Origin of the sequence: Saccharopolyspora sp. NPDC047091, assembly GCF_040643635.1 — a bacterium.
GTDB lineage: Bacteria > Actinomycetota > Actinomycetes > Mycobacteriales > Pseudonocardiaceae > Saccharopolyspora_C.
This window is the reverse complement of record NZ_JBEYUS010000042.1, coordinates 1-54,047: the sequence shown is the minus strand read 5'-3', so window position 1 is coordinate 54,047 and position 54,047 is coordinate 1. Positions and strand designations below refer to the sequence as shown.

Sequence of the window (54,047 nt, the reverse complement as noted above, 5' to 3'; positions counted from 1 at the left end):
CGCCGAGCTGGGCTGCTCGTGGCCGCGCGGATCACCGGTCTCGGACGAGGTCGACGGCGGTGCCGTCCTGCCAGGGGCGCGGATCGGTGAGGAAGGTCGAATCCCCGTCCGGGCCTTGGAGTTCCAGCCAGCGCCGCAGCGCCGACCGGACCCGCTCGGTGGGCACGCCGACGCCCTGCGCGACGAGCTCGCGCAGCAGGCTCTCGGTCGCGGTGGTGGCGTCGGGGTCGTGGAACAGCTGCTTCTGCGCGGCCACCACGTCCCGGGGCCGCCGGGCGAACACCGCGGCGCGGTGCTGGGCGCGGGCCAGCACCGCACCTGGTGCAGCCGGGCGGGGCGGCGTGGTCCCGCCCGGCGTGGCGGCGCTCGGCGCGGTCCCGCTCGGCGCGGTCCCGCCCAGCGCGGTCCCGTCGACGACGGTCCCGTTCAGCGCGGTCCCGTTCGCATCGGGGGCGGCCACCCCCGTGCGGGCCCCGCCTGCCGGAGTCCGGTCCGGCGAGGAGCCGACAGCGGAGACCCCGACGGACGAGACCCCGTCGACCACCGAGCCGCGCCCGGCCACCGGACTCACCACCACCTCGTCCACCAGCCCCCACCGCTGCGCCTCCGCGGCGTCGAGCGGTCGTGCCGACAGCATCAGCTCCAGCGCCCGGGACGGTCCGACCAGCTGCGCCAGCCGCCGCCCGCCGAAGGTGGTGGACAGCCCGATGCTCAGCTCCGGCAGCACGAAGCGCGCGGACTCGGAGCAGAACCGCAGGTCGAAGAACACCGACATCTCCAGCCCGCCGCCACCGCACGGGCCGTCGACCGCCGCGATCCACACCGCGGGCGAGCGCAGGACGCGTTCCAGCGCCAGGTTGAACGCCACGAGCCGGTGCACCTCGGCGAGCGGGCCGCGCCGCAGCAGCCGGCGCGCGGTGGCCCCGCCGCGCCGGTGCAGCAGCGCCACCGAGCGCACCACCGCCGCCGTGGCGCGGCGCGAGCGCGTCCGCGAACCTTCGGACGCGGCGAGCAGGTCCCCGATGTCGTAGTGCGTGATGTACCTGCCGGGCACCCCGCCGGTGACGACGACCGCGCCGATGCTCCGGTCGTGCTCCACCGCGTCGACCAGGGCGATGAAGTCCCGCTGCATCGCGGCGGTCATGTAGTTGTGCGGCGGTGCTTCGACGAACGCGGTGAGCACCCGGCCGTCCTGCACCACGCGCAGCGTGGCGTACTCCTGCTCGACGGCCTTCACCGCGCCCCTCCTCCGGTCGGCGGCGCCACGCGCCGTCCTCCTTCCGACAGCGGGGCCAGCACCGGCCGCAGCGCGTTCCCGGCGGCGAGCACCGTCGCATCCGGGCGGACCAGGGCGGCCCGCTCACCGTCCAGCCAACGGCCCAGCGGTTCCTCCGGCGTGACGAGCACGGGCAGCGCCCCGGCGCGTTCCACCTCGTGCAGTTCCCCGGCGTCCAGCGGCAGGTCGGTGACGAGCGCGAACCGCCCGCCCGCCAGGTCGTCGAAGCGCGAGCCGGGGGCGAGTTCCGCGTTCGGGCACAGCCGTCCCGCGAGCCCGGGTCGCGCGCGCACCAGCGAGGAGCGGCCCAGCGCGGGGCTCGATCCCTCGCCCAGCACCGAGTGCAGTCCGGGCACCTGCAGCAGCTTCGGCAGCAACGTCCGGCGCAGCAGGTCCGCGGTGCGCCCGCCGCCGGTCATGGCCCGCCCCATCGCGACCGCCGCGCGGACCATCGTCGCCGCGTGCCTGCGCCGTTCCACCTGGTAGCTGTCCACATCGGACTCGGGCAGTTCGCCGCGGAGCACTCCGGCCAGCTTCCACGCCAGGTTCTGCGCGTCCCGCATCCCCGCGCCCATGCCCTGCCCGATGAACGGCGGGGTGAGGTGCGCGGCGTCGCCGAGCAGGAACACCGGCCCGTCGCGCCAGCGGTCGGCGACCTGCGCGTGGAACGTGTAGTCGGTGACGCGCAGCAGTTCCAGCTCCGGCTCGTCCCGCACCCAGGGCCGCAGCAGCGGCCGCAGCGCCGCGATGTCGGGGTAGTCGGCGGCGGATTCCCCCGGCAGCAGCTGGAATTCCCAGCGGTAGCGGTCCGGGCCGACGCGCATGAAGCTCGCGGACCGCTCGGCGGAGCACAGCTGGTGCGTGCCGTCCCAGCGGCCCAGGTCGTTGGTGGTGGCGATGTCGGCGACCAGCCAGCGCTGCTGGAAGCCGAGATCGGTCATCCGCGCGCCGATCGATGCCCGCACGATGCTGTTCGCGCCGTCGCAGCCGAGCACCCGGTCGGCGAGCACCGCCCCGGTCTCGCCGGTGGTGGTGTCGCGGTACTCGACGGTGACCGCGCCGTCGCCCGCGAGCTCGTGCCGCACCAGTCCGGTGACCTCCACGCCGCCGCGCAGCCGGGCCCGCGGGTGGCGGGCGAGGTTGCGCCGCAGCAGCCGCTCCAGCTCGGGCTGGTCGAACATGCTGGCCTCGGGGAAGCCGTGCACGCCGGGGCCGCGGGTGCGCCCGAACTCGGCGAGCACCTCGGTGTCGGCGTCGACCAGGCGCAGGCCGGGGGAGGGCAGCGAGATCGCGGCGAACTCCTCGGCGACGCCGAGGCGGGCGAGGATCCGGTGCACCTCCTCGTCCAGGTGCACGGCCCGCGGCCGCGGGTAGACCTCGGTGAAGCGGTCCAGCACCAGGCAGTCCACGCCGAACCCGGCGAGCAGGGAGGCCGCGGTGATCCCGGTCGGCCCGGCACCGATCACCACGACGGGGACGCGGTCGCTCATCGGTGCTCCACGGTGGTGCGCTGGGTGCCCAGGTCGAGTGCGCCGTCGTCGGTGGCGATGGACGCGGTGATCACGTCGCCGTGCCGCAGGTAGGCCGGGTTCGCGGCCTGGCGGTCGACGAAGGCCTTCCACTTCTTCGCCGGGGGCAGCAGCCCGCCGATCACCTCGAGGACCTTCGCGGGTGCCTGCAGCGCGGTGCCGCCGGGTGTGCCGGTGAGCACCAGGTCGCCCGGGTCCAGCGGCTGGAAGCGGGCGAGCAGACCGAGCGCGCGGGCCGGTTCGACGATCATGTCGGCGGTGGTGCGGTCCTGGCGGACCACGCCGTTGACCTCCAGCCGCAGCCGCAACCGGCCCAGCCGCGCGAAGTCCGCGGCGTCCAGCAGCACCAGGCGCGGGCCGACGGGGGTGAAGGTGGGATAGGACTTCGCCTCGTAGAACTGGCCCTTCGGCAGCTGCACGTCGCGGGCGCTGACGTCGTCGGTGACGACGAGCCCGGCGACGTAGCGCGGCAAGTCGGCTTCGGTGACCTCGGTCCCGACCGGCAGCGAGGCACCGAGGACCAGACCGAGTTCGACCTCGTAGTCCAGCAGCCGCACGTGCTCGGGCCGCACCACGGCGGAGTTCGGGCCGGTCACCGAGTGCGAGGCCTTGCGGAAGAACGTCGGCGGGACCTGGTCGGGGTCGAAGCCGGATTCCCGGGCGTGCGACTTGTAGTTGACCATCTGGGCGACGACGCGGCAGGGCGCGGTGACGGGGGAGGCGAGTTCCAGCTCGGCGACCGCCACGTCCGCGTCCCCGTCCCCGGCGGCGGCCGCGTCGATCGCGGCGCGGTCGGCCAACAGGTCGGCGGTGGTGCGCGCGGCGGTGTCGATCCGGACGGCGCGGCCCGTGCCGGGGAGCTCGACGTACCAGTCGTCGGTGGTGCGCAGGACGGAGGTGCTCATGAGTTCATCGCTTTCAGCAGGCTCAGCAGGCGGGCGGTGGTCAGTTCGGTGCCTTCCCCGCGCACGCTGTCGAAGATCTCGCGCAGCTTGGCGGGGGACGGGGCAGCGCCGAGGAAGTCGCGGGTGACCGGCGGCCCCCACTGGGCGAGCCCGGTGGCGGACATGCTCGCCCAGCCGGGTTCGACGGAGGCGTCGAACAGGTCGCCGTCGGCGAAGTGCTCGACCATCAGGCCGTCCGGGTCGCGCCAGTAGTCGAACAGCTGGCTGCCCTGCACGTGCCTGCCGATGCCCCAGGCCCGCTTGTAGCCGCGTTCGCCCAGGTAGCGACCGCCCGCGGCGAGCGCGTCGAGGTCGCTGACCTGGTACGCGGAGTGCACGTACCCGGTGGACGGGCCGAGGTGCATCGCGAGGGTGTGGTGGTCGGCGGGTTCGCCGCCGCGGTCGCAGCGGATGAACGCCATCGTCGGGCCGAAGGACCGGTCGTCGGGCAGGTGCAGGAAGTCGCTGACGATGAGCCCGAGGGTGTGCAGGTACCAGTTCAGCGCGGTCTGGAACCGCGGCGTCTCCAGCACCACGTGCCCGAGCCGCTGCACCCGGGCGGGTTCGAGCGCGGCCCGCTGGGTGCGGTTGATCCGGGGCGCGGCGAAGCGGTCGGGGCCGAGCCCGGTGTTGAGGGTGAGCGGGACCTGGCCGGGCAGCTCCGCGTGCTCCTCGGCGCCGTGCACCACGCCGACGGCGATGCCGGAGGGGTCGGTGAGCTCGGCGATCCGGCCGGGGCGGCCCGCGCCGAGCCCGCGGACCCGGGCGCCGGCGTGCCGGGCGAGCCGGTCGAGGTCCTCGGCCGCGGCGGCCTGGAACACCGGGCCGGTGAACCGGGAGCGGGAGCCCCGCCGGATCACCAGCGAGTCGGTGCCGGGGAAGCTGCCGCGCAGCCGCAGTTCTTCGCGGGTGCGGGCGGCGACGGTGAAGCCGAAGTCGCGGGCGAAGTGCTCGGTGCGGTCCAGGTCGGGCTTCTCGAACTCCAGCCAGGCCAGGTCGCGGACCTTGATGATCGGGTCGCGGGCGCGGCCGGGGTGTTCGCCGGGCAGCGCGCCCCGTTCGCTGTGCAGGCCGCTGTGCGCGTCGGTGGGCAGGTCGTCGGGTGCGGGTATCTCGATGGTCATCGCTGGTCGCCTTTCGGTGCGGTCGGCGGTTCGGTGGCGAGCCGGGGGAAGAGGGCTTCGGCGGCGCCGCGCTGCATGCGGTGCTGGTCGAGGTGCGCCTGGTCGGCGGCGAGCGCTTCGGCGAGGCCGCGGGCGGCCCAGGCGGGGGTGAACGGGAGATCGCTGCCGTAGAGCAGCCGGTCCGGGCCGACCAGCCGCAGCAGCGCGGGCAGCTGGTGCGGCAGCGCGAACCCGGCCAGGTCGTAGTGCAGTCCGCGCAGCGCGCCGAGCACGTCGACCTGCGGTCCGCCGGTGAGCGCGGGGGCCATCGCGATCCGGTCGGCCAGCACGGGGAGCGCGGCTCCGGCGTGCGGGACGACGAACCGGATGCGCGGATGGCGGTCGAGGGCTCCGCTGAGCACCAGGGAGGCGACCGCGCGGGTGGTCTCGAACGGGAATTCCAGCACCGGGCGGGGGATTCCGGCGCTGATCTCCGCCGCGCAGGGCGGCGAGGTCGGGTGCAGCAGCACCACCGCTCCGCGTTCGTCCAATGCGGACAGCAGCGGTTCGTGGTCGGGGTGGCCGAGGTGCACGCCCGCGTAGTGCGTGTGCAGGGTGAGGCCGTCCGCGCCGAGCTCGTCGAAGGCGTGCTCGACCTCCGCGAGCGCGCCGGGGAGGTCCGGCAGCGGGAGCGAGGCGAGCAGCCCGAACCGGTCCGGCCGGGCGGCCACGATCTCGGCGCCTTCGGCGTTCACGTCCCTGGCGAGCCGCCGGGCGTCGGCGTCGGATCCGAAGTGGACTCCGGGGGAGGACACCGACAGCAGCGCGGCCGCGACACCGATCGAGTCCATGTCCGCCAGCGCGGCTTCGGGGCTCCAGCCGGGGATCGCGGGCATCCCGTCGGGTTCGGCGTGCCCGGCGGCCACCATCGCGGCCCGCAGCCGCGGGGTGACGTAGTGCGCGTGCACGTCGATGGCGTCGCGCAGCGGTGGGGTCGGGTTCATGGTGCTCCTGGCTCGGCCTTCCCGTGTTGCTGATGAAAGCATCAAGTATGTGGAGATCATCGTCAACAGCGGGAGTCTGAGAAAGTGATGAGAGCATCAAAAAAGCGGATTTCGTCAGTCGACTTGTTACGCTGGACCACATGCCCACCCCAGCCACCACCGGAAACCGCAACGACCGGCGTCGCGCCGCGACGCGGCAGGCGCTCGTGCGCGCGGCTCGGCAGATCCTCGCCGAGGGCGGCGACACCGCCGTGAGCATCCAGCTCATCGCCGAGCGGGCCGACGTCGGATTCGGCTCCTTCTACAACCACTTCGAGTCCAAGGCGCAGCTGTTCGACGCGGCCGTCGTCGACGTGCTGGAGGAGTTCGGCCGCGCCTTCGACGACCACCTCAGCGGAGTCGAGGACCCGGCGGAACTCGTCTCCGGCGGCTTCCGGCTCAGCGCCCGCATGGTCGACTCCGACCCGGAGGTGATGCAGATCCTGCGCCACCGGGCGCGCGACCACATGCACTCCGGGGTCGGGCTCGCCCCGCGCGCGCTGCGCGACCTGGAACGGGGCGTGGCGGAGGGGCGATTCCTCGCCGTGGACCCGCTGATCGCGCTCACCGCGCTCGCGGGCAGCCTGCTCGCGCTCGTCGAGCTGCGGTTCTCCCACCCCGAGCTGGACGGCGACGCGGCGGCGACCGAGCTCGCCGAGATGGTGCTGCGCAGCTACGGGCTCAGCGTCGACGAGGCCGCCGAGGTCGCCCGCAGGCCGCTGCCCGAACTCGGCTGAGCGAGCGGGGGAACGCCCGGCCGCACCGGACGTTCCCCGCGCTGTTCACACCGCGGGCGGGTAGGGCAGCAGCCCGGCGTCGACCGCCTCCCACGCAGCCCGGAGCTCGGCCAGCAACGCCGGTTCCCGCAGCGAGTGGTCGGCGCACTCCGACGGGTCCTGCTCCAGGTCGAACAGCACGTCCCGGCCGTGGTTCACCGGCAGCTTCGCCCGTTCGGCGCGGTGGTACTTCCACTTCCCGCGGCGCAGCGCCCGTTCCCCGCGGTGCCGCCAGAACAGGTCCCGCTCCGGCGGCCCCTCCCCGCGCAGCAGGTACCCGGCGAGGCTCGCCCCGTCCAGCGGCGCCGCCGGATCGGGCCGCCCGCCCGCGACCTCCAGCGCGGTCGCCGTCCGATCCGGGGTGAGCACCGGCACCGAGCTGACCTGACCGCCGTCCAGCCGGGCGGGCCACCGCGCGATCGTCGGCACCCACCGCCGGGAGAACGTGCGAGGTGCTGCGGACATGGGGGAGCGGTCCTCTCCGGGCGAATCCCGTTGCGCTGTGGGGGTTCCCGCCGCCCGGACCGGGCGGCGGTGATCCGGCACCACCGCCCCGCGGTCCGCGAACTCGGCTCAGCCGGTCAGCTTCGCCAGCGCGGTGTCGGATTCGGTCTCCGCCCAGCTGAAGATGCCCTTGGACATCGTGCTGAGCTCCGCCGCCGCACGGCTCGCGTAGACCTGCTTGCGAGCGCGCTGCACGACGGCGCTGTCCGGGGCCGCGTCGCCCGCGAGCTGGGCGACGTGGCAGGCCAGCCGCAACGATCCCTCCGCGGCGAGCGCGGTCGCCCGCTCGGCCAGCGCCTCCGCGCCCCCGCACAGCCCCGCGAGCTCGGCGGCCAGCGCCGCGTCGGTCGCGGGCTTGAGGTGCGCCGGGTTGCCGTCGTACCAGCCCGCGTAGAGCCGCCAGACGTTGCGGACCACGAACTCCGGCTCGTCGTAGAGCGGTTGCAGGTAGTGCAGCCCGGCGAGCTCGTCGGGGACCTGCACCCGGTGCAGGGTGTCGACGAGGGTGGCGCCTTCGTTGAGACACGCCAGCGTCTGCTCGACGAGGCTCTCCAGGTAGGCGGCGCTGTTCTCCAGCACCTCCCGGATGCGGTCGGCGCCGACCACCGGCACGCCGTGGCTGCCGAGCATCAGCTCGGCGCCGAGCGAGGCCATCCAGCGCAGCGCGACGGCCCACTCCTCGGGGAAGCGCTGCACCTTCTGCGGGTTCCCCGCATTCGGTGCGAGACCGATGAACAGGTCCCCGGGGAACAGGATCTTGCGGTCCGGCAGCCAGCCGACGGCGTGGTCGTCGGTCTCGCCGCGGTGGTGGGTCAGCTCCAGCGCGAGCCCGCCGACCTCGATGCGGTGCGCGTCGGTGAACGTGACGTCGGGGCGCCGGAACTCGCTGGGCCAGGTCAGGTCCGGCAGCTGGAACTGCCGCCGGTTGATGACCCCGTTGTAGCCGTTGGTGCGCACGTAGCGGTCGAAGCGCTTCGCCACGTTCTGGTGCGCGACGACGACGGGGCGGTCGCCCGCCGCCTCGAACGGGCCGAGGCCGAAGACGTGGTCGGCGTGCCCGTGCGAGAAGACGGCGTGCGTGACCGGCGCGTCGCTCCAGCCCCGCACCGCGCGGTGCAGGTTGTCGGCGAGCATCGCCGAGCCGGTGTCGAACAGCAGCAGGCCTTCGTCGTGGCGCACCGCGAAGGCGTGGCTGAAGCCCGGCACCATGAACACGCCGTCGGCGACCTCCTCCGGCGGCGACATCGCGGAGTGCCCGGCGAGCTCGGCGAGCTGCGCCTCCCCGGTCCAGACCCGTTCGGCGGTGCGCAGGATGGATTCGGTCATGGTGTTCCTCTCGTCGTGGTGCGGAAGGTGCGGAAGGTGCTGCGGGTTCACGCGGCGGCGGGTGCCGGGGCCCGGGTGGCGCGGCGTTCGACGACCACGGTCGCGGCGGCCATCGCCAGCAGGGTGGGCTTGTTGAAGAAGGTGCCGAGCACGGTGAGCCCGACGACGGAGTCGATCGAGTACAGGTAGGCCAGCGGCAGCAGGTGCAGCAGCCACATCGCCGCCCAGGCGGCGGTGAGGGCCCGGTGCCTGCGCGTGGCGCGCCGGTCGTGCGGCACGTCGGCGGGGGTGACGCCGAGCTTGCGGCAGACCACGGCGGTGATCGGGCGGTGCGCCAGCAGCGACCCGGCGCAGACCAGCAGCGCCGCGAGGTTGATGAGCAGCTCGGGCAGGAAGAACGCCTTGCCCTCGCCCATGACGATCGCCCCGGCGCTGTGCAGCGCGACGAAGCCGGTGGAGGCGATGACCATGCCGAGCGGTTCGCCGCGGTAGCGGCGCAGCGCGGCGATGGCCACGGCGACCAGCAGGGCGGCGAGCGCGGCGCGGCGGGCGCCCCACGGGGTGTTCAGCAGCAGGAAGGTGAACGGCGGTGCGGCCGCGTCCACGATGTGCCGCAGCACCGCGCCCGCGCCGGGGCGGGAGGGCGGTGCGGCGGAGTCGGTGTCGTTCATCGGGTTCTCCACGTGCTCGGCAGGTGGTGCAGCCGGACTGCAATAGTCCGGAGCTGCGCGGGTCGGGCTCGGGTGGAAACGGGGTCGTGGGTGGTCGCGCCCACGTCCGGGCGGCCGGCGGAAACCGCGGTGGCGCCCGGGGATCCCGGTCCGCGCGGTTCGGCTCCGCGATGTTTCTGATCGTATCATCACTTACGAGTGTCACGTCAGAAAATCCGGGGTCGACGGTCGCGGCTCGTCCTCGGGTGGTTATATTGCAGTGATACTGCACTAAGTGGCCGACTTCTCAGGAGCGAACATGAGCACCACGGTGACCTTGACCGGAACCGGCGTCCCCTTCCCCAGTGCGGACCGCGCGGGCGCCGGCACCCTGATCCGCCACGAGGACATCGCGATCCAGGTCGACGCGGGTCGCGGCACCACGCTGCGGCTGGCCGGGCTCGGCGTCCTCCCGCACGACCTCTCCGCGCTGCTGCTGACCCACCTGCACAGCGACCACGTCGTCGACGTCGCCGACCTGGTGCACACCCGCTGGGTGCAGGACCACCTCGTCGGCTCCGGCCCGCTGCCGGTCGTCGCCTGCGACGGGCACGCCCGCCGCTTCCTGGACCGCGTCCTCGACGCCTACGAGTACGACGTGGCCGTGCGCCGCGAGCACGTGCAGGAGAACCCGCCGAGCCTGGTGCCGACCCTGTTCCCGCTGCCCGAGGCGCCGACCGAGGTGTGGGCCGACCCCACCGGCCGGGTGCGGGTGGAGGCCGTGCGGGTCCGGCACGAACCCGTCGAGCAGGCCGTCGCCTACCGGATCACCACGCCCGACGCCGTCGTGGTGGTCTCCGGGGACACCCGCGTCTGCGACGAGGTCCAGGACCTCGCGCGCGGCGCCGACGTGCTCGTGCACGAGGCGTGCCGGGCTTCCTCGCTGCAGCCGTTCGTCGCCGGCTCCGCCTTCGAGACGATCTTCAGCTACCACGCGGACACCGTCGCCCTCGGCGAGCTCGCCGCGAAGGCGGGCGTCGGGAAACTGGTGCTCACCCACCTCATCCCCGCGCCGGAGAGCGATGAGGACCGCGCCGCCTACGAGCGCGAGGTGCGCGACGGCGGCTGGACCGGCCCGCTCGTCGTCGGCTCGGACCTCGACTCCGTCGTCGTCGGCTGAGCTCCGAAGGCGCAGGCCCGTTGGTGGGGAATCCCCGGTGGGGTCGTCGGCGAGGTCCGCTTCCGGTCGACCGGTCCAGGTCCGGGCGGAAGGGGTTCGTCATCGACGCGCACCGAATCGTCGTGGGTGAGCTGGTGGGTGGACACCGCCCAACTCGCCCTGCAGTCCGCGGCCGGCCGCGGCACGTGGCACCCGAGCGGGTGGTCGCGCTACGACCGCTACCGGCCTACCTGGGTGGACTCCGCGCCGGTGCGCGCACCCCGGAGCTCCGGCTGCGGTACTGGGGCGCCGACTGGGCCCGGAACTCGCTGCCCCGGGTGCTGGATGCCGCGGAACTGGAAGAACTGCTGGCGCTGGTGGACGTCGAGCGGTCGGAGGAGGTCCGGGCCGCTCACCTTGCGCTGCTGTCCGCTCGGAGCGCGGGCGACCTCGCCCTGCACCAGGAGGAGGCGAGGGTGACCGACCCGGCCACCATCGACCGGCACTGGGACCTCTACGGCCTCCGCCACCAGTTCGCGTGCGAGTCCGCCCAAAGCGTGCTCGACCACCTCCGGAACCCGGCCCCCGCCTGACCCCGCCCTCCGGCGGACGCGGGCCTGGAGCGGACCGAGCGGGTAGCGGCGTCGGTTGCTTCACCTGGCGTCGCACCGGACATCCGGTCGCTGACCCGCTCCACACTCCGGCCCGGCTGACGAGTGCTCAGCGATGCTCTTCAGCCGGGGCCGGGTTCTACTCGGGTGGTCGGTCGTGCTCCCGCTCCTGGTGTGGCGTCGTCCCGATCAGGGGTCGGCCTGCTGCGGTGGCGAAGCGAGGCGTCGACGAGGTGCTGGACGGCGCACTTCCGCGCGGGTGGCGAACACGCGGGCGCGACCGAGTGCACGGCCGGCAGCCGGAGCATCGAGCTGCGGCTGACCGCCCTCGCGGAACGACGCCAGCACGGCGGACGCTATTCCGCGGCGAGCAGCCACAGCCACGTCGACGGTGCGCCGAACGGCTCGCGGCGCTGAACCCGCAGGCCCGCCGCCGCGAAGGCGTCTTCGTAGGCGCGGCGGCTCGCGATCGGCGTGTCCATGAAGGCGTGGACCAGCTCGAACTCGACGGAGAAGATCGGCAGCGTGCTGGGCGAGATACTCCAGTCCTGGCTGACGGTGTCGCCGACCAGGAACCACTTGGCGTCGGGGAACACCTTGCGCAGCATCCGCATCGTGCCTGCCGGGTCACCGCTGCTCTCGAACAGGTCGTGCATCATGAGGAAGCTCGTGACCAGCTCGACGCCGGGGAACGTCCGCTCGTCGAGGACGTCGAGGACATCGGCGCACACGACTTCCACGCGGTGTCCTAGCCCCGCGTCGGCGACGCGTTTGACCGCCTTTTCGCAGGCTCCCCGGCTGGTGTCGATTCCGAGCCCGTTGCGCGCCTCGTTCGATCCGCACAGCCGGATCAACCGGGAGGCATCACCGCACCCGAGGTCCGCGACGGTGCCGAAATCGACGTCCGCGACGACCTCGTGCTCGGTGCGCAGCATGAGTTCTTCACCGACCAGACCGGAGCCGACGGCGACCTTGCCGCCGTCGCGGTCGACGTCCGTGCCGAAGGTGGCCCGGCCCGTGGCCAGGTCGGCGAGGTGGAGCAGCACGTCGCTGTACCCGCCGACTCCCCAGGTGAAGAAACCTCGGTGACGCGCCAGCACCCGTCCGGCGTCGGTCAGCGCGACCGTGCTCGCGGTCCCCGGATCCGAAGGAGTGACAGCGGAACTCACCTCGACGTAGCCGAGCAGCGCGGCGGCGCGCAGGAGCGCGAGCAGCTTCGACGGCTCCGCTCCGGTCAGCGGGGGGAGGGCGTCGAACGGTCGCGCACCGTCCTGGAGGTGCTGCCAGACGTTCAGCTCGGTCAGGGCGAAGACCACGTTGGCGCCCACGTAGCCGTTGAACAGCGCCGCCGGTTCGATGACGGGTCCGGTGGCCACCTGAATGCGGCCCTTCGGAGCGCCGAGGCCGGTGTTCAACTCGTTGTGCACTTCGGAGTCTTCGAGGATGGTGGCCAGCGCATCGCAGAACCGGTCCACCTGCTCCGTCGTACCGACGGTGACCCGCAGGTGGGCGGGCAGACCGAACATGCTCAGGTCCCGGACCAGGATGTCGTGGTCCTGCTTCAGCCGCGCGGCGATCTCAGCGCTGTTGCCGGGCGGCTTGACGAGCACGAAGTTCGTGGCGGAAGGCTGGAACGCCACGCCCATCTCGGTCAGGCGCGCGCAGAAGTGTTCCCGCGCCGCGACCGTCTTCCGCCGCACCTCGTCGACGTAGTCGCGGGACTCCAGCGCCGCGGCCCCGGCCTGCTGGGCGATTCGATTGACGCTGAACGGCAGCGGCTCCCGGGTCCGGCGGATGCGCTCGACCAGGTCCGCCGGACCGAGCGCGCAACCGAGTCGCAGGGATGCCAGCCCCCACGCCTTGGAGAAAGTGCGGAGCACCAGCAGACGGCGACCGGCGCGGACCGCGCTGATCGCGTATTCGTGGTCCGGCCCCGCGAACTCCATGTACGCCTCGTCGAACACCGGGATCACGCCGGCGGCCTCGGCGGCCGTGAGGATCCTCTCGACGTCGGAGGGCTCGAGCACCGTTCCCGCCGGGTTGTGCGGGTTGCAGACGAACACCAGCGTGGGCGCTCTTTCCTCCGGCGCGGCCATCGCCTGCACCACGGCGTCGACCGGCACCCGGTAGTCGTCCAGCGGCAGGCTGTGGACGCGGGCGCCGACCACGCGCGCCGAGGAGGCGTATCCGGGGAACGTCGAATCGGTGACGAGAACCGTGTCGTCGGAGCCGAGGAAGGTCATCGAGGTCAGCAGCACGAGTTCGTCGGCCCCGTTGCCCACGACCACCATGTCGGACTTGAGACCGTGGTACTCGGCGACCCGTTCGCGCAGTTCCGCGCAGTCGCTGTCCGGATAGGACGTGCAGGCGTTGACGAGTTCCTCGGTCGCCGCGCCGAGTGCGGCGGGTGGTGGCGGATAGGCGCTCTCGTTGCAGTGCAGCCTGAGCACTCCGTCCTGTCGTGCCACTCGTGAGGACCCGGTCTCGGTCGGCATCCGGCCCATGTGTACCCCTTCACATACGGATGAGTAGTTCCGATGAGTTCGTCCTCACTGGACAGTCGCGAGGGCGGAGTCAACGGCGGCCGGTGTCAGAACTCGACACCGGGGGACTGGAACGCGGGTCCGAGCACGGTGTCGCCGTCCCCGGACGGCATGTCGTGGAGCTTCTTGGCCTGCACCTGGAGCTGGTACATCAGCCCGACGGAGTCGTCGAGTTCGTCGGGATGGCCGTTGAACACGCGGTGCAACGCGGTGAGCATGTTCGTGTAGGACTCGTCGCAGGCCACCGATTCGCGCCTGCCGGGGGAGTCGGCGGGGAGGCGGTAGGTGTCCGCGTCGTCCACGACCGGATGGACCCCGGCCGGGTCGAAGGGCACCTCGGCTCCCTCGAACACCCACGCACCGCGGTCGTTCCGGACGAGTCGACGTCCCTCCACGATCTCCTGGAAGCGGTAGTAGTGGCCGAACTCGTCGGGATCGAGGACGCCGTCACCGTCGAGGTCGTGCGGGCTTCCCTCGCCCTCCTCGATGATCTGGTAGATGGCCAGCAACGCGGAGCGCTTGTCGGTGACCTTGTAGAGCGTGCCCGGCGCGTCGGGCCAACTCACCTGGCGGGCGGGATCACCGGTGAACAGCGACCCGCCGTCGTCGAGTTCGCAGATCGCCCGCGCGATCTGGTTGTAGAACCAACCGATCGTCTGCGGTGTGTACTCGGCCCGGTTGAACCAGTCCTCCAGTGCCCGCATGGCGCCGTCGTCGGCCTCCAGCACGGAGCCGGAACGGTCCAGCCGCACGCTGTTCGGTGCGATGACGGAACCGCGGAACGGCTCACCGTCCACAGTGGGATGATCCGGCTGCTCGATCGCCATGAACACGTCCTTGACGTGCTCGCGGGACATCGTGCGCAGCCGTACGGTCAGATCGGGCAGCACCGGGCCGGGAAGCTTGCCAGGATAGGTCGGGACCAGGCCGGGTCTGCCGATCTGCGGTGCCCCGCCCACGGCGTTGAGCAGGTTGCAGACCTGGGCCATGTGCTGCATCTCCTCGATGACCACCCCGCGGATCGTCTCGGCGATCCGCACGTTGTGGCCCGCCTTGATCGAGAGCAGCGCCGCGAGGTACGGCGGCACCGTGGCCTGCTCGACCAAGACGGCCTGCTGCAGCACGGCACGCAGTTCTTCGGGACTGCCGATCTCCATCACCGGGGGAGCGGGCTCGGTCCGCAGCCACTTCACGATCATGTCTCGCTTTCCTGGTGAGAGGTCTCGGGTGACGGGCATGTGGTTCGGCGATTCCAGCGGGGCCAGCATCGTGCGGCGGATGTAGGTGCCGTGCCGCGTGACGTGGTGGTAGTTGCCCAGATCGAAGAGGTCATGCATGACCGGGTAGAGGTTGGCGTATCGCTGGAAGATCGGCCGCACGTCGCGGTTCCAGGTGGGGCGCTCCGGGCCGGTGTAGCGGTCGAACACCCGCACGCTGAGATGGCCCGACGGCGCGTCCGGTCGTGCGGCGAACCGGTAGGGGATGCGCACGGTGAGCCCGTCGAGCAACGGGCGGGGATGGCCGGGGTCCCGGCCGGTGAGGGTGATGCGCGCACGCCCCTGCTCGTCGGTCGTCACGCTGCGGGGAAACTCCACGACGTCGGGCTCTTCGCCGGTACCGAGCGCGATTTCGGCGTGGGCGGCGGGTCGCCCGAAGCGAAACGCGCGGAAGTCGACGGTCGCGGTGTCGTGCCCCTCCTCGGGATGGAGCCGGAAGACGTACTTGTCGGCGTGGAGCGTCCCGCCGTCGTGGGGCTCGGCGAGCAGCACCTTCGGCGGTCGTGCGTCGTCCACCACTGCCAGTCGTCGACCGGCCATCGCCTGGTGCTGACCGGCGGCGGGCCGAGCGGTGACGATGGCGGCAGCGCGTTCGTAGAAGCCCTCGTCGATGCCGTCGAGCGGGGCGAGCACCTCCGGCGTGCCGTTCTCGTCGAGCGCGGCGAGGCTCAGCGCCGGGAGCTCGACGAGAGGCCCACCGCGCGTCGACGCCCTGATGCTGTTGCCCAGGTCCACGAAAACGATTCCCGAACCGTCCACTCTGCACGGCGCATGGTGGAACGGCGCGCCTTCGGCGGGACTCAGAACACGGGCTCCCGCCCAGTGCTTCGGCTGCCCGCTCCGATAGGGCCCGATCGACCCCACCATGCGGCCGTAGGTGAGGTTGTCGCTCCACTCCTCGATTCCGTCCTCGACACCGTCCATGTTGAACTTGATCGAGAGCGTTTCGTCGTCGGTGGTGTCCCGGATCTCGCGCAGGATGGCCGATTCGAGCGGGTCCGCCCACTCCAGGTTGGTCAGCACCGAGTGGTACACGGCCGCCGGGTCGCCGCGGCCGGACGGCAGCGTCGCCCGCATCCACATCTCGTCCATGGCCGCTACGGCGTAGTCGGCTTTGAGGAGTCGGTTGCCCGCCGCGTCCAGGAGTCGCACCCGCAATCCGTAGATCTCGGAGACCAGTTGGTCCTCCGGGTCGAGATCGACGAACTTCCCGTTGGCGCGGAGATCGTCGTCCCGCAACGTTCCTTCGAGAGCGGGGTCGTCGGCCTTCGACGTCAGGGTGCGGCCGTCGGCGTAGCAGGCGCTGGTGATGCGCAGGTCGTGCAGCCGCAGCGCGTTGGAGCCGCCGGGGTTCCACAGCCCGTTGACGTCCGGGAGCTTCATCCGCCAGTGGAAGCGCGGTTCGAACAGGTCGTTGTCGAAGTACGGCTGGGCGTTGTTCACCGTGGCGGCGTCGGACTGGAACGTACCCGCGAAGTTCAGCCGCGGGTGTCCGAGGTAGGTCACGGTGATCCTCCCACTGTCCGGTCGAGCGTCTGGCGTTCGTCGTGCCGCGGTCCGGCCGGATGCGCTCTGGACCGCGAGGGACGTCGAGATGTCCCCACCAACGACACCATCGGGACCTTTCGGCACCGGTGCAAGGCCCTGAAGCCAGGAATCCGCCCGGAGAGGGCGCTTTCATCCTGGACTTAACCGTCCATCATGGACGGTGCGTCACAACGTGGACGTCATGTGTCGAACTCGACCGGCAGTTCCTTGGCGAACCGGAAGTTGATGCTGTCGAGCCAGTCCAGGTCGTCGGTCCGCAGCCTGAGTTCGGTCGTCCGCTCCAGCAGGACGCGCAGCGCGATCTCGATTTCGGCGAGCGCGAGCGAGGCCCCGAGGCAGTAGTGGATGCCGTGTCCGAACGACAGGTGGTCGGTCGCTTTGCGGGTGACGTCGAGACGATCCGGGTCGTCGTAGCGGCGCGGGTCGCGGTTGCCCGCCCCGAGGACCAGGGTGACGGACTGGCCCTGCTCGACGTGCTGGTCGCCGACCTCCATGCCCTCCAGCGCGACACGGGTGGTGAACTGCACCGAGCTGTCGTACCGCATCAACTCGTGGACCGCGACCTGGCAGAGACCGGGATCGGCCCGGAGCCGGGCGAGCTGGTCGGGGTGTCGCAGCAGGGCCAGGACCGCGTTGCCGATGAGGTGGGTCGTGGTGGCCTGTCCGGCGTCGATGAGCAGCAGGAAGTTGGCGAAGACCTCGTCGTCGGTGTAGGTCTCGCGCTCGAGCGCTCCGGCGATCACCTGGCTGAAGAGATCGTCGGCGGTACCCGCACGTCGCTTCGCGGCCTGCTCGTCGAAGGCGGCCCGCAGGGATTTCACCCGGGGGACTTCCGCGCAGGACTGGGTGAAGAACTCGTGCAGCAGGCCTTGCCAGTTCTCCAGTAGCGGGGTGGCGTGGCCGGGCACGCCGGCCAGGTGTGCGATCACGTTCCGGGACAGTGGTTCGGAGAAGTCGCCGATGACGTCCATGTGCCCCTGGTCGAGCACCGCGTCCACGAGTTCCTCCGCGCGCTCGGCGATCAGCGGGCGCATCTCCCGGATGAACCTCGGGGTCAGTCCCGGTTTGATGATGCGGCGCAGGCGGCTGTGCTCCGGGGGCTCGTTGAACAGCATCATGTCCGACAGCGCGCCGGCGAGCGGCTTCATATCGGAGCGGACCGATTCCGGGAGCTGGGCGTGGAAGTCCCCGATGCGCGCACCGGAGAGCCGGTCGTCCTTGGAGAGCTGCGCGATCTCGGCGTGACCGAGGACGATCCAGCTCCGCATCCAGTCGTCCCACTGGACCGGGCCGTCCTCGCGCATCGCGTGGTACAGCGCGTACGGATCAGCTGCCCAGTCCGGCTGGTAGAGGCTGAGCAGGCTGAGCGTGCTCGAGGGCGCCATGCGCGTGAGGTCCTTCCCGCATCGGCAGCGAAGCGTCGTCGCGCGGATTCCCCAGAAGGCGCGGGTGAGCGTGCTTCGCTGTGCGGCGAGTGTGTCAGCGGAGGTGCCCCGGAGCAACGGTTTCGGGTCGCTCAGGGGCATCCGTTAAGCGCCGGCGAAATCAGTCCTGTGTGGACTGGAAGAAGCGCCCGCCGGCTGGGCACTGCTCACCTGCCTCCGGACGCCGACGCGCAGGTTCCCTCCCACTGGTACGGGAGGGAACCGGGCGGGCGGGTCAGTCGGACCCGATCGCCTCCAGCATGTTGGTGCGCGCCGCCCGGTGGGCGGGCCACAGCGAGGCCAGCACACCGACGATGACGATCCCGACCAGGGCGAGCAGGATCAGCGTCCACGGGAGCGTCGCCCGGGACAGCGCCTGCCCGAGCATCGCGTGCTGCATCACCGTCCCGGTACCGATTCCCACGCCGACCCCGAGGATGCCGCCGAACAGGGAGATCACGATGCTCTCCACCCGGATCGTGCGGCGGACGAGGGCGCGGCCGGCTCCGACCGCGCGGGTCACGCCGATCTCGCGGGACCGCTCCATCACCGACAGCGCGAGCGTGTTGACGACGCCGAAGACGGCGATCACGATCGCGACGCCGAACATCGCGTACATGACCAGCAGGCCGTACCGGAACTCCTCCACCCGGTCGGCGATCACCCCGTCCCGATCGGTGATCGAGATCTCGGGACGGCTCTGGAAGGCGGTCGCGATGGCCTCGCGTGCGGCCTGCGGATCGGGGCCGCCGGCGTAGACCGTCGTGACGTGGTCGCGCAGGTTCGGCGGTGCCAGGGCCTGGTCGAAGAAGATGCTCGCCTGTGCTTCGGTGGCGTCGTAGACGCCGACCACCTCGGTCTTCACCGGCGTTCCCTCGACGACCAGTTCGAGCGGGTCGCCGACCTCGAGGCCGAGCATGTTCGCCTCGTTCTGCGCGATGATCGCACCGCGCGACACGTCGTCGGTTCCTTCGGTGATCTTCGGCGTGAGCACCTCGCCCAGGCCCTCGCGGTCGATCGCGGAGACGATGCGCTCGCTCGTGCCACCCTCGTGCCGGATCTCGGCGAAGGTGTCCCTGCTGGCGAGGACGGTGGAGACGGCGGGCAGCGACCTGAGCTCCCCGACCACACCGGGGCCGAGGGTGGCGGCACCACCGGCGGCCGGTTCCAGCACCGTCGAGGTCACCGGGATGTTCAGCCGGATCGAGGCCGTCACCATCGTGGCCAGGCTGGAGCTGAGCGTCGCGAAGGCGCACACGAGCCCGAGCCCGACCATCAGGGTGGTCGCGGTGGCGGCCGTACGCCGGGGGTCGCGGGCCGCGTTGCGCATCCCGAGCCGTGTCGCCGGGCCTCCCCAGCGCTGTGACCAGCCGGCGAGAGGGCGCAGCGCGCCGGCTGCGACCGGAGTCAGCAGCAGCACCCCGCCCGTGCACAGCACGGCACCGCCGATCGCGATCATCCGTTCGAGGGTGCCGAGACCGGGAGACGCGGTGGCCACGATCGCGACGAGGCCCGCGACCACGCAGATTCCACCGGCGATGGACTGGCGGGTGTGCGGGCGTTTCGACGTCACCGCGTCGTTGCGCAGCGCGGCCATCGGGGAGACTGCCGCCGCGCGCCGGGCGGCACCGTAAGCCGCCGCGACGGTCACCAGGACCGCCACCAGGTAGCCCGACCCGACGCCGAGCGGCGGAACTCCGTAGCGGACCACGTCGCCCTCGGGCTGCATGAACCGGAACACGATCAGGCCGAGCCCGATCCCGAGCACCGTGCCGATCGTCGCCCCGACGCACGCGAGCGCGGTCGCCTCGACCACCACGCTCGACCGGACCTGCCTGCGATGGGCACCTACCGCGCGGAGCAGCGCGAACTGCCTTGTTCGCTGGGTCACCAGGAGGCTGAAGGTGTTGGTGATGACGAACATCCCGACCAACAGCGCGATCGCCGCGAAGGGCAGCAGTTGCGCGAGTGTGTCCGACGCCGTCTTGTCCGCGGCCTGCTCGGCGTTCGTGACCAGCTCGGCACCGGTGGACACGCTGTACTCGTCGGTGGCGTGCCCGGCTCCGATGGTCTGCTCGGCGGCCTGGCGCAGCGCGCTGGGTCCGGTTCCGGGGGTGCTCGTGAGTTCGATGCGGTCGAAGCGGTCCCCGACGAGCGCCGCCGCGGTCGCTCCGTCGTAGGCGATGGACGGAACGTGCTCGGAGCGGCCCGCGGCATCGGGCCCCAGCGCGGAGTACTGGAAGAGCCCGACGACGATGGGCTCGTCGATGCGGCCGTCGCCGAGCACGATCCGGGCACGATCGCCCAGGGCGAGTCGTGCCTCGCCGGCGCGCGACTCGGCGAGGGCCACCTCGCCCGGACGCTGCGGCCCTCGCCCGTCAACGAGGGTGAACCGGCCGGTCTCGTCCCAGTTCGTGCCCGCCAGGTCCGTGCCCGTCGAGACCAGCTTGCCGTCGGTGCCCACCACACCCGCACGTCCGGCGATCACGCCGTGCGCCCCGGCGACGCCGTTCGTGGCGGCCAACGCGTCGCGGTCGGCGAACGTCAGATCCGGGTCCTGGGCCGCGGTCTGCACCGACACGTCGACCCCACCCCGGGCGGTCTGTCCGGCGAGCGTCTTGGCCAGTGAGTCGGAGACGACGAAGCTCGCGACGACGAACGCGACGCCGAGCGCGATCGCGACCAAGGTCATGGCCAGGCGGCCCCGGTGCGCGCGGAGATCGCGCAGCATTGCTCGCAGCATCAGAGACCGACCTTTTCCAGAGACTTCATCTTGTCCAGCACGCCTTCGGCGGTCGGTGCGTACATCTCGTCCACCAGGCGGCCGTCGGCGAGGAACAGCACCCGGTCCGCGTAGGTAGCGGCCATCGGCTCGTGGGTCACCATGACCACGGTGCGGTCGAAGTCGTCCACGCTGCGTCGGAGGAAGGACAGGATGTCCGACGACGACCTGGAGTCGAGCGCACCGGTCGGTTCGTCGGCGAACACCACGTCCGGCTGGGTGATGAGGGCGCGGGCGCATGCCACTCGCTGTTGCTGGCCGCCGGAGAGTTCGCTCGGCCGGTGGCTGAGCCGGTCCCGCAAGCCGATCGCCTCGATGATCGATTCGGCCACCTGCGGGTCGGGCCTGCGCCCGGCGAGGTCCAGCGGGAGCGTGATGTTCTCCCAGGCGGTCAGCGTGGGGAGCAGGTTGAACGCCTGGAACACGAACCCGATCCGGTCTCGGCGCAGCTCGGTGAGGGCGACGTCGTCGAGGCCGGTCAGGGCGGTGCCGCCGACGAAGACCTCACCATCGCTGGGGTGGTCGAGTCCCGCGACGCAGTGCATCAGCGTCGACTTGCCCGACCCGGACGGTCCCATGATGGCGGTGAACTGCTCGCTGCGGAACTCCACGTCGACGCTGTCGAGCGCCACGACGCGCGCCTGGTCATGGCCGTACACCTTGGTCAATCCGGCTGCACGGACGGCAGCGGTCGTTTGAGTCATCCGCACAGCGTCGTGCCCGGGAGGTTCGCTGCCGTCGGCCGATCGGATAGATGATCTGCAACTAAAGTCGCGCCTCGAAAAGGGACGTCGGACGGCCGTTACGCTCGGCGCGTGGACCCCAAGGCGCGCTCGGAAGCCCAGCAGCTCGACGCGAAGGACCGGTCGTGGTCGACGGCCGACCGCGTGCTCGCCGTGGCGGTGTGCCTTGCGGTGTTCGTCGCGACCTTCCTCCCCGCCGGAGCGTTGGTAGCCGAACCGGCCGCGTCCACCTCGATTCCGGGCCTCGCCCTGACCCTGCTGATCGCCACCCTCTCGGCGGTCGTGACCTGGCTGGTGCCTCGCTGGTCGTGGCCGCTGTACGCACTCGCGTTCGGTACCTGGTTGATCGCCTCGCTCTGGCCGTTGCTCTGCGTCGCGTCGTTCTGGGCGGCGTTGCGCCTGCGCTCGTTCGTCCTCGCGACCTACGCGGTCGCGGCGACGGCAGCGGTCATGGCACCCACTCTCGTGCGGGTGGGGCGGCCGGACGTCGGGTGGGACTCCATCCAGAGTTCCTTCGGCGGGGTCGCCCTGTTCGTCGTGCTGCCGTTGTTCATCGGGCTGTGGGTGAAAGCGCGACGGCAGGTCGTCGAGGGGCTGCGGGAACGCACCCAGCAGCTTCTGCGGTCGCAGGAGGCCCGCGCGGAGCAAGCCCGCGCGCAGGAGCGCTCTCGCATCGCCCGCGAGATGCACGACGTGGTGGCGCACCGGGTGTCGCTGATGGTGCTCCACGCGGGCGCGATCGAGGCGAACTCGCCGAACGAACTGCTGGCGGACGAGGCCGCGCTGATCCGCCGCACCGGCCGGGAGGCGCTGGGCCAGCTCCGCGAGGTGCTCGGCGTGCTGCGACTCCACCCGTCGGAGATCCAGCTGCAGCCGCAGGCCACCGTGGCGGACATCGAGGATCTGGTGGAACGGTCTCGCTCCGCTGGCCTCGACGTTCGCTATCGGTGCGAAGGCACGCCTGTGGCGTTGCCCGCGATGGTCGACCACACCGCCTACCGGCTCGTCCAAGAAGCGCTCACCAACGTGCACAAGCACGCCGGAACCGCCAGGACCGAGGTGACGGTGCGGTACCTGGCGTCCGCGGTGGAGGTCGGTGTCAGTAACGCGGCTCCGGAACGGGCACCGGAGGGGCTGCCGGGCAGCGGTCTCGGACTGGTCGGCCTGCACGAGCGGGTGGGACTGCTGCACGGCACGCTCACCACCGGGCCGACCCCGGACGGTGGGTTCTCCGTCCAGGCGACGTTGCCGACCACTCCGGTGGAGTCCGGCGAGTCCACTCGGGGACCGGCGTGACGAGCTGTCGTATCGATCACCCGCACGCCCGGCCGGCAGGCTGACGGAGGAGCACTCCACTGCGCGGGCGCATGGTCACCGCATCCTTCGCCATCGAAATCGGGTCCGATCCAGCCGGGTCCGAACCTCCTTGTGCCAGGCGGTCGTTCGTTCCTTTTTGCGCTGACTTACGAACCTTGACCGGCGTTCACGTGCGCGGATAGCTTCCGATCGGTTCATGCCGGTGCGTTGCCGACCTGCTCGCAGACGCGCGGCACACCACGAGGAGCTGGGGGCTTCGGCGCGGTGTCACGCGAGGCGTGGCACACGCTGAGTTTTCGCGGTTCCCTCGCCGTTTCTCTTGTTCCGCGGAACCGCCACGAGCGGGTGCCGCCACGTTAGGGGGAATCCGCGCATGGTCGTCGACATCGGACGGTGGAGCAGCGTGACGGCGCTGCTTCGCCACCAGGCCGCGTCCCGTCCCGGGCAGGACGCGGTGGTGCGGGTCCACGACGCGAGCGCACGGGAGGCCGACCACCTCAGCTACGCGACGCTCGACGAGCGCGCCCGCACCGTCGCGGTGTGGCTGCGGGAGCGTTTCGCGGTCGGGTCGCGAATCCTGCTGCTCTACCCACCGGCCGACTTCACCACCGGGTTCCTCGGATGCCTCTACGCGGGAATGGTCGCGGTGCCCGCCCCACTGCCGGGGCGGTACCACCACGAGCGGCGACGGGTTCGGGGCATCGCCTCCGACGCAGGCGTGAGCGCGGTCCTGACCGACCTCAGCAACCTGGACGCCGTCGCACGCTTCGCGGGCGAGCAGCTGGGCGAGATCGACGTCCTCGCCACCGACTCCGGCGGCATCGCCGATCCCGCGAGCTGGACCGCCCCGGCGACGGTGCGGGACGACGTCGCGCTGTTGCAGTACACCTCCGGCTCCACCGGATCGCCCAAGGGAGTCGTGGTCAGCCACGCCAACCTCCTCGTCAACGCCGAGGCGCTCTGCACCACGCTCCAGGTGGACGACGGCACGCGATTCGGCGGCTGGGCGCCGCAGTACCACGACATGGGGCTGATGGCGCAGACCCTGCCCGCGCTGTTCCTCGGGAGCACCTGCGTGCTGATGAGCCCGACGTCCTTCCTGAAACGTCCGCACCAGTGGCTCCAGATGATCGATCGCTACGACGTGGCGTGGTCGCCCGCGCCGAACTTCGGCTACGAATTGGCCGCCCGGCGCACCAGTGACGACCAGGTCGCGGAGCTCGACCTGTCCCGCTGGCGGTACGCCGTGAACGGCTCCGAGCCGGTGCGGGTGTCCACGATGGAGGAGTTCGCGGAGCGGTTCGCCCCGGCGGGTTTCCGGACCGAGGCGCAGTGCGCCTGCTACGGACTCGCGGAAGCGACGGTGTTCGTGTCCGGCTCGGCTCCTCGTGAGCCGGTGACCGCCCGGGTGGCGCGCGGCGAGCTCGACCGCGACGTGTTCGCACCGGTCCCCGAGGACGCGGCCGGCCGGGTGCTTCCCAGCAACGGCTTCGCCGCCGAGAGCCACGACGTGGTCGTCGTCGATCCGCTCAGTCGCGAGACCCTGCCGGAACGCGCGATCGGTGAGTTGTGGCTGCGGGGTGCCAGCGTCGCCCGCGGCTACTGGAACAACGCTGCCGCCACCGAGCGGACCTTCCGCGCCACAACCGCGGACGGCGACGGTGAGTTCCTGCGTACCGGGGATCTCGGCACCGTGGTGGACGGCGAACTCTACGTCACCGGCCGGTTGAAGGAGGTGATGGTCCTACGTGGACGGAACCTCTACCCGCACGACGTCGAGCAGGAAGTCCGCTCGCAGCACCCCGAACTGGGCAACGTGGGCGCGGTGTTCGACGTCGACGTGCCCGGGGACGACGCGGCCGTCGTGATCACGCACGAAGTGCGGGGCAACCCGGCCCCGCGAGACCTCGCGGAGCTTGCCACCGCGATCAGGCGGACGGTGTCCCGCGAGTTCGGTGTTCCGGTCGGTGGAGTGGTGCTGCTGGGCAGGGGGGCGGTGCGGCGGACCACCAGCGGCAAGATCGAGCGCGCTCAGATGAAGTCCTCGTTCTGCGCGGGCGAACTCGAAGCCCGGTATGCGGAAGTGGACTCGCGCCTGCCGGTCCGGACGGTGCGGGCACCCGAGCACGCGGCGGAGACGGCGGTAGCCGGATGAGCACGACGAGCACGAGTCGAGCGCAACTCCAGGCGTGGCTGGCCGAACGCGTGGCTGCGCTCCTGGATCGGCCGCCGTCCGAGATCGCGGTCGAGGCGGAGCTCGGTGATCACGGGCTGGATTCCGTCCGGGCAGCGGCGCTGGTCGCGGAGATCGAGGACCGTTGGGACCTCGTACTCGACCCGGCCGTGACCTGGGAACACCCGTCCGTCGCCGCCCTCGCGAGCCATCTGGCGGAACTCGGCGCGACCCCCCGCTGAAACCGAGTCAAGACCGTGGGCGCGCCCACCCGTTCCATCCGAGGAGAGTGCACGGTGCCGAAGTCCGAGGCCGGTTTCGCGTTGTCGGCCGCGCAGCAGGGTGTGTGGGTCGCCCAGCAACTACAACCGGAGACGTCGCTCTACCACTGCGCCGTGTACTTCGAGGTCGAAGGCGCGCTCGACGCCGATCGGCTGCGCAAGGCCGTGACCCGGGCGGTGGAGGAGACCCACGCGCTGCGGATGCGATTCGTGTCCGATGTGGACGGTGTGCGCCAGGTGCCGCGCGCCACGACGGCCACGTTGACGGTCGTCGACTGCGAATCGGTGGCGGAGTGCCTTGAGTGGATGCGTGCCGAGGTCCGCGCGCCCCAGGACTGGGAGCACGGCGCGTTGTTCGCACACGCGCTGCTCCGTGCGCCCGGGCGGGAATTCGTGTACTTCCGCTACCACCACATCCTGATCGACGGGTGGGGGCAGACATTGCACTGCCGTCGCATCGCGGACCTCTACACCTCGTTCGCCGACGGCTCGCCCGACGTGGAGCCCGCGGTCGCACCGTTCGGTGAGTGGGCGGAGCTGCTCGCGGAAGAAGAGGCGTACCGCGCCTCGCCCCGGCACGACCGCGACCGCGAGTACTGGTGCGGTGTCTTCGCCGACGAGCCGATCCCGGCCGTCTTCGACGACGGCTCGGCACCGCCGGCCCACGGCGAACTCACCGACACCGTGTGGCTCGACCGAGTCGATGTCGAGGACATGCTGGCGGTGGCGCGTACGGCCAGGACGCGGTGGCCCGTGGTCTTCTTCGCGGCGATGGCCGCCTACGTGCACCGATGCACCGGTGCCGAGGACGTGGTGCTAGGGCTGCCGCTGTCGGCGCGGACGACACCGGCCGCGATGGCCACGCCCGCGATGATGTCCAACGAACTTCCGCTGCGCGTGCGAGTCGGCCCGTGGCGACGTTTCGAGGAACTGGTCGGGGACACCGCCCGGCAGGTGCTGCGCGCGATCACGCACCAGCGGTACCGGGGCGAGGACCTGCACGCCGAACTCCGGCGAGGTCGCTCCGGGGCGTCGGCGAGTCCGGTGGTCAACGTCGTCACCTTCGACCAGACCGTCCAGTTCGACGGGCACGAGGTGGTCGCGCGGCAGCTGTCCACCGGCCGGGTGCGCGACGTGTCGGTGCACGCCTACGGAACCGCCGACGGTTCGAGCGGTGTCCGAGTCGACTTCGACGGCAACCCGCACGTGCTCGACGGCGATGCCGTGCGCGCACACCGGGATGGTTTCCTGAGCTTCCTCCGCACGCTCCTGTCCGGGGCGGACAAGCCGATCGGCGCGTTGCCCGGACCGGACGACGATCGTCGTCGCGCCGCACTCGAACTCGGCTCCGGCGAGACCGACGACAGGGCTTCGGTCCTGCTGCCGGACCTGTTCGCCCGGCAGGCGCGGGCCACTCCCGAGGCGCTCGCGCTGTGGTCGTCCGACGCGAGGATGTCCTATCGGGACTTGGACGCCGTCACGAACCGGCTCGCCCGGTATCTGCGTGCTCGTGGCATCGGCGCGGGATCCTTCGTCGCGCTCGTGCTGCCGCGCTCGGTGGAGGCGGTCGCCGCGATGCTGGCCGTGCTGAAGTCGGGCGCCGCCTACGTGCCCGTCGACCAGGACCATCCGGCCGAGCGGATCCGGTACGTGATCGACGATTGCTCCCCGGCGCTGATCCTCACCTCCGGCGAGGCGGCGGACTCGGTGTCCACCGGCGACGCCGAGGTCGCCGTCCTCGCCGAAGCGCTCGCCGCCCCGGAACTCGCGGCACTGCCGTCGTACGCCCTTTCGGATGCTGATCGCCTCTGCCCGATCAGCCCGCGACACCCCGCCTACGTCATCTACACGTCGGGATCCACCGGGCATCCCAAGGGCGTGGTCGTCGAGCACCGGTCGGTGGCCGGGTACCTGGCACGTGCTCGCACGGCCTACCCCGGCGCGGGCGAGTCCTCCTTGCTGCACTCTCCGCTCGCGTTCGACCTCACGGTCACCGCGCTGTTCACCCCGCTGGTGAGCGGCGGATGCGTGCGCCTGGCGGACCTGACCGAGTCCGAGGTGCGTGCGGCGGGTCGACCGGCATTGCTGAAGGCGACGCCGAGCCACCTGGAGATGCTGGAGGCGTTGCCGGACGAGGCTTCCCCGAGCGGATGCCTGATCCTGGGCGGCGAGGCCCTGTTCGGTGGTGCCCTGGACTCGTGGCGGTCGCGGTTCCCCGACGTGACGGTGTGCAACGCCTACGGACCCACCGAGGCGACGGTCAACGTCACCGAGCACCGGCTCGAACCGGGAGTGCCGACGCCGTCCGGCGCGGTGCCGATCGGACGCCCGTTCCCGAACAGCCGTGCCTACGTTCTCGACGGCAGCCTGCGCTCGGTGCTCCAGGGCACGGTGGGGGAGCTGTACGTCGCCGGTTCCGTGCTCGCGCGGGGTTACTGGGAACGGCCGGCCCTCACGTCGGAACGGTTCGTCGCGGACCCCCACGGTCCCGCCGGTTCCCGGATGTACCGCACCGGTGACCTGGTGCGCTGGAACGAACGCGGGGAACTGGAGTTCGTCGGCCGTGCCGACTCGCAGGTGAAGGTGCGTGGCTTCCGCATCGAACTGGGCGAGATCGAATCGGTGCTGCTGCGCCACCCCGGTGTGGGCCAGGCGGTGGTGCTGCTGCGCGAGGACCAGCCCGGCGACCAGCGCCTGGTCGCGTACGTGGTGGCCGAGACCGGAGCGGAGACGGCCCACGAGGTGCGGGAGCACCTCCGGCGGGTGCTGCCGGAGTACATGGTCCCCACCGTGACGGTCCTCGCCGCCCTGCCGTTGAACGCCAACGGCAAGGTCGACCGCAAGGCACTTCCGCAGCCCACGACGACCACGCGACCGGCCGGCCGTGGTCCGCGCGGCCCCGAGGACGAGCTGTTGTGCGGGCTGTTCGCGGACGTTCTCGATGTGACCGGCGTGAGCATCGACGACGACTTCTTCGCCCTCGGTGGGCATTCGCTGCTCGCGACGAAACTGGTCGCGCGAGTCCGGGCCACCTTCGGGGTGGACCTGCCGATCCGGCAGCTCTTCGAGTCGCCGACGGTGGCAGACCTCGTAGCGCTGATCGGCGGGGCGGAACGGATCGGCGAGCTGCCGCCGCTCGCCGAGCGGGGCCGCCCGGATCGGGTGCCGGTGTCGTACGCCCAGCACCGCTGGTGGTTCCTCGACGGCCTCGACGGCGGCAGCGCGACCTACAACATTCCCGTGCCACTACGTCTGACCGGTGACCTCGACGTTCCGGCGCTCCACCGCGCGCTGTCCGATGTGGTGGCGAGGCACGAGACGTTGCGCACCGTGTTCGCCGAAGACGACGACGGACTGCACCAGATCGTGCTCCCGGTGGCCGAGTCCACGACGGCTCTGCCGGTGGTGCGCGTCGACCGGAACGACCTCGACGAGGAGCTCGCCCGCGCGGTGCGCGAGCACTTCGATCTCACGGTCGACCCTCCGCTGCGCGCGCGGCTGTTCGACGTGGTCGACGCTCCGGCCGAGCACGTGTTGCTGCTCGTCGTCCACCACGTCGCTGGTGACGGCTGGTCCATGCAACGTCTGGTGCACGACCTCACCATCGCCTACACCGACCGGCGCGACGGACGTGCGCCCCGTTGGCGGGCGCTGGCCGTGCAGTACGCCGACTTCTCCCTGTGGCAGCGGGAGGTTCTCGGTTCGGAGAACGATCCCGGCAGCGTCCTCGCTCGACAGATGGCGTTCTGGACCGAGGAACTCCGGGACGCCCCCGACGAGTTGCCGCTCCCGACAGACCGGCCGCGCCCCGCCGTCGCCTCCCATCAGGGCCGGCGCCTGGAGTTCGCGATCCCGGCCGCGGTGCACGACGGCGTCCGCGCCCTGGCGAGGCAGAGCCGCACGAGTGTCTTCATGGTCGTGCAAGCCGCTTTCGCGGCGTTGCTGTCGCGGATGGGGGCGGGCACGGACCTCCCGATCGGCATCCCGATCGCCGGACGCACGCACGGTGCCGTCGACGAACTCGTCGGTGTCTTCGTCAACACCCTGGTCCTGCGCACCGACACCTCCGGCGACCCCGCATTCCTCGACCTGCTCGACCGGGTTCGGGACACGAACCTGGCGGCCTACGCGCACCAGGACGTTCCGTTCGAGCGGCTGGTGGAGGCACTGCAACCGACGCGCTCGCTGTCGCGCCACCCGCTGTTCCAGGTGATGTTGAGCTGGCAGAACACCTTTCGCCAGGACGGTCTCGACGCGGTGAACGCGGCACCCGGGGTGCAGGTGGAGTTGCTCGACACCGACACCGGGGGCGCGGAGTTCGACCTGTCGATCGACCTCGGCGAGACGTTCTCGCCGGACGGTGCGGCGGCGGGTCTGGAAGGCGGGGTGCGCTACAGCAGCGATCTCTTCGACCCCGAGACGGCGCTGCTCATCGCGGCACGACTCCAGCACGTGCTGGAACACGTCATCGCCGAGCCGAACCGCACGCTCTCGACGCTGGACGTCCTCATGCCCGGTGAGCGGCAGCGGACCCTCGTGGAGTGGAACGGTTCCCGGCACGAGGTGGAGGGAACCTGGCCCGAGCTGTTCGAACGGCAGGCGGCCGAAACCCCCTCGGCGACCGCCCTCAGGTGGTGGGACGGCGAACTGTCCTACGCGGACCTCAACGCACGAGCGAACCGCCTGGCGCGGCACTTCGTCAGTCGAGGAGTACGGCCCGATTCCGTCGTCGCCCTCGCCCTGCCGCGTTCGCCCGAACTCGTCGTCGCGCTGCTCGCGGCCATGAAGGCCGGCGGAGCCTACGCGCCGATCGACCCCACCCAACCGTCCGACCGGATCGGCCTGATCCTGGAGGACACCGAGCCGGTGCTCGTGGTGACGGACTCCGCGCACGTCCGGATGCTTCCGAAGACCGCGTCACCGGTGCTGTCGTTGGACGACCCAGCCGTCGAGGCCGCCGTCACGGGCTGCGCCGGGGCCGACCTGTCCGCGACCGAGCGAGGAGGAGTGCGGTCGCGCCGCGCCGCCTACGTGATCCACACCTCCGGGTCCACCGGTCGGCCCAAGGGGGTGGTGGTGACTCATGAAGGCGTCGCGAGCCTCGCTCGGACCCAGATCGCCGCCTTCGAAGTCGACGAATCCAGCAGGGTCCTCCAGTTCGCGTCGCCAGGATTCGATGCGTCGGTCTCCGAGATGTGCATGGCGCACTTGTCGGGTGCGTGCCTCGTGCTGCCCTCCGAGGAGGGTCGAAACCCCGGCGACGCACTCCGGCGGCTGCTGGAGGACGAGAAGATCACGCACGTCACGCTGCCTCCGGCGGCACTGGCGGTGATGCAGCCGGAAACCGTTCCCCAGGGGCTGCGCGTGGTGTCGGCGGGCGACAGCCTGCCCGCCGAGGTCGCTACCCGCTGGGCTCGCCACCACACGCTGTTCAACGCCTACGGTCCGACCGAGACCACTGTGGACGTGTCGAGCCGTCGTTGTAAGCGACCGGTGACCGATCCCGTGCCGATCGGTGTTCCTTCGACCAACACCACGGTGTACGTCCTGGACACCGGACTGAGGCCGGTGCCGATCGGCGTGCGCGGAGAGCTGTACGCCGCGGGTTCCGGGCTCGCGCGCGGGTACCTGAACAGGCCGGGACTCACCGCCGAGCGATTCGTACCTGATCCTTTCGGAGCACCGGGCTCTCGGATGTACCGCACCGGTGACGTGGTGCGGTGGAACCGGCACGGCGAGCTGGAGTTCGCAGGGCGGACCGACGACCAGGTCAAGATCCGCGGTTTCCGGGTCGAGCTGGGTGAGATCGAGTCCGTTCTGCAGCGACACCGCGACGTCCGGTACGTCGTGGTCGTGCCGCGTGCGGACGGCTCCGGCGGGTCGCGTCTGGTGGCCTACGTGGTGTGCGAACGGCCTGTCGCGGACGTGGTCCTGCGGGCGCACGTGGAGGACGGGCTTCCCGAATACATGGTTCCCGCCGTGTTCGTGCCGTTGGACGAGATGCCGGTGACCGTCGCGGGCAAGGTGGATCGGGCCGCCCTGCCGGCACCGGAGCAAGTGGTCCGGACGCACGGGCGCGGGCCGCGGACTCCGCAGGAGGGACTCCTGTGCGAGCTGTTCGCGGACGTCCTCGGACTGCCGCAGGTCGGCATCGATGACAACTTCTTCCACCTGGGCGGTCATTCCCTGCTCGGTACGACACTCGCCGGTCGCATCCGGTCGACCTTCGGCGTGGACGTCACGATCCGCCAGCTGTTCACCGCTCCGACCGTGGCCGGCCTGGCCGCCGTGATCGAGACGAGCACCGGGTCGTCCCGGCCACCTGTCGTGGCCCTGCCGCGTCCCGAGCGGTTACCGCTGTCGTTCGCCCAGCAGCGGTTGTGGTTCCTCAACCGCATGGAGGGGCCGCGTTCGCAGTACAACACGCCGGTAGCGCTCCGGATCCCCGGCGCGGTCGACCACGCGGCGATGCGAGCGGCACTGTCCGATGTGGTCGAGCGACACGAGTCGCTGAGAACGGTCTTCGGGGAGGACGACGAAGGGCCGTTCCAGGTCGTGCTGGCACCGGAGTCGGTACGACTCGGTTTCACCACGGTCGAGGTGTCCGAGAGCGACCTGCGAGGTGAACTCGTCTCGCGCGGACAGGTCGGATTCGATCTCGCGACCGACATTCCCCTGCGCCCCACTCTTTTCGTCGTGCATTCCGACGGCGATCCGAATCGCGTGACCGAGCACGTGTTGTTGTTGTTGGTGCATCACGTGGTGTCGGATGGTTGGTCGTTGGGTGTGTTGGCGGGGGATGTGGGGTGTGCGTATTCGGCTCGGGTGTGTGGGGGTGTGCCTGGGTGGGGTGTGTTGGATGTTCAGTATGTGGATTTTGCGTTGTGGCAGCGGGGGTTTTTGGGTGTTGAGGGTGATGCGGGGAGTGTGATCGCGGGGCAGTTGGGTTATTGGTCGGGTGTGTTGTCGGGTGTGCCGGGTGAGTTGGTGTTGCCGGTGGATCGGGTGCGTCCGGTGGTGTCGTCTGGTGTGGGTGGGTCTGTGGAGTTCGGGGTTTCTGCGGGTGTTCATGCTGGTGTGGTGGGGTTGGCGCGGTCTGTGGATGCGAGTGTGTTCATGGTGGTGCAGGCGGCGTTGGTGGTGTTGTTGTCGCGGTTGGGTGGGGGTGTTGATGTTCCGGTGGGGTCTCCTGTGGCGGGTCGTGTTGATGATGCGGTGGGGGGTGTTGTCGGGTTCTTTGTGAATACGTTGGTGTTGCGGGCGGATGTGTCGGGGGATCCGTCTTTTGTGGATGTGGTGGGTCGTGTTCGTGAGGTGGATTTGGGTGCGTTCGCGCATCAGGATGTGCCTTTTGAGCGTGTGGTGGAGGTGGTGAATCCGCAGCGTTCGTTGTCGCGGCATCCGTTGTTCCAAGTCATGCTCACCTTCGACAACACCGCCGCCGAAGGCGCGGTCGAGGCGGTGGCCGCCCGCTTCGGTCACGGGGCGACCGCGGAGGTCGTCGACATCGGCTCCGCGAAGTTCGACCTCATGTTCGGCTTCGGCGAACGACGGTGCCAGGACGGCTCACCGGACGGAATGCGGGGGCTGCTCCAGTTCAGCGCCGACCTGTTCGATCGCTCCACGGCAGAACAACTGGCCCAACGCCTGGTTCAGGTCCTCGAAGAAGTGGTCGCCAACCCGCACCTGCCGGTGAGCGCCGTCGACGTGCTGACGGACGAGGAACGCGGCGCCCTGCTCGGTTCCTGGAACGACACCGACCACCCCACCGAGGGCGGATGTCTCCCACAGCGATTCGAGCAGCAGGTGCGGCGGACACCCGACCGCGTCGCGGTTCGCTTCGACGAGGTCGACCTGTCCTACCAGCAGGTCAACGAGCGTGCGAACCGGCTCGCACGGCTGCTGGTCGAACACGGAGCGGGACCGGAACGGCGGGTCGCGGTGGCCGTGCCGCGTTCTCCCGAGCTGGTCGTCGGCCTCCTCGCGGCGCTGAAGTCCGGCGCGGCCTACGTACCGATCGATCCGGACCATCCCGCCGAGCGCATCGCGTTCCTGCTCGGCGACGCTCGTCCGGACGTTCTGCTGACGACCGAGGAGACCGAGCGGTTCCTCCCGTCGACGAGCGACGGAGTGCCCCGCATCGTCGTGGACTCGGCGGACGTCCGCGCGAACCTCGATCAGCGTGACGGGTCCGATCTCGCCCGGACCGGGTCGGACGCCGTGCTCCCGGGCAATCCGGCCTACGTCATCTACACCTCGGGTTCGACCGGGCGGCCGAAAGGCGTGGTCGTCGATCACGCGGGGATCGTCAACCGGCTCGACTGGATGCAGGGCGAGTACGGACTGGAGGCGGACGACCGGGTCCTCCAGAAGACACCGACAGGTTTCGACGTGTCGGTGTGGGAGTTCTTCTGGCCGCTGATCACCGGAGCGAGCCTGGTACTGGCCGCGCCCCTGGGACACCGCGACCCCGCGTACCTCGCCTCCCTCATCCAGCGCGAGCGCGTCACCACGGTCCACTTCGTTCCTCCCATGCTGGCGGCCTTCCTCGACGTGCCCGAGGCCGCGGAATGCACGACGTTGCGGCGCGTCCTGTGCAGTGGCGAAGCGTTGCCGGGCGATCTCGCGAAGCGGGGAAGGGCCGTTCTGGACGCCCGGTTGGACAACCTGTACGGCCCGACCGAGGCATCGGTCGACGTCACCTGGTGGCAGTACGACGCAGCGCGTGGTGACGCGGTCGTCCCGATCGGTCGTCCTGTGTGGAACACCGTGGTCCGCGTGCTGGACGACAAGCTCGACCTGGTCGCCGGCAACGTGGCGGGCGAGCTGTACCTCTGCGGAGTTCAGCTCGCGCGCGGCTACTTCGACCGGCCCGGCCTCACTGCCGACCGCTTCGTCGCCGATCCGCACGGAGCGCCGGGTGACCGGATGTACCGGACCGGCGACCTGGCCCGGTGGACCTCGGGCGGGTACCTGGAGTTCCTGGGACGTGCGGACGACCAGGTGAAGATTCGCGGGATGCGGGTCGAGCCGGGGGAGGTCGAGGCCGCGCTGCGCGAGAACCGCGACGTGTCGTCGGCGGTGGTCGTCGCCCGTCCCGACGTGCATGGCGAGGACCGGCTGGTCGCGTACGTGGTAGCCGTCGACCCCGACCTCGCGCCTCGTCCTGCGGACGTGCGTACCGCCTTGAGCACGGTCCTGCCGGAACACATGGTGCCGGCGGCGGTCGTGCTCCTGGACGCGTTACCGGTGACGGCGAACGGGAAGCTGGATCGCGCGGCACTGCCCGAACCGGACGGCGAACACCGACCGGACGGCCGCGCGCCGCGAACCGCCGAGGAAGAACGGCTGTGCGAGTTGGTCGCGGAGGTTCTCGGTACCGAGCGGGTGAGCATCGACGACGACTTCTTCGCGCTCGGCGGCCACTCGCTGCTCGCGACCCGTCTGGTCGGCCGGATCCGCTCGCTGCTCGGCGTGGAGACCGGGCTGCGGCAGGTGTTCGAGACTCCCACCGTGGCCGGCCTTGCCGAGGCGCTCCAGGACGCTGGTGCCGCTCGTGCCGGAGTCGTCCGCGTACGGCCCAGGCCGGCGCGCATTCCGCTGTCCTTCGCGCAGCAGCGGCTGTGGCTGCTGCATCAGCTCCAGCCTGGAGCCGCGTACAACCTGCCGATGGCGATGCGGCTTTCCGGTTCGCTCGACCTCGATTCCCTCCGATCCGCACTGTCCGATGTGGTCGGACGACACGAGTCGCTTCGCACGGTGTTCGCCGAGGACGCCGATGGCCCGTTCCAGGTCGTCCTCGACGCCGGGCAGGCCGCCGCGGAACTGGCCGTGGTCGACACGGACGAGACGAATCTCCGTGCCCTGTTGGACGAGGAAGTCCGCCACTGCTTCGACCTGTCGGCCGCACCGCCGCTGCGCATGACCTTGTACCGCGTCGCACCGGACGAGCACGTGTTGTTGTTGTTGGTGCATCACGTGGTGTCGGATGGTTGGTCGTTGGGTGTGTTGGCGGGGGATGTGGGGTGTGCGTATTCGGCTCGGGTGTGTGGGGGTGTGCCTGGGTGGGGTGTGTTGGATGTTCAGTATGTGGATTTTGCGTTGTGGCAGCGGGGGTTTTTGGGTGTTGAGGGTGATGCGGGGAGTGTGATCGCGGGGCAGTTGGGTTATTGGTCGGGTGTGTTGTCGGGTGTGCCGGGTGAGTTGGTGTTGCCGGTGGATCGGGTGCGTCCGGTGGTGTCGTCTGGTGTGGGTGGGTCTGTGGAGTTCGGGGTTTCTGCGGGTGTTCATGCTGGTGTGGTGGGGTTGGCGCGGTCTGTGGATGCGAGTGTGTTCATGGTGGTGCAGGCGGCGTTGGTGGTGTTGTTGTCGCGGTTGGGTGGGGGTGTTGATGTTCCGGTGGGGTCTCCTGTGGCGGGTCGTGTTGATGATGCGGTGGGGGGTGTTGTCGGGTTCTTTGTGAATACGTTGGTGTTGCGGGCGGATGTGTCGGGGGATCCGTCTTTTGTGGATGTGGTGGGTCGTGTTCGTGAGGTGGATTTGGGTGCGTTCGCGCATCAGGATGTGCCTTTTGAGCGTGTGGTGGAGGTGGTGAATCCGCAGCGTTCGTTGTCGCGGCATCCGTTGTTCCAAGTCATGCTCACCTTCGACGACGACGATCAGCAGACCGCTCTCGACGCGGCGCACGGAATGCACGGCCTCCGCGTGTCACCCCAGCCCACCGACACCGGCTCGGTGAAGTTCGACCTCGGTTTCACCGTGCGCAGCGCTCGCGCCGAGGACGGCTCACCGCGCGGACTCGCCGGGGTCCTGCACTACAGCGACGACCTGTTCGACGAGGAGACCGCGAGAACCATCGCGCGGCGCTTCGAAATCCTGCTCGACGCCGTCGTGCGCGATGCGCGGCGTCGGGTGTCCGACCTCGACGTGTTCCTGCCGGACGAGCAGAAGGTCCTGCTCCGCGGGGAGTTCGGCGAGGAATGGCGTCCCGTCGTCGACTCGTTGGGTTGGTCGGAAGCCGCCCCGCTGCTGCACTTCTTCGTGCTCGATTCGGAAGGCCGCCTCGCGCCCACGGGCGTCCCCGGCGAACTGCACGTGGCCGGCAGCGGTGTCGAGCGCCTGGCGCCGGCGCCGGCAGCGCCGGTCGCGGCGCCGACCGGACTCGTCCACGACGTGCTGCACCCCACCGGCGTCCGCGTTCGCCGCACCCGTCGCGGTGCGGTCGAGGCACTCGGGTCACCCGACGCCGTCGACGTGGACCGCGGTACCGGGGTCGCTGGTGCAGCGTCGTCCGGTGGGCGCGTCGAGGGCGTGTTGCGCGGGCTGTTCGCCGAGGTCCTGCATCGTGCGGACGTCCGGCCGGACGACGAGTTCTTCGCCCTGGGCGGGGACAGCATCCTGTCCATCGAACTCGTCAGCCGGGCGCGCCGCGAAGGCCTCTCGATCACGCTGCGGCAGGTGTTCGAGCACCAGACCGCCGCTTCGCTCGCGAGCGTGGTCACCGACGCCCGTGCCGTGGCGGTCGACGGCGAGGACGCGGTAGGCACCGCGCCGATGCTCCCCATCGCCCGGTGGTTCCTCGACCGCGGTGGCCCGATCGAGCACTTCACGCAGACGCAGGTCGTGACCGTGCCCGCGGACCTGGACCTCGACGTGCTGATCGACACGTGGCAGGTCCTGCTCGATCGGCACGACGCCCTGCGGATGGCGCTGACGGGAACCGGCGAGGGTGCGGAGGTGGACGTTCCTCCCGCCGGAGCGGTCGTGGCGGCCGAGCGCGTCCGCCGGGTCGACGTGTCCGCCGAGGACTCGGACGGACGTGGGGCGGCAGTGCGGGAGCAAGGGGTGCTGGCCCGCGAGCGGATCGATCCCGAGGCCGCGGCGATGGTCGCGGTGGTGTGGCTCGACCACGGCCGCGACGAGCCCGGCCGGCTGCTGATCGTGGCGCACCACCTCGCGGTGGACGGTGTTTCCTGGCGCATCCTGCTCGGTGACCTGGCCGAGGCGTACGCGGCCTCCGCGCGAGGTGAGCGGCCGATGCTGCCCCCGGTGGGTACTTCACTGCGGTCCTGGGCGCGTCGGCTCACCGAGATCGCGACGCTGCCGGTGCGTCGCTCGGAGACCGCGTTCTGGGCCGACGTGGTGGACACCCCGGACCCGCCGCTCGGTTCACGGGCCTTGGACCCCGCGCGGGACACCTACGGCACGGTACGGCGCTGGCGGAGCACTCTCGGGCCGGAGGTGACGGGCGCCGCGCTGGCCTCCGCCCCGGCGGCGTTCCGGGCGGGCGTCGACGACGTGCTGCTCACCGCGCTCGCGGTCGCCGTGACCGCCTGGCGAGCGGACGCGGCCCACGACGGTGGGTCGGTGCTCCTGCTCGACGTGGAGGGGCACGGTCGTCAGGAGGACGTCGTCGGCGATGCGGACCTCTCCCGCACCGTGGGGTGGTTCACCGATCTGCACCCGGTCCGCCTCGACCCGGGTGAGGTCGATCGCGCGGACCTGCTCGCCGGTGGCGAGTCCGCGGCTACCGCGGTGCGCCGGATCAAGGAGCAACTTCGCGGGTTCCCCGACCGGGGCATGGGGTACGGATTGCTCCGCCACCTCGATCCCGAGACCGGACCTGCGCTGGCGCGGGGCCGTGCACCGCAGGTGGCGTTCAACTATCTCGGCCGCTTCGACGCGCCTGGTGCGGTCGAGTGGGGGATGGAGCTCGGTCTCGACACCGGGCCGGACCAGCATCCTGATCTGCCGTTGCCGCACGTGATCGAGCTCAACGCCGGTGTGGTCGACGGCGAGGACGGCTCCCGCCTGGTCGCGAGCTGGAACTGGGCAGGGGATCTGCTCGGCGAGGAGTCCGTGCGAACGCTCGCGGACCTCTGGTTCCGGGTGATCGAAGGACTGGTGTCGCACGTGGACCGGGTCGGCGACCGGGGCGTGACCCCGTCCGACGTGGGTCTGAACGCGATCGACCAGGACGAGATCGACGAGTTCGAATCCGACCTGCAAGCCGGCTGGGGGAACTGACGTGATCCGCTCGAAACTGATCGAGGACATTCTCGGACTTTCGCCGCTCCAGGAAGGCCTGCTGTTCCACCACGTCTACGACCCGAACGGCACGGACGTCTACATCGGGCAGTCCGTGCTGGAGTTCGAACGAGACCAGGTCGACGTCGAACGCCTGCACGCCGCCGTGCAGGCGCTCCTGGACCGGCACACCGCCCTGCGGAGCTGCTTCCGGCAACGCAAGTCGGGCCAGTGGGCGCAGCTCGTCCTCCGCTCAGTACCGGCGGCGTGGCACCTGGTCGATCTGACGGGTGGGGCGTCGTCGGACGACGAGCGCGGAGCAGCGGCGGACCGGGTCGCCGCCGAGGACCACGCGCGAGGCTTCGACCTCGGAAGCCCGCCGCTGCTGCGCTTCACCGCGGTCGTCCTCGACCCTGGCAGGTTCCGGCTGATCCTGACCTACCACCACATCCTGCTCGACGGGTGGTCGCTGCCGATCCTCGTGCACGAACTGCTCACGATCGAGTCCGGTGCGACCGACATCCTGCCGCCGGCGCGGCCGTACCGGGACTACCTCGAATGGATCGCCGCCCAGGACCCGGCGGCGGACGAACGGGCATGGCGTCGCGCGCTCGGCGGTGTCGACGAATCCACGGCGGTCGTACCCGCCGCCACCGACCCGGTCGTGCCGGAGCAGGTCCACACGGAGCTGTCCGAGGACGAGACCGAACGGCTCGTCCAGCGGGCGCGGGAGCTCGGCCTGACCCTGAACACCGTCGTCCTCACCGCGTGGGCGCTGGTCGTCGGTCACCAATCCGGCAGGGACACCGTCGTCGTCGGCAACACGGTCTCCGGACGCCCGCCCGAGCTGGACGGGGTGGAGCGCATGATCGGCCTGTTCGTCAACACCGTGCCCCGATGCGTTCGTGCGCGCCCCGATCAGACCCTCGTGGAGCTGTTGCGACAGGTCCAGGCCGAGCACGGTGCGTTGTTGCCGCACCAGCACGTCGGCTTGTCCGAAATCCAGCGCTGGATCGGCGTGGGCGAACTGTTCGACGCGGTGTGCACCTTCCAGAACTACCCCCTCAGCGGGGAGGGTGATTCGTCCACCGCCCGCGAGTTCGGGCTCACCGGAGCACGCAGCAGCGACGCCACGCACTACCCGCTCGCCCTCGTCGTCGGGCCGGGGCACGCCCTGCGCCTGAAGCTGGACCACCGACCCGACCTGGTCGACCGGGAGCAGGCCGAAGCGATCCTGCGCCGCACGGTGCGGGTGCTGGCGGCGATCACCGACGATCCTCGGCAACTCGTCGGCGCCGTCGACCTGCTCGACGCGGGGGAGCGGCACCGGGGCCTGACCGAGCACAACGACACCGATCGCCCCGTCGACCGGGTCTCGGTGCCGGAGTTGATCGAGGCACAAGCGAGAAGCACCCCGGACGCGCCCGCGATCGTCAGCGGCGACACCGAACTGTCCTACGCCGAACTCAACGCCCGGGCCAACCGGTTGTCCCACTCGCTGACCGGCCGGGGAGCGGCTCCGGGAACGATCGTGGCCGTCCTGCTCCCGCGCGGCCCGGAACTGCTCGTCTGCCTGCTCGCGGTGCTCAAGTCCGGAGCCGCGTACCTTCCGATCGATCCGGAGTATCCCGCCGAGCGCGTCGAATACCTGGTCGCCGACGCGGACCCGGTGCTGGTGCTGACGGACACCGGCCTGGCGCCGAAGAGCATCGGTGACCGGGCGGTGTCGTGGGACGACGTCGGTGATCACCCCGCCGGGAATCCTGGTGTGCAGGTGCGGCCCGCTGACGCGGCTTACGTCATCTACACCTCGGGTTCGACCGGCCATCCCAAGGGCGTCGTGGTCGAGCACCGCGCGCTCGGCCACTACCTGAGCTACGTCCGGGACCAGTACCCCGGCGTCTCCGGGCGCACGTTGCTGCACTCGTCGGTGGCTTTCGACCTCACCGTGACGTCGCTGTTCGCGCCGTTGACCTGCGGTGGTCAGGTGGAGATCGCCGAGCTGACCGGAAGCGCCGAGCACCTGGCGGGACTCGGCAGGCCGACGTTCCTCAAAGCCACACCCGCGCACCTCCCGCTGCTGAACACGCTGCCCGACAACGTCAATCCGACGGGCCAACTCGTCGTCGGTGGTGAGGCGCTCACCGGTGCGAGCGCGGCGGCGTGGCGGCGGAAGAACCCCGGCACCACGCTGATCAACGAATACGGCCCCACCGAGGCCACGGTCGGCACGATCGTGCACCGGCTCGAACCGGGTGCGGAGGACCCGCGCGGGTCCGTTCCCATCGGACGTCCAGTGTGGAACACCCGGGCGTACGTGCTCGACGGCGCCCTGCGCCCGGTGGCTCCCGGTGCCCCGGGGGAGCTGTACCTGGCAGGCGAGCAGCTCGCGCGCGGTTATCTGCATCGTGCCGGCCTGACATCCGAACGGTTCGTGGCCGACCCGTTCGGCGGCGCGGGGAACCGCATGTACCGAACCGGCGACCTCGTTCGCCGGCGAAGTGACGGCGAGCTGGACTACCTCGGCCGGGTCGACGACCAGGTCAAGGTGCGCGGGCACCGGATCGAGCTCGGCGAAGTGGAAGCCACGCTGACGAGTAGCTCCGCCGTGGAGCAGGCGACGGTGGTCGTCCGGGAGGACACCCCGGGTGATCAGCGGCTCGTCGCCTACGTCGTGGTGGGCGAGGACGTCCTGCCGGACACCCTGCGCGAACACGTGCGCTCGGCGCTGCCGCAGTACATGGTCCCGTCGGAGTGGGTGGTCCTGGACGAGATCCCGCTGACGCCGAACGGGAAAGTCGACCGCGCCGCGCTTCCCGCACCCGAGCACGCACGCGGGCAGGCCCGGGAGCCCAGCAGCCCGACCGAGGAGATCCTCTGCGGCATCTTCGCCGAGGTCGTCGGTGCGGAACAGGTCGGCGTGGACGACGATTTCTTCCGGCTGGGCGGACATTCGCTCCTGGCGACCGCCCTGGTGAGCAAGGCCCGCGCCGCGCTGGACGTCGAGCTGACCGTCCGCCAGGTCTTCGACCACCCGACGGTGGCGGCGCTCGCCACGGCGCTGGATCGAACGCGCCGCGCGCGACCGGTGATGACGCCCGTCCCCCGGCCTGAGCGGGTACCGCTGTCGTTCGGCCAGCAGCGGCTGTGGTTCCTCAACCGCTTCGAACCCGACGCGACGTACACCATGCCGCTGGCTCTGCGGCTGTCCGGGTCGCTCGACCGGGCTGCGCTGCGCTCGGCGCTGTCCGACCTGGCCGCCAGGCACGAGGTCTTACGCACCGTTTTCGCCGAGGACGACACCGGAGCGCACCAGGTGGTCCGCGACGACGTCGACGTGGAGCTCCCGGTGGTGGCGGCGGATCCGGCCGATGTGGACGAGCACCTCGCCACCGCGTCGGCCACACCCTTCGACCTCGCGCACGAGCCCCCGCTGCGGTGCACGCTGTTCGAACTCGGACCGGACGACCACGTGCTGCTCCTCCTCACGCACCACGTCGCCGCCGACGGTTGGTCCATCACGGTGCTCGCCCGCGACCTCGGCCGGGCGTACGCGGCGCGTCGTGCGGGTGCGGTGCCCGACTGGTCGCCGATCCCCATGCAGTACGCGGACTACGCGCTCTGGCAGCGGGAATTCCTCGGCGACGAAGACGATCCGGTCAGTCCGCTCGCCGAGCAACTCGAATTCTGGCGGACCGCACTGAACGGGTCGCCGGCAGAGCTGGCGCTGCCCACGGATCGTCGCCGGCCCGCCGTGGCGAGCTTCCGCGGCGATCACGTGCGGTTCGGCCTGGACGCCGCGTTGCACCAGCGACTCGAAGATCTCGCCCGCGCCGGCGGGACGAGCCTGTTCATGGTCGTGCAGGCCGGGCTGGGTTGCCTGCTCGCACGGCTCGGAGCCGGCGACGACCTGCCGCTGGGGGTGGCGGTCGCCGGTCGACCCGACGACGCCGTGGCGGACACCGTCGGGTTCTTCGTGAACACGCTGGTGCTGCGCGCGGATCTGTCCGGCGACCCCGAGTTCGCGGAAGTGCTCCGCCGGGTGCGCGACACGAACCTGTCGGCGTTCGCGAACGAGGACGTTCCGTTCGAACGAGTGGTGGACTCGGTACGGCCGGAGCGGTCGCTGTCCCGGCACCCGCTGTTCCAGGTGCTGCTGGCGCTGTCGCCGGACGGTGACGCGATCGCCCCCGACCTGCCCGAGCTGGACTGCACTCCGCACCCGGCCCCGATCTCGACGTCCCGGGTGGACCTGGCGTTCACCCTGCGCCGCCGCGGCGGCCCGCGTCCGTCCGGTGTGGACGGTACGATCGAGTTCAGCACCGACCTGTTCGACCAGGAGACGGTCCAGCGGCTGGCCCGCCAGCTCGTCCGGGTGCTCGCCCTCGCCGTCGAGGACCCGCGCCGTCGGGTGAGCACCCTCGACCTGCTCGACGACCAGGAACGCCGCGCGCTGCTCGATGAGCCGAACGACACGGCCCGACCGGTGGACGACGAGTCGATCGTCGGGCTCTTCGTGGACAGGGCACGCCGATGCCCTGCGGCGCCGGCGGTGCAGCAGGACGACGTGGTGCTCTCCTACGCCGAACTCGACGCACGTGCGAATCAGCTCGCACACCACCTGCTCCGGTACGGCGCGGGTCCCGAGGAGTTGATCGCGCTCGCCTTGCCGCGTGACGTGGGTCTGCTCGTGGCGATGCTCGCGGTGGTGAAGACCGGAGCCGCCTACGTACCGCTCGACCCGGAGCATCCCGCCGGACGGATGCGCACGGTGCTGGCCGGCACCGAACCCCGATGCGTCCTCACCACGCGCGAGACGGCGCGGAACCTCCCCTCGGGGCGACCCGTTCTGCTGCTCGACGAGGACGACACGAGAGCGCTGCTGAGCGCGGAACCGGAAACCGATCCGGGCACGCGAGCACGCGGCCATCATCCGGCCTACGTGATCCACACGTCCGGCTCGACCGGACGCCCGAAGGGCGTGGTGGTCGGACGGCGCGCGCTGGCGAACTTCCTGGCCGACATGACGCGCACGGTCGAGTTGTCGGCATCGGACCGGTTGCTCGCGGTCACCACGGTCGCCTTCGACATCGCGGCACTGGAACTGCTCGCGCCACTGCTGTCGGGTGGCCGCGTCGTGCTGGCTTCCCGCGAGGACGTCCGCGACCCGGAGCGGCTCCGCGCCTTGGTCGAGTCGGCGGGCATCACCGTCATGCAGGCGACGCCGAGCCTGTGGCGCGAGGTGGTCGGCGGCGGTGCCGCCGACGCGTTGCGCTCGGTGCGCGTCCTGGTCGGTGGTGAACCGCTGCCCGGAGACCTCGCGCGGGCGCTGAGCGCACACGCACCGTCGGTGACGAACCTCTACGGCCCGACGGAGACGACGGTCTGGTCGACGTCGGCCGTGCTGGCCGGTGACGACCCGGAGCCGGGCATCGGCCTGCCCATCGCGAACACCCGGGTGTACGTCCTCGACGCGCACCTGCGGCCGGTCCCGCCCGGGGTGCCGGGAGAGCTGTACGTGGCCGGAGCGGGCCTGGCCCGGGGATATCTGGGCCGCCCGGACCTGACCTCCGAGCGGTTCGTGGCTTGCCCGTTCGGCGGACCGGGCGAGCGGATGTACCGCACCGGGGATCTCGCCCGCTGGCGGCCTCGCGGCGGGCTGGAGCACCTCGGCCGCACCGACGACCAGGTCAAGCTGCGGGGCTTCCGGATCGAGCCCGAGGAGATCGCCGCGGAGCTGTCGAGACATCCCGCCGTTGCCCAGGCGGCCGTGGTGGTCCGGGAGGACCGGCCGGGTGATCGAAAGCTCGTCGGTTACGTCGTGGCCACAGCCTCCACGGCCGAGATCCGCGCGCACGCCGCGCAACACCTGCCGGCGTACATGGTTCCGGTCAGCCTCATCTCGCTCGACGCGCTTCCGCTGACGCCGAACGGGAAACTCGACCGGGCGGCCCTGCCCGCACCGGAACCGGAGCACGCTCACGAGACCCGACGACCGAGAAACCCCAGGGAGGAGATGCTCTGCGCCCTGTTCGCAGAGGTGCTGGGCGTCGCATCGGTCGGCATCGACGACGATTTCTTCGCGCTCGGCGGTCATTCGCTGCTCGTGACCCGCCTGACGAGCCGGATCCGCACCGCGTTCGGGTCGGAGGTCGCGGTGCGCCGGGTGTTCGAGCACCCGACGGTCGAAGGACTGTCGCGCGCCTTGACCCCGGACGACGAGGTGCGGCCCGCGCTGACGGCGGATGCCGTACGACCCGACCGGGTTCCACTGTCCTTCGCCCAGGAACGACTGTGGTTCCTGCACCGCCTCCGGGGACCCTCCGCGACCTACAACCTGCCGCTCGTGCTGCACCTGTCGGGGAACCTGGACCGCGACGCGCTGGCCGCCGCACTGTCCGATGTGGCCGTCCGGCACGAGTCGCTGCGCACCGTCGTCGCCCAGGACGAGGAAGGGGTGCACCAGATCGTCCTGCCACCGTCCACGCCGGTGGACTTCCGCGTCGTGGAGGCACGCGACACGGCGTGGGAATCCGCAGTCGAGGCGGACGCTCTGCATCATTTCGACCTGGAGAACGAGCCACCCCTGCGGGTCCGGCTGTTCGAACGAGCGCGGGACGAGCACGTCCTGCTGGTGCTGGTCCACCACATCGCCGCTGATGGGTGGTCGGTGTCGGTGTTGGCCCGCGACCTCAGCGCGGCGTACGCGGCGCGCCGCGCGGGGACGGTGCCGCGGCTGTCGCCGCTTCCGGCCCAGTACTCGGATTACGTGCTGTGGCAGCGCGCGCTGCTGGGAGACGAGGGCGAGCAGGCCGGCCTCGCGGGCGCGCAGCTCGACTACTGGCGATCACGACTCGCCGGCGTACCGGAGGAACTGCCGCTGCCGTTCGACCGGGCGCGACGCGCGGAGCCGTCGCACCGGGGCGATCAGGTGGAGTTCGAGATCCCATGCGGCCTGCACCGCGCACTCGAAGGGTGGGGCCGTGAGCACGGAGCCAGCGTGTTCATGGTCGCGCAGGCGGCTCTCGCGGCGACGTTGCACCGGCTCGGTGCGGGCACCGACATCCCGATCGGGACACCGGTCGCCGGGCGGTCGGAGGAGGCGGTCGAGGACCTGGTCGGACTGTTCGTGAACTCGTTGGTGCTGCGGCACGACCTATCCGGCCGACCGAGCTGCGCGGAACTGCTCGCGCGGGTGCGGGACGTCTCGCTCGCGGCCTACGCCCACCAGGACGTGCCCTACGAGCGCTTGGTCGAGGTGCTCAACCCGCGTCGTTCACCGGCCCGGCACCCGCTGTTCCAGGTGATGCTCACGTTCGAGCGCGACGATCCGCAGTACACGGTGGACCTTCCTGGTCTCACCGCGTCGTCCCGCGCGGCCACCACGGGCTCGGCGAAGTTCGACCTCTCGATGGGGCTTCGGGAGCGCCGGACGGCCGAAGGCGACCCGGCGGGCGTGCACGGCGTCCTGTTGTTCAGCACCGACCTGTTCGACCGCACGACCGCAGAGATGATCACCCGGTGCTACGTGCGCGCCCTGTCGGAGGCAGTGCGAGATCCGCGACGCGCGGTCGCCGATCTCTGCCTGCTGGACCCCGCGGAGCGGCACCGCGTTCTCGTGGACTGGAACGACACCGCCGAGGACGTGCCCGCCCGCACCGTTCCCGACCTGTTCGAGCAGCAGGCCGCGCGGACCCCGCAGGCTCCCGCCGTGCGATCGGCCGAGGAGACGCTGTCCTACGCCGACCTCAACGCGCGGGCCAACCGGCTCGCCCGGATGCTCAGGGAGCGGGGTGTGGGGCGCGGTGGCCTGGTCGGCCTCGCGCTACCGCGATCGGTCGACATGGTCGTCGCGCTGCTCGGCGTGCTGAAGTCCGGCGCGGGCTACGTCCCGGTGGATCTGGAGCAGCCGAGCGAGCGGATCGCGTACGTCCTCGGGGACGTCTCGCCGCAGCTCCTCGTCACCACGGCGGCCTGCGCGGACGCGCTGCCCCGCGTGACCGGTGGCTCGGCGGTGCGGCTCGTGCTGGACGCACCTGAGGTCGTCAAGGCCCTCGCGCGGCGCAACGGCGACAATCTCGGAGACGGCCGCCGGACCACCGTGCTCGGCGGGGACGTCGCGTACGTGATCTACACGTCGGGCTCGACGGGGCGTCCGAAGGGCGTCGTGGTGGAACACCGGGCGCTGGGCGCCTACGTCCAGCGCGCTCGCGACGCCTATCCCGAGGCCGCCGGCAGCACCCTGCTGCATTCACCGGTGTCCTTCGACCTCACCGTCAGCGCGCTGTACACCCCGCTGGTCGCCGGTGGGTGCGTGCGCCTGGGATCGTTGAACGCGGACGAGGCCGACGACCGTGCGCGTCCCACGCTGATGAAGGTGACGCCGAGCCACCTGGAGATGCTGGAGTCGCTCCCGGACAGCATGTCCCCGAGCGAACTGCTGCTGATCGGTGGCGAAGCGCTTCGCGGACCCGCGCTCGCGGCCTGGCGCTCGCGGCACCCCGAGGTCGCCGTCCGCAACGTCTACGGGCCGACCGAACTCACGGTGAACTGCCTGGAATACCGGCTCGACCCGGCGACCCCGACACCCGAGGGCGACGTGCCGATCGGACGGCCGTTCCGCAACGTGCGCGCCTACGTGGTGGACGACCGGTTCGCCCCGGTGCCGGACGGAGTGGTCGGCGAGCTGTACGTGGCGGGCGCCCAGCTCGCGCGGGGTTATCACGGTCGACCCGGATTGACCTCCGAGCGGTTCGTCGCGTGCCCGTTCGGCGAGCCGGGCGAGCGGATGTACCGCACGGGAGACCTCGTGCGACGCACCAGCGACGGCGAGCTGGTCTACGCGGGACGCGCCGACGACCAGGTCACGGTGCGGGGACACCGCGTCGAGCTCGGCGAGGTGCTGGCGGCGGTGCGATCCCATCCGGCGGTCGAACGCGTGGCCGCCCTCGTCCGCGAGGACCGCGCGGGTGACCCGCGGCTGGTCGCCTACGTCGTTGCGGGGACCGGGACGAGCCTGGACGTGGCGGAGTTGCGCTCGCACGTGGCGTCGACGCTGCCGGAGTACATGGTGCCTTCGGCGTTCGTTCGCGTGGACGAGATCCCGTTGACCACCAACGGAAAACTCGATCGCGCGGTGCTCCCTGTTCCTGAGCACGAGTCCTCGTCCCGATCGACGCGCGGCGCTCGCGGAGCACGGGAGGACGTGCTCTGCTCGCTGTTCGCCGACGTGCTCGGTGTCCCGCACGTCGGTGTCGAGGACAGCTTCTTCGCACTGGGCGGGCATTCGCTGCTCGCGACTCGGCTGGTCAACCGCATTCGCGGTGCGCTGGGCGTGGAGGTCGCGATCCGGCAGGTCTTCGAGCAGCCGACCGTGGCCGGGCTGGTCCGATCCCTCGACGGCGCTGGTGTGGCACGCGCGCCCGTCACCAGAGCCACCCCCCGGCCGCGGCGGGTTCCGCTGTCGATGGTGCAGCGCCGGCTCTGGCTGCTGGACCGGATGGAAGGACCCAACCCGACCTACCACCTGCCGCTCGCGCTGGAGCTGTCGGGAAGCCTGGACGAGTCCGCCCTGCGTGCGGCGCTGGCCGACGTCGTGCGTCGCCACGAGTCGCTGCGGACGGTGATCGCCGAGGATTCCCAGGGACCGCACCAGGTCCTGCTCGAAGCCGATGAGGTCCACATCGGGCCTGCGCTGATCGCGATCGACGAGGACGAGCTGGACGCGACGCTGACCGACCTCGCGGGCCACCCGTTCGACCTCGCCGCCGAGCCGCCGATCAGGGCGTGGCTCGTCCGGGTGGGCGTCGAACGGCACGTGCTCCTCGTCCTCCTGCACCACATCGCCGCCGACGGCTGGTCGTTGCCAGTCCTCGCCGAGGATCTCCGCTCGGCCTACGAAGCACGCTGTTCGGGCACGGAGCCAGCGTGGCCGTCGTTGCCGGTGCAGTACGCCGACGTGGCTCTGTGGGAGGAGCGGACGTTCGGCACCACCGACCAGGACGGTCCGCTCGCCGACCAGATCGACTACTGGACCACAGCGCTCGCCGGTCTGCCGGAGGAGTGCACCGTCACGCCCGACCGCTCCCGCCCGGCGAGCCCCGCCCACCGGGGCGACGTCGTCGCATTCGACGTCCCGGCCGACCTGCACGCGCGCATGGACGCCTTCGCACGGCAGGTCGGGGCGAGCGTGTTCATGGTGATCCAGGCAGGGTTGTCGGCGCTGCTGTCGCGGTGGGGCGCGGGGGAGGACGTCGCGCTCGGAGTGCCGATCGAAGGCCGCCGGGATGAGGCTGTGGACCGGCTCGTCGGGTTCTTCGTCAACACGCTCGTCCTCCGCGCCGACCTGAGCCGGGACCCGACGTTCACCGAACTCGTCCGCCAGGTCCGGGACACCGACCTCGCCGCCTACGCTCATCAGGCCGTCCCGTTCGACCGGTTGGTGGAGGTGCTGCGCCCACAGCGTTCCCGGTCGAGGAACCCGCTGTTCCAGGTCTCGCTGACCTTCGACAGCGATCGCGCGGCCGTGGACGGGGACGTGCACGAGTGGGGCGGCGTGCGGGTCAGCGCCCGTCCGGTCGGCACGGCCACGGCGAAGGTGGACCTGGCGTTCTCGTTGCGGGAACGCCGTGCCGCCAGCGGTGTGGTGGAGCGCCTGCGCGGCTCGCTGGAGTACGACGTCGAGCTGTTCGATCGCCGGACGGCCGAGGACGTCGTCGACCGGCTCGTGCGGCTGCTCGACGCGGCGACGCGGCGCCCGGACAGTCCGCTTTCCGGCACCGAATTCGTCGCCCCAGCGGAACTGGCGCGGCTCGTGCGCGGCGACAACCGCGGCGGCCCGCACCCGGAGACCCGCTGGACGGACGGCTTCCACGAGGTCGTCCGGACCACACCGGACGCTATCGCGGTGGAGTGCGCGCAGAGCGGGATCAGCCTGTCGTACGCGGAACTCGACCGGCGGGCCAACGCCCTCGCACACCGGCTGGCGGCATACGGCGCTGGGCCGGAGCAGGTGGTCGCGGTCGTGCTGCCCCGCTCGCACGAGTGGATCGAGGCGGTCCTGGCCGTGTTCAAGCTCGGTGCGGTGTACCTCCCGCTGGCAGCCGACGCGCCAGCCGAGCGCACCCGGGCGATCGTCGCCGAGGCGCGGCCCCGCGTGTTCGTGACGGACGCGGCGACGCGGGCCGACCTGGAATCCGGCGTCGACGCTGCGGTCCTGGTGCCCGGCACCGGCGAGGAGGCGGCGGCCCCGCCGGTCGAGTTCGAGGTGGTGCCGGCGAACCTCGCTTACATCATCTACACCTCCGGCTCCACGGGGCAGCCGAAGGGTGTGGCCGTCAGCCATGCTGGTCTGGCCGCACTCGCGACGACCCACCGGGACGGGCTCGACCTGGAGCCGCGGAGCCGTGTGCTCCAAGTCGTGTCGCCGCAGTTCGACGTGTCGGTGGCCGATATCGTGATGACCCTGTCGGTGGGTGCCGCGCTGGTGCTGGCTCCACCGCCCGGTCGGCTCGTCGGATCGGAGCTGGCCGCCGAACTCGCGAACCGGCGCGCCTCGCACGTGATGCTGTCCGCCTCGCTCCTCGACACGGTCGCGGAGCAGGAGGTTCCGGCCGTGCGGTGCGTGGTGATCGGAGGCGAGGCCGTCCCGGCGGAACTCGCGTCCGGGTGGGCGATCGGTGGCCGCCGCGTGATCGATGCCTACGGGCCGACCGAGGTCACCGTCGCCGCGACGATGAGCGCACCGCTCGCGGTGGGCGAGCATCCGACGATCGGGCGGCCGGTGCTCGGCACCAGCGTTTTCGTCCTGGATCGCCGGCTTCGACCCGTTCCGGCCGGAATGCCGGGGGAGCTGTACGTCGCCGGTTCCGGGTTGGCCCGGGGCTATCTGGCCCGTGCGGCGGGCACCGCCGAGCGCTTCATCGCCTGCCCGTTCGGCGCCCCCGGCGCGCGGATGTACCGAACCGGGGATCTGGTCCGGTGGAACCGCGACGGAGCGCTGGACTTCCTGGGGCGTGCCGACGACCAGGTCAAACTGCGCGGGTTCCGCGTCGAGCCGGGAGAGGTCGAGGCGGCGCTCACCGCGCACCCCGCCGTGGAGCGCGGTGCCGTCGTCGTGCGGGAGGACCAGCCCGGAAGCGCCCGGCTCGTGGCGTACCTCGTGCCTGCCGACGGGGCGCTGGGGGTGGACTCGGTCCGCGAACACCTCGCGGCGCTCCTCCCGGAGTACCAAGTGCCGTCGGCGTTCGTACTGATGGACGAGCTTCCCCTGACGTCCAACGGGAAGCTCGACCGCCGCGCACTGCCGACACCGGCGGACGGCGGTACCGGCGGCGGGTCTCCGCGCGGACCGCAGGAGGAGATCCTCTGCGAGTTGTTCGCCGACGTGCTCGGCGTCGGTGCGGTCGGCATCGACGACGACTTCTTCGCGCGCGGCGGCCATTCGCTGCTCGCCACCACCCTGGCGGGCCGGATTCGTGCCGCGTTCGGTGCGGAGATCGCGGTCCGGCAGGTGTTCGACACGCCGACGGTCGCGGGGCTCGCTCTGGCGCTGCGCGACGCCGGCCGGGCGCGCACCCCGCTGCGCAGGGCTTCCCGATCCGGCCTGCTGCCGCTGTCGTTCGGGCAGCGCAGGCTGTGGTTCGTCAACCGGTTCCAGGGCAGCAACGCGGCGTACAACATGCCGCTGGCGCTCCGGCTGACCGGCAGGCTCGATCGCGACGCGCTCGCGGCGGCGTTCGCGGACGTGCTGGCCCGGCACGAGGTCCTGCGGACGGTGTTCGTGGAGGACGCAGAGGGGCCCCACCAGGTGGTCGTCGACACCGTTCGTCCACCCTGGAAGGTCGTGGCGACGAGCGAGGCCGGACTCGCCGGAGACGTCACGGAGGCGGCGCGTCAGGGCTTCGACCTCGCCGGCGAGCTACCGGTGCGCGGCGTGCTGTTCGAGATCGATGGCCGGGGCGACGAGCACGTGCTTCTCTTGTCCCTGCACCACATCGCCGCCGACGGCTGGTCGGTTCCGGTCCTGGTTCGCGATCTCACCACCGCGTACCGCGCCCGGCGGGCGGCCGAGAGTCCACAGTGGCCTGAACTGGCCGTGCAGTACGCGGATTACGCGCTGTGGCAGCGCGAGGTGCTCGGTGCCGAGGACGACCCGCAGAGTCCACTGGCCGTTCAACTGGATCACTGGGCGTCCTCGTTGGCCGACCTGCCCACCGAGATCAGCCTGCCGGTGGACCGCCCCCGCCCCTCCTCGTCGTCCTACCAGGGTGGCCGGATCACCTTCGAGGTCCCACCGGACCTGCACGCCCGGATCGTGCAGGTCGCCAGGGAGCACGCGGTGAGCGTGTTCATGGTGTTGCAGGCGACGTTGGCCGCGCTGCTGCACCGGCTGGGCGCGGGCGACGACATCCCGCTGGGCACGACGGTCGCGGGCCGGACCGACGCGGCGACCGAGAACCTGGTCGGCTTCTTCGTCAACACGCTGGTGCTGCGGACCGACGTGTCCGGAGCGCCCACCTTCGCGGAACTGCTGGCGCGGGTCCGCCGCACCGACCTGGACGCCTACGCCCACCAGGACGTGCCGTTCGAGCGACTGGTGGACCTGCTGGCACCGGATCGGTCACTGGCCAAGCATCCGCTGTTCCAGGTGATGCTCTCGCTCAACGACGCCGCTGCCGTTCCCGGCGGAGGCACCAGTGGAGTCGGAGGCGTCGCGGAGCTGGACGTCACCTCGTACCCGCTGGACACCGGAGTCGCGAACTTCGACCTGCTGTTCGGTTTCGGCGAGCGGCCCCGTGACCGAGACGGACGCGCGGGTGGGCTCGACTGCACGGTGCAGTTCAGCGCCGACCTGTTCGACACCGCCACGGCGCGACGACTCGGCGAGTGGTTCCGCCGGTTGCTGGCCTCGCTGGTCGAGGATCCGTCCCGCCGGGTCCGGCAGGCCGAGCTGCTCGCGGTTTCCGAGCGCGCGGCACTGGTGGCGACGGGCAGCGGCGGCGCCGACGCCGAACCGGGAACGTGGGCCGCGCTGTTCGAGCGCCAGTGCGACCGGACGCCGCACCACCCCGCCGTGGTGGCCGAGGGCCGGGAGATCCACTACGCGGAGCTCAACGCCCGCGCCAACCAGTGGGCTCGGTACCTGATCTCGCTCGGCGTCGGTCCTGAGCGGGTGGTGGCGGTCGCCTTGCCACGTGGCGCGGAACTCGTCGTCGCCCTGCTCGCAGTGCAGAAGGCGGGAGCGGCCTACCTGCCGGTCGATCCGAACTACCCGGCGGACCGCATCGAGTTCATGCTCGGTGACGCGCGCCCGTCGCTGGTGATCACCGCGCGGCACCTGGAGGAATCGCTCCCTCACCAGGGCGTCGCTCGGTTGCTGGTCGACGACGAGACGGTTCGTGCTGCGATTCGTGCGTGTCCTGACCACGACCTGGACGACGGCGACAGGATCTCGCCGCTTCAGCTGTCCGCAGTGGCCTACGTCGTGTACACGTCCGGTTCGACTGGTCGGCCCAAAGGCGTCCAGGTGGATCACCACGGCCTCGCGGGTCTGGCGGCCGGACACGTCGACAAACTCGGGCTCGACAGCACGAGCCGCGTGCTCCAGTTGGTGTCGCCGAACTTCGACGCGGCGCTCGGCGACTTCGTCATGACCCTCCTGAGCGGGACGACGATGGTGCTCGGACCGCAGGACAGCGTCGTCGGAGGTGACGAACTGGCCGAGTTCGTACGAGCGCACGGTGTCACGCACCTGGCGGCACCACCGGCGCTGCTCGCCACCCTCGACCCCGAGGACGTGCCGAGCCTGCGCGGAGTGCTGGTCGGCGGTGAGGCGTTCTCGGCCGAACTCGCGGCGCGCTGGCATCGTGCGGGACGTCGGCTGGTCAACGTCTACGGTGCCACCGAGTCGACCGTGCTCACCACGATGAGCGAACCGCTCACCGGTGCCGAGCAGCCCGACGCCGGCCGGGCCATCCCGGACGACCGGCTGTACGTGCTGGACGCGGCGCTCAACCCGGTGCCGCGCGGTGTCCTCGGCGAGGCGTACCTCGCTGGCAGCGGTGTCGGCCGGGGGTACCTGGGCCGCCGCGTTCTCACGGCCGAGCGGTTCGTGGCCGACCCCTTCGGAGCCCCGGGCGAGCGGATGTACCGCACCGGTGACCTGGTGCGCTGGAACGCACGTGGTGACGTGGAGTTCGTCGGCCGGGTCGACCACCAGGTGAAGATCCGCGGCTTCCGCGTCGAACTCGGCGAGATCGACGCGGTACTGCAACGACATCCCGCCGTCGCGCAGGGCGTGACGCTGCTGAGGCAGGACCGTCCGGGGGACAACCGCCTCGTGAGCTACGTGGTGCCGACGGCCGCCGGGACCGGCGTGGACGAGGAAGCGCTGCGTGCGCACGCGGCCGCCACACTGCCGGAGTACATGGTCCCTGCCGCGATCGTCCGCCTCGACGCACTGCCGTTCACCCCCAACGGCAAGATCGACCACCGCGCGCTGCCGGAGCCGGCCGTCGAGGCCGTGGTGACCGGCCGCGGGCCGAGGGACGACCGCGAAAAGGTGCTGTGCGAGCTGTACGCGGATGTTCTCGGGCTGGAGTCCGTGGGCATCGACGATGGCTTCTTCGCGTTGGGCGGGGACAGCATCATGTCCATCCAACTCGCCGGCCGTGCGCGCCGCGTCGGACTGGTGTTCACCGCCAAGGACGTCTTCGAGCACAAGTCGGTCGCGGGACTGGCGCGGGTGGCGCGGTTCGAGGAGAGCACTCCCGATCTCGCCGACACCAACGGGGTGGGCGAGGTCCCGCTGACCCCGGTGCTGCACTGGTTCGCCGAGATGGGCGGGCCGGTCGACCGGCTCAACCAGTGGAAGGTGCTGCGGGCTCCCGAGAACACCGAGCACGACACGCTCGTCTCGGCGGTGCAGGCGGTGCTCGACCACCACGAGTCGATCGCGTCCCGGCCGGACGTGCCGGACCAGACGTGCTCGGGCGGTTGATGGACGGCCTGG

Annotated in this window: 21 protein-coding genes; 8 read left to right on the top strand and 13 right to left on the bottom strand. The window is 71.1% G+C overall.

Annotated features, from left to right (window positions below; genetic code table 11):
* Window positions 1–31: 31 nt before the first annotated feature.
* Genes ABZ805_RS18710 through ABZ805_RS18690 form a run of 5 tightly spaced genes read right to left on the bottom strand, consistent with a single transcriptional unit; the run spans window position 32 to window position 5,856 of the window.
* Window positions 32–1,237 carry an enoyl-CoA hydratase/isomerase family protein gene (locus ABZ805_RS18710; protein ID WP_358441594.1) on the bottom strand — a complete coding sequence of 402 codons (1,206 nt, stop codon included), beginning with the start codon at window positions 1,235–1,237 and terminating at the stop codon, window positions 32–34.
* Window positions 1,234–2,766 carry a bifunctional 3-(3-hydroxy-phenyl)propionate/3-hydroxycinnamic acid hydroxylase gene (locus ABZ805_RS18705; RefSeq protein ID WP_358441591.1) on the bottom strand — a complete coding sequence of 511 codons (1,533 nt, stop codon included), beginning with the start codon at window positions 2,764–2,766 and terminating at the stop codon, window positions 1,234–1,236. The genes ABZ805_RS18710 and ABZ805_RS18705 overlap by 4 nt, the downstream gene beginning before the upstream one ends.
* Window positions 2,763–3,710: a fumarylacetoacetate hydrolase family protein gene (locus ABZ805_RS18700; RefSeq protein WP_358441589.1), complete on the bottom strand. Its 948-nt coding sequence runs from the start codon at window positions 3,708–3,710 to the stop codon at window positions 2,763–2,765. The genes ABZ805_RS18705 and ABZ805_RS18700 overlap by 4 nt, the downstream gene beginning before the upstream one ends.
* Complete coding sequence (locus ABZ805_RS18695; protein WP_358441586.1) at window positions 3,707–4,873, bottom strand: VOC family protein; 1,167 nt, start codon at window positions 4,871–4,873, stop codon at window positions 3,707–3,709. Before ABZ805_RS18695 ends, ABZ805_RS18700 begins: the two co-directional genes overlap by 4 nt.
* On the bottom strand, window positions 4,870–5,856 hold the full coding sequence (locus ABZ805_RS18690; RefSeq protein ID WP_358441583.1) for an amidohydrolase family protein: 987 nt from the start codon (window positions 5,854–5,856) through the stop codon (window positions 4,870–4,872). Before ABZ805_RS18690 ends, ABZ805_RS18695 begins: the two co-directional genes overlap by 4 nt.
* 140 nt (window positions 5,857–5,996) lie before the next feature.
* Here ABZ805_RS18690 and ABZ805_RS18685 point away from each other — a divergent pair, with 140 nt between their 5' ends.
* The gene (locus ABZ805_RS18685) at window positions 5,997–6,632 is read left to right on the top strand and encodes a TetR/AcrR family transcriptional regulator (protein ID WP_358441581.1); all 636 of its coding nucleotides are present in this window, start codon (window positions 5,997–5,999) and stop codon (window positions 6,630–6,632) included.
* A gap of 45 nt (window positions 6,633–6,677) precedes the next feature.
* On the opposite strand, the gene ABZ805_RS18680 is transcribed toward ABZ805_RS18685, so the two are convergent.
* From ABZ805_RS18680 to ABZ805_RS18670, 3 genes are all read right to left on the bottom strand, one after another.
* Complete coding sequence (locus tag ABZ805_RS18680; protein WP_358441579.1) at window positions 6,678–7,136, bottom strand: hypothetical protein; 459 nt, start codon at window positions 7,134–7,136, stop codon at window positions 6,678–6,680.
* Between the two features lie 108 nt (window positions 7,137–7,244).
* Window positions 7,245–8,501 (bottom strand): alkyl sulfatase dimerization domain-containing protein, encoded by a 1,257-nt coding sequence (locus ABZ805_RS18675; RefSeq protein WP_358441576.1) that lies wholly within the window; start codon window positions 8,499–8,501, stop codon window positions 7,245–7,247.
* A gap of 47 nt (window positions 8,502–8,548) precedes the next feature.
* Window positions 8,549–9,172, bottom strand: a complete 624-nt coding sequence (locus tag ABZ805_RS18670; RefSeq protein ID WP_358441573.1) for a DUF3159 domain-containing protein — start codon at window positions 9,170–9,172, stop codon at window positions 8,549–8,551.
* Window positions 9,173–9,470: 298 nt separating this feature from the next.
* On the opposite strand from ABZ805_RS18670, the gene ABZ805_RS18665 reads away from it, so the two are divergent.
* Both ABZ805_RS18665 and ABZ805_RS18660 read left to right on the top strand, forming a co-directional pair.
* Window positions 9,471–10,331, top strand: a complete 861-nt coding sequence (locus tag ABZ805_RS18665) for an MBL fold metallo-hydrolase (protein ID WP_358441570.1) — start codon at window positions 9,471–9,473, stop codon at window positions 10,329–10,331.
* A gap of 185 nt (window positions 10,332–10,516) precedes the next feature.
* Entirely contained in the window at window positions 10,517–10,903 is a 387-nt protein-coding gene (locus tag ABZ805_RS18660; protein ID WP_358441567.1) for a hypothetical protein, read from the top strand.
* Window positions 10,904–11,277: 374 nt separating this feature from the next.
* Here the strand turns inward: ABZ805_RS18660 and ABZ805_RS18655 are convergent, their stop codons facing one another.
* From ABZ805_RS18655 to ABZ805_RS18635, 5 genes are all read right to left on the bottom strand, one after another.
* On the bottom strand, window positions 11,278–13,389 hold the full coding sequence (locus tag ABZ805_RS18655; protein ID WP_358441564.1) for an aminotransferase class I/II-fold pyridoxal phosphate-dependent enzyme: 2,112 nt from the start codon (window positions 13,387–13,389) through the stop codon (window positions 11,278–11,280).
* A 122-nt stretch (window positions 13,390–13,511) separates the two neighbouring features.
* Window positions 13,512–16,247, bottom strand: coding sequence for a ferritin-like domain-containing protein (locus tag ABZ805_RS18650; protein WP_358441562.1), 2,736 nt, complete (start codon window positions 16,245–16,247; stop codon window positions 13,512–13,514).
* Window positions 16,248–16,468: 221 nt separating this feature from the next.
* On the bottom strand, window positions 16,469–17,674 hold the full coding sequence (locus ABZ805_RS18645) for a cytochrome P450 (RefSeq protein WP_358441559.1): 1,206 nt from the start codon (window positions 17,672–17,674) through the stop codon (window positions 16,469–16,471).
* A gap of 274 nt (window positions 17,675–17,948) precedes the next feature.
* On the bottom strand, window positions 17,949–20,456 hold the full coding sequence (locus tag ABZ805_RS18640; RefSeq protein WP_358441556.1) for an ABC transporter permease: 2,508 nt from the start codon (window positions 20,454–20,456) through the stop codon (window positions 17,949–17,951).
* Entirely contained in the window at window positions 20,456–21,199 is a 744-nt protein-coding gene (locus tag ABZ805_RS18635; protein ID WP_358441554.1) for an ABC transporter ATP-binding protein, read from the bottom strand. The genes ABZ805_RS18640 and ABZ805_RS18635 overlap by 1 nt, the downstream gene beginning before the upstream one ends.
* 111 nt (window positions 21,200–21,310) lie before the next feature.
* On the opposite strand from ABZ805_RS18635, the gene ABZ805_RS18630 reads away from it, so the two are divergent.
* The 5 genes from ABZ805_RS18630 to ABZ805_RS18610 all read left to right on the top strand — a co-directional run bounded on the left by ABZ805_RS18630 (window position 21,311) and on the right by ABZ805_RS18610 (window position 54,035).
* Window positions 21,311–22,534 (top strand): histidine kinase, encoded by a 1,224-nt coding sequence (locus tag ABZ805_RS18630; protein ID WP_358441551.1) that lies wholly within the window; start codon window positions 21,311–21,313, stop codon window positions 22,532–22,534.
* Between the two features lie 394 nt (window positions 22,535–22,928).
* Window positions 22,929–24,710 carry a fatty acyl-AMP ligase gene (locus ABZ805_RS18625; protein WP_358441548.1) on the top strand — a complete coding sequence of 594 codons (1,782 nt, stop codon included), beginning with the start codon at window positions 22,929–22,931 and terminating at the stop codon, window positions 24,708–24,710.
* Window positions 24,707–24,970: an acyl carrier protein gene (locus ABZ805_RS18620; protein WP_358441545.1), complete on the top strand. Its 264-nt coding sequence runs from the start codon at window positions 24,707–24,709 to the stop codon at window positions 24,968–24,970. The genes ABZ805_RS18625 and ABZ805_RS18620 overlap by 4 nt, the downstream gene beginning before the upstream one ends.
* A gap of 54 nt (window positions 24,971–25,024) precedes the next feature.
* Complete coding sequence (locus ABZ805_RS18615) at window positions 25,025–38,035, top strand: amino acid adenylation domain-containing protein (protein ID WP_358441542.1); 13,011 nt, start codon at window positions 25,025–25,027, stop codon at window positions 38,033–38,035.
* A 1-nt stretch (window position 38,036) separates the two neighbouring features.
* Complete coding sequence (locus ABZ805_RS18610; RefSeq protein WP_358441539.1) at window positions 38,037–54,035, top strand: amino acid adenylation domain-containing protein; 15,999 nt, start codon at window positions 38,037–38,039, stop codon at window positions 54,033–54,035.
* The last annotated feature ends 12 nt before the right edge of the window (window positions 54,036–54,047 follow it).

Bases quoted from the DNA above. Each gene is read 5' to 3' on its own strand.
- ABZ805_RS18705 (WP_358441591.1), bottom strand. From the start codon at position 2,766: ATGAGCGACCGCGTCCCCGTCGTGGTGATCGGTGCCGGGCCGACCGGG.
- ABZ805_RS18700 (WP_358441589.1), bottom strand. From the start codon at position 3,710: ATGAGCACCTCCGTCCTGCGCACCACCGACGACTGGTACGTCGAGCTC.
- ABZ805_RS18695 (WP_358441586.1), bottom strand. From the start codon at position 4,873: ATGACCATCGAGATACCCGCACCCGACGACCTGCCCACCGACGCGCAC.
- ABZ805_RS18690 (WP_358441583.1), bottom strand. From the start codon at position 5,856: ATGAACCCGACCCCACCGCTGCGCGACGCCATCGACGTGCACGCGCAC.
- ABZ805_RS18685 (WP_358441581.1), top strand. From the start codon at position 5,997: ATGCCCACCCCAGCCACCACCGGAAACCGCAACGACCGGCGTCGCGCC.
- ABZ805_RS18680 (WP_358441579.1), bottom strand. From the start codon at position 7,136: ATGTCCGCAGCACCTCGCACGTTCTCCCGGCGGTGGGTGCCGACGATC.
- ABZ805_RS18675 (WP_358441576.1), bottom strand. From the start codon at position 8,501: ATGACCGAATCCATCCTGCGCACCGCCGAACGGGTCTGGACCGGGGAG.
- ABZ805_RS18670 (WP_358441573.1), bottom strand. From the start codon at position 9,172: ATGAACGACACCGACTCCGCCGCACCGCCCTCCCGCCCCGGCGCGGGC.
- ABZ805_RS18665 (WP_358441570.1), top strand. From the start codon at position 9,471: ATGAGCACCACGGTGACCTTGACCGGAACCGGCGTCCCCTTCCCCAGT.
- ABZ805_RS18645 (WP_358441559.1), bottom strand. From the start codon at position 17,674: ATGGCGCCCTCGAGCACGCTCAGCCTGCTCAGCCTCTACCAGCCGGAC.
- ABZ805_RS18640 (WP_358441556.1), bottom strand. From the start codon at position 20,456: ATGCTGCGAGCAATGCTGCGCGATCTCCGCGCGCACCGGGGCCGCCTG.
- ABZ805_RS18635 (WP_358441554.1), bottom strand. From the start codon at position 21,199: ATGACTCAAACGACCGCTGCCGTCCGTGCAGCCGGATTGACCAAGGTG.
- ABZ805_RS18625 (WP_358441548.1), top strand. From the start codon at position 22,929: ATGGTCGTCGACATCGGACGGTGGAGCAGCGTGACGGCGCTGCTTCGC.
- ABZ805_RS18620 (WP_358441545.1), top strand. From the start codon at position 24,707: ATGAGCACGACGAGCACGAGTCGAGCGCAACTCCAGGCGTGGCTGGCC.